The 57,671-nt window shown below is 53.1% G+C and carries 56 protein-coding genes and 1 pseudogene (1 of these 57 running past the window's edge); 41 read left to right on the top strand and 16 right to left on the bottom strand.

Going from position 1 to position 57,671, the window contains the following annotated elements; translation table 11 throughout:
• Positions 1-493, bottom strand: partial view of a peptidoglycan glycosyltransferase/peptidoglycan DD-transpeptidase MrcA gene (gene mrcA / locus OGX90_RS16520; RefSeq protein WP_003827669.1) — the 5' end (the start) only. Its footprint begins 2,060 nt before the window's first position; 493 of the gene's 2,553 nt are visible here — the first part of the coding sequence; the start codon lies at positions 491-493; the stop codon falls past the left edge of the window.
• A gap of 120 nt (positions 494-613) precedes the next feature.
• Here mrcA and OGX90_RS16515 point away from each other — a divergent pair, with 120 nt between their 5' ends.
• The 20 genes from OGX90_RS16515 to OGX90_RS16420 all read left to right on the top strand — a co-directional run bounded on the left by OGX90_RS16515 (position 614) and on the right by OGX90_RS16420 (position 18,363).
• Positions 614-1,393: a type IV pilus biogenesis protein PilM gene (locus OGX90_RS16515; RefSeq protein WP_191215357.1), complete on the top strand. Its 780-nt coding sequence runs from the start codon at positions 614-616 to the stop codon at positions 1,391-1,393.
• Positions 1,393-1,932: a PilN domain-containing protein gene (locus OGX90_RS16510; protein ID WP_286624319.1), complete on the top strand. Its 540-nt coding sequence runs from the start codon at positions 1,393-1,395 to the stop codon at positions 1,930-1,932. The genes OGX90_RS16515 and OGX90_RS16510 overlap by 1 nt, the downstream gene beginning before the upstream one ends.
• Positions 1,916-2,371: a HofO family protein gene (locus OGX90_RS16505; RefSeq protein WP_032945211.1), complete on the top strand. Its 456-nt coding sequence runs from the start codon at positions 1,916-1,918 to the stop codon at positions 2,369-2,371. Before OGX90_RS16510 ends, OGX90_RS16505 begins: the two co-directional genes overlap by 17 nt.
• Positions 2,361-2,774, top strand: coding sequence for a HofP DNA utilization family protein (locus tag OGX90_RS16500; protein ID WP_286624317.1), 414 nt, complete (start codon positions 2,361-2,363; stop codon positions 2,772-2,774). Before OGX90_RS16505 ends, OGX90_RS16500 begins: the two co-directional genes overlap by 11 nt.
• On the top strand, positions 2,677-3,909 hold the full coding sequence (hofQ, locus tag OGX90_RS16495) for a DNA uptake porin HofQ (RefSeq protein WP_286624316.1): 1,233 nt from the start codon (positions 2,677-2,679) through the stop codon (positions 3,907-3,909). The genes OGX90_RS16500 and hofQ overlap by 98 nt, the downstream gene beginning before the upstream one ends.
• 404 nt (positions 3,910-4,313) lie before the next feature.
• Positions 4,314-4,835 carry a shikimate kinase AroK gene (aroK, locus tag OGX90_RS16490; protein WP_003023552.1) on the top strand — a complete coding sequence of 174 codons (522 nt, stop codon included), beginning with the start codon at positions 4,314-4,316 and terminating at the stop codon, positions 4,833-4,835.
• Positions 4,836-4,892: 57 nt separating this feature from the next.
• Positions 4,893-5,981: a 3-dehydroquinate synthase gene (gene aroB, locus OGX90_RS16485; RefSeq protein ID WP_003827681.1), complete on the top strand. Its 1,089-nt coding sequence runs from the start codon at positions 4,893-4,895 to the stop codon at positions 5,979-5,981.
• Between the two features lie 96 nt (positions 5,982-6,077).
• On the top strand, positions 6,078-7,382 hold the full coding sequence (gene damX, locus OGX90_RS16480; protein ID WP_071446675.1) for a cell division protein DamX: 1,305 nt from the start codon (positions 6,078-6,080) through the stop codon (positions 7,380-7,382).
• Positions 7,383-7,499: 117 nt separating this feature from the next.
• The gene (gene dam / locus OGX90_RS16475) at positions 7,500-8,333 is read left to right on the top strand and encodes an adenine-specific DNA-methyltransferase (RefSeq protein WP_286586029.1); all 834 of its coding nucleotides are present in this window, start codon (positions 7,500-7,502) and stop codon (positions 8,331-8,333) included.
• 20 nt (positions 8,334-8,353) lie between these two features.
• Positions 8,354-9,031: a ribulose-phosphate 3-epimerase gene (rpe, locus tag OGX90_RS16470; protein WP_003023561.1), complete on the top strand. Its 678-nt coding sequence runs from the start codon at positions 8,354-8,356 to the stop codon at positions 9,029-9,031.
• Positions 9,024-9,782: a phosphoglycolate phosphatase gene (gene gph / locus OGX90_RS16465; protein ID WP_286624314.1), complete on the top strand. Its 759-nt coding sequence runs from the start codon at positions 9,024-9,026 to the stop codon at positions 9,780-9,782. The genes rpe and gph overlap by 8 nt, the downstream gene beginning before the upstream one ends.
• Positions 9,775-10,779: a tryptophan--tRNA ligase gene (trpS, locus tag OGX90_RS16460; protein ID WP_003827687.1), complete on the top strand. Its 1,005-nt coding sequence runs from the start codon at positions 9,775-9,777 to the stop codon at positions 10,777-10,779. The genes gph and trpS overlap by 8 nt, the downstream gene beginning before the upstream one ends.
• Before the next feature lie 165 nt (positions 10,780-10,944).
• Positions 10,945-11,850: a GntR family transcriptional regulator YhfZ gene (gene yhfZ / locus OGX90_RS16455; protein ID WP_111464652.1), complete on the top strand. Its 906-nt coding sequence runs from the start codon at positions 10,945-10,947 to the stop codon at positions 11,848-11,850.
• Between the two features lie 15 nt (positions 11,851-11,865).
• A complete protein-coding gene (locus tag OGX90_RS16450; RefSeq protein WP_020996077.1) occupies positions 11,866-12,228 on the top strand; it encodes a hypothetical protein in 363 nt (120 codons plus the stop codon).
• Between the two features lie 82 nt (positions 12,229-12,310).
• Positions 12,311-13,474 carry a YhfX family PLP-dependent enzyme gene (locus OGX90_RS16445; protein ID WP_235126370.1) on the top strand — a complete coding sequence of 388 codons (1,164 nt, stop codon included), beginning with the start codon at positions 12,311-12,313 and terminating at the stop codon, positions 13,472-13,474.
• Positions 13,474-14,700, top strand: a complete 1,227-nt coding sequence (locus OGX90_RS16440) for a phosphopentomutase (protein WP_008786316.1) — start codon at positions 13,474-13,476, stop codon at positions 14,698-14,700. Before OGX90_RS16445 ends, OGX90_RS16440 begins: the two co-directional genes overlap by 1 nt.
• Positions 14,697-15,575 (top strand): phosphotriesterase-related protein, encoded by an 879-nt coding sequence (locus OGX90_RS16435; RefSeq protein ID WP_008786315.1) that lies wholly within the window; start codon positions 14,697-14,699, stop codon positions 15,573-15,575. The genes OGX90_RS16440 and OGX90_RS16435 overlap by 4 nt, the downstream gene beginning before the upstream one ends.
• Positions 15,576-15,585: 10 nt before the next feature.
• Positions 15,586-15,939: a DUF2620 domain-containing protein gene (locus OGX90_RS16430; protein WP_003023576.1), complete on the top strand. Its 354-nt coding sequence runs from the start codon at positions 15,586-15,588 to the stop codon at positions 15,937-15,939.
• An 11-nt stretch (positions 15,940-15,950) separates the two neighbouring features.
• A complete protein-coding gene (locus tag OGX90_RS16425; protein WP_008786313.1) occupies positions 15,951-17,255 on the top strand; it encodes a YhfT family protein in 1,305 nt (434 codons plus the stop codon).
• A 13-nt stretch (positions 17,256-17,268) separates the two neighbouring features.
• A complete protein-coding gene (locus OGX90_RS16420; RefSeq protein WP_174770971.1) occupies positions 17,269-18,363 on the top strand; it encodes an aminotransferase class I/II-fold pyridoxal phosphate-dependent enzyme in 1,095 nt (364 codons plus the stop codon).
• A 67-nt stretch (positions 18,364-18,430) separates the two neighbouring features.
• Here OGX90_RS16420 and OGX90_RS16415 read toward each other — a convergent pair whose 3' ends face one another.
• From OGX90_RS16415 to tsgA, 7 genes are all read right to left on the bottom strand, one after another.
• Positions 18,431-18,601, bottom strand: coding sequence for a YhfL family protein (locus OGX90_RS16415; RefSeq protein ID WP_008786311.1), 171 nt, complete (start codon positions 18,599-18,601; stop codon positions 18,431-18,433).
• Positions 18,602-18,797: 196 nt separating this feature from the next.
• The gene (locus OGX90_RS16410; protein WP_286624310.1) at positions 18,798-24,746 is read right to left on the bottom strand and encodes a pectate lyase-fold domain-containing protein; all 5,949 of its coding nucleotides are present in this window, start codon (positions 24,744-24,746) and stop codon (positions 18,798-18,800) included.
• A gap of 319 nt (positions 24,747-25,065) precedes the next feature.
• Positions 25,066-26,439: a siroheme synthase CysG gene (cysG, locus tag OGX90_RS16405; protein WP_286624309.1), complete on the bottom strand. Its 1,374-nt coding sequence runs from the start codon at positions 26,437-26,439 to the stop codon at positions 25,066-25,068.
• A gap of 11 nt (positions 26,440-26,450) precedes the next feature.
• Positions 26,451-27,260 (bottom strand): nitrite transporter NirC, encoded by an 810-nt coding sequence (nirC, locus tag OGX90_RS16400; RefSeq protein ID WP_008786308.1) that lies wholly within the window; start codon positions 27,258-27,260, stop codon positions 26,451-26,453.
• A gap of 186 nt (positions 27,261-27,446) precedes the next feature.
• The gene (gene nirD, locus OGX90_RS16395) at positions 27,447-27,773 is read right to left on the bottom strand and encodes a nitrite reductase small subunit NirD (RefSeq protein ID WP_003023590.1); all 327 of its coding nucleotides are present in this window, start codon (positions 27,771-27,773) and stop codon (positions 27,447-27,449) included.
• Complete coding sequence (gene nirB / locus OGX90_RS16390; RefSeq protein WP_008786307.1) at positions 27,770-30,313, bottom strand: NADPH-nitrite reductase large subunit; 2,544 nt, start codon at positions 30,311-30,313, stop codon at positions 27,770-27,772. Before nirB ends, nirD begins: the two co-directional genes overlap by 4 nt.
• Positions 30,314-30,584: 271 nt before the next feature.
• Positions 30,585-31,766, bottom strand: a complete 1,182-nt coding sequence (gene tsgA / locus OGX90_RS16385) for an MFS transporter TsgA (RefSeq protein ID WP_048215419.1) — start codon at positions 31,764-31,766, stop codon at positions 30,585-30,587.
• Between the two features lie 264 nt (positions 31,767-32,030).
• Between tsgA and ppiA the strand changes: the two genes are divergently transcribed.
• The 5 genes from ppiA to argD all read left to right on the top strand — a co-directional run bounded on the left by ppiA (position 32,031) and on the right by argD (position 35,367).
• Complete coding sequence (ppiA, locus tag OGX90_RS16380) at positions 32,031-32,603, top strand: peptidylprolyl isomerase A (protein WP_003023595.1); 573 nt, start codon at positions 32,031-32,033, stop codon at positions 32,601-32,603.
• A 106-nt stretch (positions 32,604-32,709) separates the two neighbouring features.
• A complete protein-coding gene (gene ficA, locus OGX90_RS16375; RefSeq protein ID WP_003827708.1) occupies positions 32,710-32,877 on the top strand; it encodes a FicA/YhfG family antitoxin in 168 nt (55 codons plus the stop codon).
• Positions 32,867-33,469 (top strand): putative adenosine monophosphate-protein transferase Fic, encoded by a 603-nt coding sequence (locus OGX90_RS16370; RefSeq protein WP_005121664.1) that lies wholly within the window; start codon positions 32,867-32,869, stop codon positions 33,467-33,469. The genes ficA and OGX90_RS16370 overlap by 11 nt, the downstream gene beginning before the upstream one ends.
• A gap of 31 nt (positions 33,470-33,500) precedes the next feature.
• Complete coding sequence (pabA, locus tag OGX90_RS16365; RefSeq protein ID WP_048236932.1) at positions 33,501-34,064, top strand: aminodeoxychorismate synthase component 2; 564 nt, start codon at positions 33,501-33,503, stop codon at positions 34,062-34,064.
• Between the two features lie 85 nt (positions 34,065-34,149).
• Positions 34,150-35,367 carry a bifunctional acetylornithine/succinyldiaminopimelate transaminase gene (gene argD, locus OGX90_RS16360; protein ID WP_234692972.1) on the top strand — a complete coding sequence of 406 codons (1,218 nt, stop codon included), beginning with the start codon at positions 34,150-34,152 and terminating at the stop codon, positions 35,365-35,367.
• Positions 35,368-35,457: 90 nt separating this feature from the next.
• Here argD and OGX90_RS16355 read toward each other — a convergent pair whose 3' ends face one another.
• Together OGX90_RS16355 and crp are read right to left on the bottom strand one after the other, a co-directional pair.
• Positions 35,458-37,545: a YccS/YhfK family putative transporter gene (locus OGX90_RS16355; protein WP_286624439.1), complete on the bottom strand. Its 2,088-nt coding sequence runs from the start codon at positions 37,543-37,545 to the stop codon at positions 35,458-35,460.
• 51 nt (positions 37,546-37,596) lie between these two features.
• Positions 37,597-38,229 carry a cAMP-activated global transcriptional regulator CRP gene (gene crp, locus OGX90_RS16350; RefSeq protein WP_000242758.1) on the bottom strand — a complete coding sequence of 211 codons (633 nt, stop codon included), beginning with the start codon at positions 38,227-38,229 and terminating at the stop codon, positions 37,597-37,599.
• A 308-nt stretch (positions 38,230-38,537) separates the two neighbouring features.
• On the opposite strand from crp, the gene OGX90_RS16345 reads away from it, so the two are divergent.
• On the top strand, positions 38,538-38,945 hold the full coding sequence (locus OGX90_RS16345; RefSeq protein ID WP_003827750.1) for an OsmC family protein: 408 nt from the start codon (positions 38,538-38,540) through the stop codon (positions 38,943-38,945).
• 93 nt (positions 38,946-39,038) lie between these two features.
• Here the strand turns inward: OGX90_RS16345 and OGX90_RS16340 are convergent, their stop codons facing one another.
• From OGX90_RS16340 to OGX90_RS16325, 4 genes and pseudogenes are all read right to left on the bottom strand, one after another.
• Complete coding sequence (locus OGX90_RS16340) at positions 39,039-39,908, bottom strand: phosphoribulokinase (protein ID WP_003827751.1); 870 nt, start codon at positions 39,906-39,908, stop codon at positions 39,039-39,041.
• Between the two features lie 53 nt (positions 39,909-39,961).
• Positions 39,962-40,180, bottom strand: coding sequence for a YheU family protein (locus OGX90_RS16335; protein ID WP_003023615.1), 219 nt, complete (start codon positions 40,178-40,180; stop codon positions 39,962-39,964).
• Positions 40,177-41,245: pseudogene (locus tag OGX90_RS16330) on the bottom strand (hydrolase). The gene OGX90_RS16335 and the pseudogene OGX90_RS16330 overlap by 4 nt, the downstream one beginning before the upstream one ends.
• Before the next feature lie 35 nt (positions 41,246-41,280).
• Entirely contained in the window at positions 41,281-42,000 is a 720-nt protein-coding gene (locus tag OGX90_RS16325; RefSeq protein ID WP_008786298.1) for an NUDIX domain-containing protein, read from the bottom strand.
• Positions 42,001-42,190: 190 nt separating this feature from the next.
• Here OGX90_RS16325 and prs point away from each other — a divergent pair, with 190 nt between their 5' ends.
• On the top strand, positions 42,191-43,051 hold the full coding sequence (gene prs, locus OGX90_RS16320) for a ribose-phosphate diphosphokinase (protein WP_286624308.1): 861 nt from the start codon (positions 42,191-42,193) through the stop codon (positions 43,049-43,051).
• A gap of 14 nt (positions 43,052-43,065) precedes the next feature.
• Complete coding sequence (locus OGX90_RS16315; protein WP_286624307.1) at positions 43,066-44,556, top strand: nicotinate phosphoribosyltransferase; 1,491 nt, start codon at positions 43,066-43,068, stop codon at positions 44,554-44,556.
• A gap of 52 nt (positions 44,557-44,608) precedes the next feature.
• Here OGX90_RS16315 and OGX90_RS16310 read toward each other — a convergent pair whose 3' ends face one another.
• Positions 44,609-46,510 carry an ABC transporter ATP-binding protein gene (locus OGX90_RS16310; RefSeq protein WP_003827754.1) on the bottom strand — a complete coding sequence of 634 codons (1,902 nt, stop codon included), beginning with the start codon at positions 46,508-46,510 and terminating at the stop codon, positions 44,609-44,611.
• Positions 46,511-46,642: 132 nt separating this feature from the next.
• On the opposite strand from OGX90_RS16310, the gene kefG reads away from it, so the two are divergent.
• From kefG to slyD, 4 genes are all read left to right on the top strand, one after another.
• Positions 46,643-47,194, top strand: coding sequence for a glutathione-regulated potassium-efflux system ancillary protein KefG (kefG, locus tag OGX90_RS16305; RefSeq protein WP_003023629.1), 552 nt, complete (start codon positions 46,643-46,645; stop codon positions 47,192-47,194).
• Entirely contained in the window at positions 47,194-48,999 is a 1,806-nt protein-coding gene (gene kefB / locus OGX90_RS16300; protein WP_286624305.1) for a glutathione-regulated potassium-efflux system protein KefB, read from the top strand. The genes kefG and kefB overlap by 1 nt, the downstream gene beginning before the upstream one ends.
• A gap of 9 nt (positions 49,000-49,008) precedes the next feature.
• On the top strand, positions 49,009-49,209 hold the full coding sequence (locus OGX90_RS16295; RefSeq protein ID WP_003023632.1) for a YheV family putative zinc ribbon protein: 201 nt from the start codon (positions 49,009-49,011) through the stop codon (positions 49,207-49,209).
• A 94-nt stretch (positions 49,210-49,303) separates the two neighbouring features.
• Positions 49,304-49,915: a peptidylprolyl isomerase gene (gene slyD, locus OGX90_RS16290; protein ID WP_008786294.1), complete on the top strand. Its 612-nt coding sequence runs from the start codon at positions 49,304-49,306 to the stop codon at positions 49,913-49,915.
• 113 nt (positions 49,916-50,028) lie between these two features.
• On the opposite strand, the gene OGX90_RS16285 is transcribed toward slyD, so the two are convergent.
• Entirely contained in the window at positions 50,029-50,247 is a 219-nt protein-coding gene (locus OGX90_RS16285) for a protein SlyX (protein ID WP_286624303.1), read from the bottom strand.
• 232 nt (positions 50,248-50,479) lie between these two features.
• On the opposite strand from OGX90_RS16285, the gene fkpA reads away from it, so the two are divergent.
• From fkpA to tuf, 9 genes are all read left to right on the top strand, one after another.
• Positions 50,480-51,298: an FKBP-type peptidyl-prolyl cis-trans isomerase gene (gene fkpA / locus OGX90_RS16280; protein ID WP_003827768.1), complete on the top strand. Its 819-nt coding sequence runs from the start codon at positions 50,480-50,482 to the stop codon at positions 51,296-51,298.
• A gap of 167 nt (positions 51,299-51,465) precedes the next feature.
• Complete coding sequence (locus tag OGX90_RS16275; RefSeq protein ID WP_003023643.1) at positions 51,466-52,188, top strand: helix-turn-helix transcriptional regulator; 723 nt, start codon at positions 51,466-51,468, stop codon at positions 52,186-52,188.
• On the top strand, positions 52,188-52,574 hold the full coding sequence (gene tusD / locus OGX90_RS16270) for a sulfurtransferase complex subunit TusD (RefSeq protein ID WP_286624301.1): 387 nt from the start codon (positions 52,188-52,190) through the stop codon (positions 52,572-52,574). The genes OGX90_RS16275 and tusD overlap by 1 nt, the downstream gene beginning before the upstream one ends.
• Positions 52,574-52,933, top strand: coding sequence for a sulfurtransferase complex subunit TusC (gene tusC / locus OGX90_RS16265; protein WP_003827771.1), 360 nt, complete (start codon positions 52,574-52,576; stop codon positions 52,931-52,933). Before tusD ends, tusC begins: the two co-directional genes overlap by 1 nt.
• A gap of 7 nt (positions 52,934-52,940) precedes the next feature.
• Positions 52,941-53,228, top strand: a complete 288-nt coding sequence (gene tusB, locus OGX90_RS16260; RefSeq protein WP_008786292.1) for a sulfurtransferase complex subunit TusB — start codon at positions 52,941-52,943, stop codon at positions 53,226-53,228.
• Positions 53,229-53,353: 125 nt separating this feature from the next.
• The gene (gene rpsL, locus OGX90_RS16255) at positions 53,354-53,728 is read left to right on the top strand and encodes a 30S ribosomal protein S12 (protein ID WP_003023654.1); all 375 of its coding nucleotides are present in this window, start codon (positions 53,354-53,356) and stop codon (positions 53,726-53,728) included.
• A 95-nt stretch (positions 53,729-53,823) separates the two neighbouring features.
• Positions 53,824-54,294: a 30S ribosomal protein S7 gene (rpsG, locus tag OGX90_RS16250; RefSeq protein ID WP_003023657.1), complete on the top strand. Its 471-nt coding sequence runs from the start codon at positions 53,824-53,826 to the stop codon at positions 54,292-54,294.
• Between the two features lie 96 nt (positions 54,295-54,390).
• Positions 54,391-56,505 (top strand): elongation factor G, encoded by a 2,115-nt coding sequence (fusA, locus tag OGX90_RS16245; RefSeq protein ID WP_286624299.1) that lies wholly within the window; start codon positions 54,391-54,393, stop codon positions 56,503-56,505.
• A gap of 69 nt (positions 56,506-56,574) precedes the next feature.
• Positions 56,575-57,671: elongation factor Tu (gene tuf, locus OGX90_RS16240; protein WP_118262821.1), on the top strand; the 1,097-nt coding region annotated here is incomplete at its 3' end.

The following is a 57,671-nucleotide window of genomic DNA, read 5'->3' as shown; positions in this document are numbered from 1 at the left end:
TCAGATACAGTTCGAGGATCTCATCTTTACTCAGCAGTTGTTCAATGCGGATCGCCAGGAACACTTCTTTGATCTTACGCATCAGCGTACGTTCCGGGCTCAGGAAGAAGTTTCTCGCCAACTGTTGGGTAATGGTACTCGCCCCTTGCGACGCGTGACCAGAGAACAATGCGACGCTGGCCGCACGGAAGATCCCCACCGGGTCTACCCCATGGTGCTCATAAAAGCGGCTGTCTTCTGTGGCGATAAAGGCTTTAACCATTACCGGCGGCATCTGATCCAGCGTGACCGGGATTCGACGTTTCTCGCCATATTGCGCGATTAGCTCGCCGTCAGCGCTGTAAACCTGCATCGGGATCTGTAAACGCACATCTTTGAGCGTCGCGACGTCAGGCAATTGCGGCTCAATATAGCGATAGAGGCCATAAATCGAGCCTGCTCCCAGCAGGATGCAACATACTGCAAGGATTAATAAATACTTTACGAACTTCACTGGAGATTTCCCATTTAGTGGCATTTGGGCAGTTTATAAACAAACGCGCGGTAGTATAAAGGCAAGCCAGACGCATTGATATACCCGTTAAAGCGACGGGTGATAAGGAGATCATTAGCAATGGCTTTCAATATCTGGAAAATTGGTCTGCATATTCAGCAACATGAAGCGCTGGCTGTCGCTATCGTTCGCGAAGCATCAGGTTGGTATCTGCAACGCTGGTGGCGTATACCGCTGACGCCTCAGGTTATCGTCGATGGCCACATTCGCGAGCCTGAACAGCTGGTCACCGCGCTACTGCCGTGGAGCCGGGAGCTCCCTCGCCGACACCATATTCATCTCTCTTTTCCCGCCAACAGGACGTTACAAAAAAAGTTTCCTCGTCCGACAATGACGTTACGCGAGCCAGAGCAAACCGCATGGTTGTCCGGTTCGATGGCGCGTGAACTCGATATGGCGCCGGATGCGCTGCATTTTGATTATAGCGAAGACACGTTGAGCCCGGCATTTAACGTCACTGCTGCGCAAAGCAAAGAGATTTCAGCGCTTCTGACGCTTATCCAAACCCTGAAGGTGCAGGTTACGGCGATTACACCGGATGCCAGCGCGTTACAGCGATTTATTCCCTTCTTGCCAGAGCATCAGCAGTGTCTGGTATGGCGTGATGACGCCCAGTGGTTATGGGCGACCCGTTCGGCATGGGGACGTAAATCAACGAGCGATATTGGCAGTATCGATGAGCTTGCCACGACATTATCTCTGCCCACGACAGCCATTGCGCAATGCTCCCCTGGCGGCTTCGACCCTTTGAGCGCCGTGTCTGTACGCCAGCCGCCCATTCCAACGCAAAGCCATCACTTCGCCATTGCGCTGGGACTCGCTATGGGAGGCGCGTACTGATGATAGCGACCATTAATCTTCTGCCCTGGCGTCAGACTCGGCGTTACGCTTGCCTGCGCTTCTGGGGCATCTTATTTAGCGCTTCGTTACTGCTTAGTATTGGCGTGTTGTTGCGCTACTACAGCGTGTTGAGTGTAGAAAATCGGGCTGAATTACTGCTGGCAGACGCCGAAAAGACGCGTGTCGAGGCCTTAATGGCGCTAAAGCCGCGTATGCAGCAGCGCCAGCAACGATGGCAACAGGTGCAGGCACGGAACAAACAGCGTGAGCAGACCCGAAGCTGGCAGTCGGTTTTGCAAGAGCTGGTGGAATTACTGCCTGAGCAGGCGTGGTTAACAAAAATGACCTGGCAACAGGACACGCTGGAACTGACGGGAAACACGCTGAACTTTGCCGCGCTGAAGACTCTGGAAACGCAATTACGCCAGCGGCCATTATTTCAGTTGAGCTGCCCCGGTGAAACGCAGCAGGATGCGCAGGGACGCTGGCAATTCCACTATCGACTGACACGGAGCGGTGCGCATGATAACGCTCTGTGATGTCTGGTTAGCGCAGTCGCCGCGCTTTCGACTCATCTGCTGGTGCGGCTGGATGTTGGGGCTACTCATACTGGTGACGTTATGTCTTTATCCCGTAGCGCGGGAGCGGACGATGCAACGCGAGACGCTGGTCCAGCAACGTGCAGCTATTCAGATGCAATGGCGAGATGTCTATCTGCTGGCGGCATCACCAGCAGAGCCGGAAGAGAAACTGACCCTGTTCTCTCCACTACTGTTTCAGACTTCACTTACTCGTCTTATCCACTGGCAACCCTCCGCGCAAGGCGGAGAGATGGCGCTGATATCGGCCTGGGATGCTATCCCGCAGACGTTTGTCCAGTTGGCGGATCAGGGGATGAACGTCAGCCGATTTTCGCTTAGCGCAGAAGACACGGAGCTGCTGCTAACGCTACAGCTGGAGCGTCTGAATGACGGTTGAACGCTGGCTGTTGATATGCGTAAGCGTACTGATGCTCACCGGTATGCGTAATCCCTTCCTGCCGCCGGAGGACCGTTGCCAAATTGCTGAGCTGTCGACATGGCGCTTTCAGGGCATGGTGAGCCAGGGCACGCGACCCATCGGCATCGTTCAGGATAGCCAGAAAAAATGGCGGCGGGTTAAGCCAAATGACGTCCTGAAAAACGGTTGGACGATTACGCAGATAACGGCCCAGAACATAATCCTCGGCACAGAAAAAAACTGCGAACCGCCGTGGTGGCAGTGGCAACGACAAGGAGCGGTAAATGAAGCGATGGATAGCGTGGATAGTAATAGCGCTGGCGGTCGGGATAACGAGCGCACTGGCGACGAAACCGCAAAACGTGACGCTGGTGGTCGATAATGTGCCGGTTACTCAGGTATTGCAGGCGCTGGCTGAACAGGAACAGAAAAACCTGGTGGTTTCGCCAGATGTCAGCGGTGTGCTGTCGCTGCATTTGACGGATGTCCCCTGGAAGCAGGCACTGCAGACGGTGGTAAAAAGTGCCGGGCTGGTATTACGCCAGGAGGGAAACATCCTGCATGTGCATTCTGTTCAATGGCAGAATGACAATGCGGCCCGCCAGGACAATGAACAGGCGCGGATTCAGGCCAGTTTGCCGCTGGAGCAGCGCAGCATTATTTTGCACTATGCTGATGCTGCCGAGCTGGCAAAAGCAGGAGAAAAACTGCTCAGTGCCAAGGGAAGCATGACGGTGGATAAACGGACCAACCGCTTACTGCTGCGTGATAATAGCGTTGCGCTTAACACCCTGGAAAAGTGGGTATCGCAAATGGATTTGCCGGTTGCCCAGGTCGAACTGGCGGCGCATATCGTCACCATAAATGAAAAAAGTTTGCGCGAGCTGGGGGTGAAGTGGTCGCTGGCTGACGCACAACAATCGGGGGCGGTTGGGAATGTCACGACGCTTGCCGGCGACCTTTCTGTAGCCACCGCCACATCCCGTGTGGGATTTAATATTGGCCGCATTAACGGTCGTTTACTGGAACTGGAGTTGTCTGCGCTGGAGGATATCATCGCCAGCCCACGATTACTGGCATCTCATCTGCAACCTGCCAGTATTAAGCAGGGCAGTGAGATCCCTTATCAGGTCTCCAGCGGTGAAAGCGGTGCGACATCCGTCGAGTTCAAGGAAGCGGTACTGGGGATGGAGGTAACACCAACGGTGTTGCAGAAAGGGAGAATCAGGCTGAAACTGCATATCAGCCAGAATGTTCCCGGACAGGTTCTACAGCAGGCAGATGGCGAAGTGCTGGCTATCGACAAGCAGGAGATTGAAACTCAGGTCGAGGTAAAAAGCGGCGAGACGATTGCGCTTGGCGGGATTTTTTCACATAAGAATAAATCCGCAGCCGACAGCGTGCCGCTATTAGGCGACATTCCCTGGCTTGGCTCTCTTTTTCGCCATGATGGTAAAGAAGACGAACGGCGCGAATTAGTGGTCTTTATTACGCCCAGACTGGTTTCAACGGAATAACTTATGCATGAAAAGCCGTTGTTTTTGCACTGAACACGTTTCAGGGATTTGACGTGAGGGTGTATTTAGCATACAAGGAGTACCGATTTGAGCGTCGGTACTTTTCTTTACTTATGCGGCAGTGAATACGCTTTGCCTTTCCGGTGGTGTGCCATAGGCTTATTGGGTGTCATTTGACTGCGCGATACGTCGCCAGGTCTGATGTTTGCAGGGTAGCATGCCTGCCACGACCAGAAATGCGTTAGGTTTGGTGATTTATTCAGTTGCCAAACCCGCTTGAGTATTGAGATAATTTTCAGTCTGACTCTCGCAATATCTTATGAGGTTTCAGTTCATGTCCTGCTGCGCTGGGTGTCTGCGAAGCGGGTTTACCATTAACGAATAGTCTTAGTAGTACCGAAAAAATGGCAGAGAAACGCAATATCTTTCTGGTTGGGCCTATGGGTGCCGGAAAAAGCACTATTGGGCGCCAGTTAGCTCAACAACTCAATATGGAATTTTACGATTCTGATCAAGAGATTGAGAAACGAACCGGAGCTGATGTGGGCTGGGTCTTCGATGTAGAAGGTGAAGACGGCTTCCGTGATCGCGAAGAAAAAGTCATCAACGAGTTGACGGAAAAACAGGGTATTGTGCTGGCAACTGGCGGTGGCTCTGTAAAATCACGTGAAACACGTAACCGTCTTTCCGCGCGTGGCGTCGTGGTCTATCTTGAAACGACAATTGAAAAACAACTTGCACGTACTCAACGTGACAAGAAACGCCCGCTGCTGCAGGTAGAATCACCGCCTCGTGAAGTTCTGGAAGCGTTGGCTGACGAACGCAATCCTCTGTACGAAGAGATTGCTGACGTGACCATTCGCACCGACGATCAGAGCGCAAAAGTCGTAGCAAACCAGATTATTCATATGTTGGAAAGCAACTAATTCTGGCTGAATACACACTCGTCTGCGGGTACAAGTAACTAAGGTGGATGTCGCGTAATGGAGAGGATCACAGTCACTCTCGGGGAACGTAGTTACCCTATCACCATCGCGGCTGGTTTGTTCAATGAGCCAGCTTCATTCTTACCGCTGAAATCGGGCGATCAGGTTATGTTGGTGACCAACGAAACCCTGGCTCCCCTTTATCTCGATAAGGTTCGCGGCGTACTTGAACAGGCGGGTGTTAACGTTGATAGCGTTATCCTTCCCGATGGCGAGCAGTATAAAAGCCTGACGGTTCTGGATACGGTTTTCACCGCGTTACTGCAAAAACCGCATGGTCGTGATACCACGTTAGTTGCCCTTGGCGGCGGCGTGATTGGCGATCTGACCGGTTTTGCGGCAGCCAGCTATCAACGTGGTGTTCGTTTTATTCAAGTCCCGACAACTCTGTTGTCGCAGGTCGACTCCTCCGTTGGCGGCAAAACCGCCGTAAACCATCCCCTCGGTAAAAACATGATTGGCGCGTTTTACCAACCGGCCTCCGTGGTGGTGGATCTCGATTGTCTGAAAACGCTTCCTGCGCGTGAGCTGGCATCGGGGCTGGCGGAAGTGATCAAATACGGCATCATTCTTGACGGCGAATTTTTCAGCTGGCTGGAAGACAATCTGGATGCGTTACTGCGTCTGGATGGTCCGGCAATGGCGTACTGTATCCGTCGTTGTTGTGAGCTGAAAGCAGAAGTTGTCGCAGCAGACGAGCGTGAAATGGGCTTACGTGCTTTACTGAATCTGGGACACACGTTTGGCCATGCGATCGAAGCTGAAATGGGTTATGGCAATTGGTTACATGGTGAAGCAGTCGCAGCAGGTATGGTAATGGCTGCCCGTACGTCAGAACGTTTGGGTCAGTTCACCTCCGCTGATACGCAGCGCATCATTACGCTGTTACAGCGAGCAGGCTTACCGGTGAATGGGCCGCGTGAAATGTCCACCGAGGCTTATCTGCCGCACATGCTGCGAGATAAAAAAGTGTTAGCGGGAGAGATTCGTTTGGTGCTTCCGCGAGCGATAGGGAAGAGTGAAGTGCGCGGCGGAGTGTCGCACGAGGTGGTTCTTAACGCTATTGCTGATTGCCAGCAGGCGTAACAACAAGAAAGGTCAGGCTTACGTTGCGAAACGTAGGTCTTTTAGCTTCAGGTTATGTGCAAAGTCGTAAGCATTAACCTTTGAGTGGGGTGTTAAATGGATGAATTCAAACCAGAAGACGAGCTGAAACCCGATCCCAGCGATCGTCGTACTGGTCGTTCTCGTCAATCGTCTGAACGCGATAATGAGCCGCAAATCAATTTTGATGATGTTGATCTGGATGCTGACGATCGCCGTCCTGCACGAGCACGCAAAGAGCGTGAAGAAGAGCAGGACATTGAAGAAGAGTATGAATCTGATGACGATGCCGTGGATGAAGAGCGTGTAGAACGTCGTCCGCGCAAGCGTAAGAAAGCCGCCAGCAAACCTGCCTCCCGCCAATATATGATGATGGGTGTGGGCGTTCTGGTACTGCTGCTGCTGATTATCGGCATTGGTTCTGCGCTGAAAGCCCCCTCATCTTCTTCCAATGAGCAGGCAGCATCTGGTGAGAAGAGCATCGATCTTTCTGGCAGCAATGCAACGGATCAGGCGAGCGCAACGGCTCCTGCAACGGGCACTGAGCAGACCGCTGGCAATACCCAGCAGGATGTTTCCCTGCCACCGATTTCCTCTACCCCGACTCAAGGTCAGGCACCTGCGGCAACCGAAGGCCAGCAGCGTGTTGAAGTGCAGGGCGATTTGAACAATGCTCTGACACAACCGCAGGGTCAGGAGCAGGTTAACAACGCCGTGGTTAACTCTACGCTGCCGACCGAACCTGCGACCGTTGCGCCGATGCGTAATGGTAATGCTGCGCGCCAGACGGCGAAAACGGAAACGACTGAGCGTCCTGCTGCTACGCGCCAGGAACGTAAACAGGCCGTTATTGAGCCGAAGAGCAAACCGCAAACTACGGTGAAAGCGACGCCGACAGAGCCGAAACCTGTTGCTCAGGCAAAACCAACCGTAACTGCTACCGCGCCGACCACCACAACTAAAGCACCTGTGGTAACCGCTACGCCGAAAGCGACCGCTGAGCCGAAAGCAACTGCGACGCCAACGCAGACCGCAACGCCTGCGCCAACGGCGACAGCAACAACGACAACGCCTGTTGCTGGCGGAGCGAAAAGTGCAGGTAATGTTGGAGCGTTAAAATCTGCGCCGTCCAGCCATTACACGTTGCAGCTCAGTAGTTCTTCTAACTACGACAACCTGAACGGTTGGGCGAAGAAAGAAAACCTGAAGAACTACGTGGTGTACCAGACGACGCGTAACGGTCAACCGTGGTATGTTCTGGTGACAGGCGTGTATGCGTCTAAAGAAGACGCGAAACGTGCAGTGTCTACGTTACCCGCTGATATTCAGGCGAAAAACCCGTGGGCAAAACCGCTGCATCAGGTTCAGGCCGATTTGAAGTAAGATAGGATATGTTCTGCAATGGTTTGATGTTTCGCCCAATTGCGGGACAAAGACTAAAGCGCAGGATGCTGTCGGAGCTTTCTCCACAGCCGGAGAAGGTGTAATTAGTTAGTCAGCATGAAAAAAAATCGCGCTTTTTTGAAATGGGCAGGGGGGAAATACCCCCTGCTTGATGATATCAAACGGCATTTACCTCAGGGTGAGTGCCTGATTGAACCTTTCGTGGGTGCCGGGTCGGTGTTTCTCAACACCGACTTTTCTCGTTATATTCTTGCCGATATCAACAGCGACCTTATCAGTCTCTATAACATCGTGAAGACGCGTACCGATGAGTATGTGCAGGCTTCGCGTGAGCTGTTTATGCCTGAAACCAATCAGGCTGAGGTGTACTATCGGTTCAGAGAAGAATTTAATGCCAGCGAGGATCCGTTCCGCAGAGCAGTGCTGTTCTTGTATCTGAACCGCTTTGGTTACAACGGATTGTGCCGTTATAACCTGCGCGGCGAGTTTAACGTCCCGTTTGGGCGTTATAAAAAACCTTACTTCCCGGAAGCCGAGTTGTACCATTTTGCTGAGAAAGCGCAGAATGCGGAGTTCCATTGCCTCTCCTATGAAGAGTGCATGAACCGTGCGGATAGCAACTCTGTGGTCTATTGTGACCCGCCTTATGCACCGCTTTCGGCGACGGCAAATTTCACTGCGTATCACACCAACAGCTTTAGCCCGAAAGAGCAGGCGCATTTGGCCGAGATGGCAGAAAAGCTGGTCAGTAAGCAGATCCCGGTGTTAATTTCGAACCACGATACGCCCGATACCCGTGAATGGTACCGAGCGGCGAAACATTTTCAGGTCAAAGTGCGGCGCAGCATAAGCAGCAATGGCGGCACGCGTAAAAAGGTGAACGAACTGCTGGCACTGTATAAACCAGGAGTCGTAACGCCTGCGAAGTAATAAATCTCAAGGAGAAGCGGATGAAACAGTATTTGATCGCCCCCTCAATTCTGTCGGCTGATTTTGCCCGCCTGGGTGAGGACACCGCGAGAGCGCTGACTGCCGGTGCCGATGTCGTGCACTTCGACGTCATGGACAATCACTACGTACCGAACCTGACCATCGGACCGATGGTACTGAAATCGCTGCGTAAATATGGCATCACCGCCCCGATTGATGTTCACCTGATGGTGAAACCGGTCGATCGGATTGTCCCGGACTTCGCCGCCGCTGGCGCCAGCATCATTACTTTTCATCCGGAAGCCTCCGAGCATGTCGATCGCACTTTACAGCTGATCAAAGAGCATGGCTGTAAAGCGGGCCTGGTGTTCAACCCGGCAACACCGCTGAGCTATCTGGACTACGTCATGGATAAGCTCGATGTGATCCTGCTGATGTCCGTTAACCCAGGCTTTGGCGGACAGTCCTTCATCCCACAAACGCTGGATAAGCTGCGCGAAGTGCGTCGTCGTATTGATGAATCTGGCTACGATATCCGCCTCGAAGTGGACGGTGGCGTCAAAGTGAATAACATTGGTGAAATTGCCGCAGCAGGCGCAGATATGTTTGTCGCAGGCTCCGCCATTTTCGACCAACCAGACTACAAAAAAGTCATTGATGAAATGCGCAATGAACTGGCGAAGGTAAGTCATGGATAAGTTTCAGGAAATTCGGGGTGCTGCATTTGACCTCGACGGCACGCTGGTCGACAGCGCGCCGGGATTAGCCGCAGCGGTGGACATGGCGCTGTATGCGCTGGAACTGCCGGTTGCCGGAGAAGAACGCGTTATCACCTGGATTGGTAACGGTGCAGATGTACTGATGGAGCGCGCGCTGGCGTGGTCCCGTCAGGAGCGCGCAACATTACGTAAAACGATGGGTAAACCGCCCGTTGATGATGATATTCCCGCCGAGGAGCAGGTACGTATTTTGCGTAAGCTGTTCGACAGATACTACGGCGATGTCGCAGAAGAGGGGACATTCCTGTTCCCTGATGTTGCCGACACGCTGGGCGCGCTGCATGCGAAAGGATTGCCGCTGGGTCTGGTGACCAACAAACCGACCCCGTTTGTCGCGCCATTGCTCGAAGCATTAGATATCGCCAGGTACTTTAGCGTGGTCATCGGTGGTGACGACGTGCAGAATAAAAAACCGCATCCGGATCCGCTGCTGCTGGTGGCAAGTAAGCTTGGCATCAAGCCTGAGCAAATGCTCTTCGTAGGGGATTCACGCAATGATATTCAGGCGGCAAAAGCTGCTGGCTGTCCGTCCGTTGGCCTGACCTATGGCTACAACTACGGCGAGTCGATCGCGCTGAGCCAGCCCGACGTTATTTACGACCGTATTAATGAACTACTGCCCGCTCTCGGGCTTCCGCATAGCGAAAATCAGGAATCAAAAAATGACTAAGCCCATCGTTTTTAGTGGCGCACAGCCCTCAGGTGAATTGACCATTGGCAACTATATGGGTGCGCTGCGTCAGTGGGTGAGCATGCAGGATGACTACCATTGCATCTACTGCATCGTTGACCAACATGCCATCACCGTTCGTCAGGATGCTCAGCAGCTGCGTAAAGCAACGCTCGATACGCTGGCGCTGTATCTGGCATGCGGTATCGATCCTGAAAAAAGCACCATTTTCGTGCAGTCTCACGTACCGGAGCATGCACAGTTAGGTTGGGCGCTGAACTGCTACACCTACTTCGGCGAGCTGAGCCGTATGACCCAGTTCAAAGACAAATCCGCGCGCTATGCGGAGAACATCAACGCCGGTCTGTTTGATTATCCGGTACTGATGGCGGCAGACATCCTGTTGTATCAGACCAACCAGGTACCGGTTGGCGAAGATCAGAAACAGCATCTGGAACTGAGCCGCGATATCGCCCAGCGCTTTAATGCCCTGTATGGCGACATCTTCAAAGTGCCTGAGCCGTTCATTCCTAAATCCGGCGCGCGCGTGATGTCGCTGCTGGAGCCGACGAAGAAAATGTCCAAGTCGGATGACAACCGCAACAACGTGATCGGTCTGCTGGAAGATCCGAAATCTGTGGTTAAGAAAATCAAACGTGCGATGACCGACTCCGAAGAGCCGCCGGTTGTACGCTACGACGTGCAGAACAAAGCGGGTGTTTCCAACCTGCTGGATATTCTCTCCGCCGTCACCGGTAAGAGCATTCCGGAGCTGGAACAGCACTTCGAAGGCAAAATGTATGGTCATCTGAAAGGTGAAGTCGCAGAGGCCGTTTCCGGTATGCTGACTGAGCTTCAGGAGCGCTATCACCGTTTCCGTAACGATGAAGCTTTCCTGCAGAAAGTGATGAAAGAAGGTGCGGAAAAAGCCAGCGCCCGCGCATCTGTTACGCTGAAAGCCGTTTACGAAGCGATTGGTTTTGTCGCCAAGCCGTAATGCTCCCTGCGATACTGAAGAAACCGGGTTACGCCCGGTTTTTTTTCGCCTGCTCGTTTGTGAACCTCAAAAAATGTGAAGCGCCTCGCCGTTTGCATATTTCCTCATTGCGTTATATCTTCACTTTAATGAAGATATAAATATTCAATTTACTGAAAATATAAAATGCGTCGGACATTTATCAAGAAAGAGGGGGTTGTGCTGACAACCCTGGCCCGTTACCTGCTCGGTGAGAAGTGCGGTAACAGACTAAAAACTATCGATGAACTGGCAACCGAGTGTCACTCATCGGTAGGGTTAACCCAGGCCGCGTTGAAAACGCTGGAATCTTCCGGGGCAATCCGTATTGAGCGTCGCGGGCGTAACGGTAGCTATCTGGTGGAGATGGATAACCGTACGCTGCTAAAGCATGTAGATATTAATAACGTAGTTTGTGCGATGCCGCTGCCCTACACCCGTTTATATGAAGGGCTGGCGAGTGGGCTGAAGGCGCAGTTCGACGGGATCCCATTTTATTACGCACACATGCGTGGGGCTGATATTCGCGTGGAATGCCTGCTAAACGGCGTCTACGACATGGCGGTGGTTTCTCGTCTGGCGGCGGAAAGTTACCTTGCCCAGGACAGATTGCGTATCACGTTGGCGCTGGGGCCGCATACCTACGTTGGCGAGCACCAGCTGATTTGTCGCAAGGGCGAATCTGCAACAGTAAAACGTGTCGGTCTGGATAACCGTTCGGCGGATCAGAAAATCATGACCGAGGCCTGTTTTGGCGACCGTGACGTTGAATTGATCGATATGCCCTATCACGAGAGCTTACAGCGCATCGCGAAAGGGGACGTGGACGCGGTTATCTGGAACGTGGTTGCGGAGGCCGAGCTGGCAGTTTTGGGATTAGAAGCCACGCCGCTTACCAACGATCCGCGGTTTCTTCAGGCCACGGAGGCCGTGGTACTGACCCGGGCAGAGGATTATCCGATGCAACAGCTACTGCGAGCCGTTGTTAATAAAGAGGCGCTGCTTGCCCACCAGCAACGTGTGGCGAACGGTGAACAGGAACCCAGTTATTAAGTGAAGGCGAACGACATGGAAAACAGGCTTAACCTGCTGTGCGAAGCAGGCGTTATCGACAAGGATATTTGCAGCGGCATGCTGCAAGTAGTCAGGCGGTTGGATGAAGAGTGGTGTTTGCCGATTCACAATGAGCAAGGAACCATGGCGATGACCCATATGGCGAGCGCGTTAATGCGTAGCCGCAAGGGCGAAGTGATTGAAGCACTGGATGGTGAGCTGTTAGAGGAGCTGACGCAATCTCATCTCTGGCCAACTATTTTGCTGGTACATCAGGCGTTGCTGAAAGAGTTCACGGTGACGCTGCACGCGAATGAAGAAGGCTACATGTTGGCGAACTTGTATGGATTGTGGATGGCTGCGAACGAAGGCGTCTAAAACCCATGGAGATTAGCCTATTGCACCCTAAATATTCAAAAAAATGAATATTTAGCTGAAGGATTAGAAACGAGGCAGAGAAATGTTTATAGAGGCATTGAAACGCCAGAACCCCGCGCTTATCTCAGCTGCTATCGCGTTGTGGCAGCAGGGAAAGATCGCACCTGACAGTTGGGTTATTGATGTTGACCAGGTTATCGAGAATGGTAAACGCCTGCTGGATGTCGCGAGGCAACATGGCATTTCGCTATATCTGATGACCAAACAGGTAGGACGTAACCCGTGGCTGGCGGACAGGCTGTTGCAGCTTGGCTATGAAGGCATCGTGGTTGTCGATTACAAGGAGAGTCGCGTGATGCGTCGTGCCGGGTTACCGGTTGCGCACCAGGGACATCTGGTGCAGATCCCGTCGCGACTGGTCAATGACGCAGTGGCGCAGGGCACTGAGGTCATCACGTTGTTCTCGCTGGAGAAAGCGCGCGAAGTTTCAGCTGCAGCGGTGAAGGCTGGCTGTGAACAGAACGTGATGCTGAAAGTGTACGACAAGGATGATTTTCTCTATCCGGGGCAGGAAAGCGGATTTCCTCTTATGTATCTGACGGATGTGGTCAATGAAATTCGCAGGCTGCCGGGCTTACGCCTGAGCGGGTTGACCCATTTCCCCTGCCTGTTATGGGATGAAAACTCAGCGCAGACGATGCCGACGCCTAATCTGCACACGCTGGTGAATGCACGACGTCAGTTGGCGGAAGCCGGGATTGCCATTGAGCAACTTAATGCGCCGTCAGCCAGTAGCTGTTCGTCACTCCCTCTGCTGGCGGAATATGGCGTCACCCACGCCGAGCCGGGTCATGCACTGACAGGCACTATTCCTTCCAATCAAAAAGGCGACCAGCCGGAACGAATCGCGATGCTGTGGCTGAGCGAGGTATCGCACAATTTTCGCGGGGACAGTTATTGCTACGGTGGGGGTTATTACCGTCGCGGCCATGCGCAAAATGCGCTGGTCTTTACGCCAGAAAGTGATTCGCCGATCGCAGCGAAGCTAAAACCCGTAGATGACAGCAGTATTGACTACTACCTGCCTGTTGCTGGGGAGTTTCCGGTGAGCAGCGCGGTGATCTTCTGTTTTCGCACCCAGATCTTCGTGACGCGTAGCGACGTGGTGCTGGTGTCGGGTATTCAGCACGGTGCAGCTGAAATCGTCGCGCGTTACGACAGTCTCGGCAATATTCTGGAGGACTAATGGCCCGATTCGTGGTGTTAGTAATCGACAGTTTTGGCGTTGGTGCAATGAAAGACGTCACGCGGGTCAGGCCGCAGGATGCCGGAGCGAATACCTGTGGTCATATCCTGGGCGAACTCCCGCAGTTACGGCTGCCAACGCTGGAAAAGTTGGGGCTGATTAACGCTCTGGGCTTTGCCCCAGGCGTGATGAAACCCTCTGCATCAGCAGTCTGGGGCGTTGCGGAGCTGCAGCATGAAGGGGGAGATACCTTTATGGGCCATCAGGAGATTTTAGGCACACGGCCTCAGGCCCCGCTGCGGATGCCATTTAGCGACGTCATCGATGGAGTTGAACAGGCGCTGAAAGCCGCGGGCTGGCATGTGGAACGCCGCGGCGACGACCTGGCGTTTCTTTGGGTCAACGATGCGGTTGCGGTGGGCGATAACCTCGAAGCGGATTTAGGTCAGGTCTACAACATTACCGCCAATCTTGCCGTTATCCCGTTTGATGAGGTGCTAAAGATAGGCCGGGTGGTGCGTGAGCAGGTTCAGGTTGGGCGCGTGATCGCGTTTGGCGGTCAGCTTGCAGACAGTCAGCGCATTCTGGATGCCGCCGAGACCAAAGAGGGACGCTTTATCGGTATTAACGCCCCACGCTCCGGCGCCTATGAAAATGGCTTCCAGGTCAGGCATATGGGTTTTGGTGTAGATGAGCAGGTACAGGTACCGCAAAAACTGTATGACGCCGGAATCCCTACCGTGCTGGTCGGTAAAGTGGCGGACATCGTTGGCAATCCGCACGGGCGCAGCTGGCAAAACCTGGTGGATAGCCAGCAGATCATGGATATCACGCTTAACGAATTTAACGCTGAGTCGACGGTATTTATCTGTACCAACATTCAGGAGACCGACCTCGCCGGGCATGCGGAAGACGTGGAACGTTATGCGGAGCGGTTGCAGCTTGTCGATCTTAATCTTTCGCGCCTTCTGGCCGCTATGGATCCAAATGACTGCCTGGTGGTTATGGCCGATCACGGTAACGATCCGACCATTGGTCACAGCCATCATACCCGGGAAGTTGTGCCGGTATTGGTATATCAACAGGGGCTGGCGCCTGCGCAATTAGGCATCCGGGCGACGTTATCTGACGTTGGCGCTACGGTGTGTGAATTTTTCGGCGCGGCGGCACCACAAAATGGCTGTTCTTTTCTCTCGGCATTGCGCCTTACAGGAGACACTTTATGAACTTTGATCCGACGGGCTACACCTGGGTCCACGAACATCTGCATATCGATCTCTCCGGGTTCAAGAATAACCTCGACTGCCGGTTAGATCAGTACGATCTCATTTGTCAGGAAATGAAGGATCTCCGGGCGTTAGGCGTCAGCAACATTATTGAGATGACCAACCGCTATATGGGGCGTAATCCGCAATTCATGCTCGACCTGATGCGCGAGACCGGAATCAACGTCGTGGCCTGCACTGGCTATTACCAGGATGCGTTCTTCCCTGAACATGTTGCGGCCCGCAGCGTGGAACAGCTCGCGCAGGAGATGGTCGATGAGATAGTTATCGGTATTGATGGTACTGAATTGAAGGCCGGAATTATCGCGGAAATCGGCTCCAGTGAAGGTGTGATTACGCCGCTTGAAGAGAAGGTGTTTATCGCCGCGGCGCGGGCACACATCGAAACCGGACGCCCCATCTCAACCCATACCTCTTTTAGCACGATGGGGGTGGAACAGCTGGTGTTGCTACAGGCGCACGGCGTCGACCTTTCCCGCGTAACCGTTGGTCACTGCGACCTGAAAGATAACCTCGACAATATCTTACGCATGATCGATCTCGGTGCGTATGTGCAATTCGATACCATCGGTAAAAACAGCTATTACCCGGACGAGAACCGCATTGGCATGCTGCATGAGCTACGTAATCGCGGGTTGTTGAATCGCGTGATGCTCTCCATGGATATTACCCGCCGCTCGCATTTAAAAGCCAATGGCGGCAATGGCTATGACTATCTGTTAACCACTTTTATCCCACAGTTGCGCCAGTCAGGATTCAGCCAGGCCGATGTGGACACGATGTTGCGTGATAACCCCTCACAATTTTTCCAATAAGGACAGAATCATGAAAAAGATTGGCGTTGCTGGCTTACAGCGTGAGCAGATTAAAAAGACCATCGAAACCGCAGCACCGGGTTGCTTTGAAGTCTCCATTCATAACGATATGGAAGCGGCGATGAAGGTGAAATCCGGACAACTGGATTACTACATCGGCGCTTGTAACACCGGCGCGGGTGCAGCGCTGTCGATTGCTATCGCGGTGATTGGCTACAACAAAAGCTGCACTATCGCCAAGCCGGGTATTAAGGCGAAAGACGAACATATCGCAAAAATGGTTGCGGAAGGGAAAGTGGCTTTTGGTCTCTCCGTCGAACATGTTGAACATGCGATTCCGATGCTGGTTAACCACCTGAAATAAAAGGCATGACTATGGATCTGTATATTCAGATTGTGGTGGTGGCCTGCCTGACCGGCATGACGTCACTTCTGGCACACCGCTCGGCGGCCGTCTTTCATGACGGCATCCGCCCGATTCTGCCGCAGCTGATCGAGGGGTACATGAATCGCCGTGAGGCGGGAAGTATCGCGTTTGGTCTGAGTATCGGCTTTGTGGCGTCGGTGGGGATCTCCTTTACCCTGAAAACCGGCTTGCTCAACGCCTGGCTGCTGTTCCTGCCGACGGATATTCTCGGCGTGCTGGCGATGAACAGCCTGCTGGCGTTCGGTCTGGGCGCTATCTGGGGCGTATTGATTCTGACCTGCCTGCTGCCGGTGAACCATCTGCTCACGGCGCTGCCGGTTGATGTGCTGGGTAGCCTCGGTGAACTGAGTTCTCCAGTGGTGTCCGCATTCGCACTCTTCCCGCTGGTGGCGATTTTCTACCAGTTTGGCTGGAAGCACAGCATTATCGCGGCGGTGGTCGTACTGATGACCCGCGTGGTGGTGGTGCGTTACTTCCCGCATCTGAACCCAGAATCAATTGAGATTTTTGTGGGGATGATGATGCTACTGGCGATCGCCATTACGCATGATATTCGCCACCGCGGTGATGAGGAGATGGATGCCAGCGGGCTATCGGTCTTTGAAGAACGAACTTCGCGGATTATTAAAAACCTGCCGTATATTGCCATCGTCGGCGCGCTGATTGCCGCCGTTGCCAGTATGAAAATTTTTGCAGGTAGCGAGGTCTCAATTTTTACGCTGGAAAAAGCCTATTCGGCAGGGATTACGCCGGAGCAGTCGCAGACGCTGGTTAACCAGGCGGCGTTGGCGGAGTTTATGCGCGGGCTGGGCTTTGTACCGATGATTGCGACAACCGCGCTGGCGACGGGCGTTTACGCGGTAGCGGGTTTCACCTTCGTTTATTCCGTTGGCTACCTGGCACCGAATCCGTGGATTGCGGCAATCCTTGGCGCTATCGTGATTTCAGCGGAAGTGCTGCTGCTGCGCTCTATTGGCAAATGGCTGGGGCGTTATCCATCAGTACGTAACGCATCGGACAATATTCGTAATGCGATGAATATGCTGATGGAAATGGCACTGTTGATCGGTTCGATTTTTGCCGCCATCAAGATGGCAGGCTACACCGGTTTCTCAATTGCGGTAGCGATCTACTTCCTCAATGAATCGATTGGACGTCCGGTACAGAAGATGGCCGCGCCGGTAGTGGCGGTGATGATCACCGGTATCGTACTGAATATTCTCTACTGGTTTGGTCTGTTTGTTCCGGCCTGAGGAGGCGTAAAACATGAAGACGTTTCCTCTGCAAAGCCTGACGCTCACGCAAGCACAGCAAAAGCAGTTTGCGCTGGTAGATACGATTTGCCGTCACTTTCCTGGCGCTGATTTTCTGGCCGGAGGTGATTTGGGATTGGCTCCGGGGCTAAATCAGCCTCGGGTGACGCAACGTGTGGAAAAGGTGCTGGCCGAGGCATTTCATGCTGAGGCCGCAGCGCTGGTTCAGGGGGCGGGCACCGGGGCTATTCGCGCCGGGCTGGCTGCGCTGCTCAAACCCGGCCAGCGTCTGCTGGTTCATGATGCGCCGGTGTATCCCACAACGCAGGTACTCGTTGAGCAGATGGGTATTACCCTGGTCAGGGCGGATTTTAACTGCCTCCCGGCAATCACGCAGGCAATTACGCAGCATCGTCCCGACGCCGCACTGGTGCAGCATACGCGTCAGCAACCGCAGGATCGTTACGTGTTAGCCGAGGTGTTGGCGGAAATAACAAAGTGCGGCGTGCCGACGTTAACCGACGATAACTACGCGGTGATGAAGGTTGACGGTATCGGCTGTGAATGTGGGGCGACGCTGTCTACCTTTTCCTGCTTCAAGCTCTTTGGTCCGGAGGGAGTAGGGGCGGTGGTCGGCAAGGCGGAGGCTATCGCTAAAATCCGTGCGACGCTTTATTCCGGTGGTAGCCAGATTCAGGGAGCGCAGGCGCTGGAGGTGCTCCGCGGCCTGGTTTTCGCTCCGGTGATGCATGCGGTACAGGCTGGCGTTTCCGAACGATTGCTGACGATGCTCAATAGCGGAGTGCTGCCCGAGGTGAAAAAAGCCGTCATCGCCAATGCTCAGTCGAAGGTGCTGATCGTGGAGTTTCACCAGCCGATTGCCGCTCGTGTGCTGAAAGCGGCACAAGAGAGAGGCGCGCTGCCATACCCGGTGGGAGCTGAGTCGAAGTATGAGATCCCTCCGCTGTTCTATCGCCTTTCGGGGACGTTTCGCGAAGCGAGTCCGTCGTTGGGCGATTATGCGATTCGAATCAATCCAAACCGAAGTGGAGAAGAAACGGTGCTGCGTATTTTGCGCGAGAGCGTGAGTGCGATAACATGTGAATGAGCACCTAATCTATAAATGCAAAAACCGGGAAGTTCCCGGTTTTTTTGTATCTGCGCAATCGCTTCTATTACTGATTCGCAGCCGGGCCACAGCCACCAATAATTTTTGAAATCGAAATTGCTGGATGCAGGAAATAATCGTAGCTGCAGTTATTTTTTGTGTTTTCGATATGACCAGTGCACGCGGTCAGCGTAGCCAGAACACCAGCAACTAAGGTGATTTTTGCAAATTTAAACATGTCAAAATCCTTGTTAGATATCTATTTATAAATGGATGAAGTCCATTTTTCGCCGGATAAGATATCAACTAACATAAACTTTAAGTAGTCCAGAAAAGGACATGTCGATTTATATATAAAACATACGATTAGTGAATTGAATTTAAATAAAAAAGCCTGGTATTAATAAATAATACCAGGCTGCGGGTTTAATTAATTAGCGAAATGTTTTTCTGAAATTCAACATAAAGCCTTTATCGCTGATGTTGTCCTCTTTCCACTGGTAAGCGTCCAGATTCAGGCTGGCGTCTTTGGCGCTGTATTTCACACCGACCGTCGCCAGGCCGTTGATGCCTCCGCCTTTTTGGTCGTCGTCTACGCTAAAGGACTGGCCTGCGGCACCTTGCAGTGACGCAGTACGCTGGCTTTTGCTGTAGCTCAGGTTCGGACCGCCTTCCAGCGTGGCGCTGGCGCTCCAGCCATTTTCACCGGTATAGTCGAACTTCATTCCGACAATGGAATCCACAGCGGTTTCGCTGCCAGAGTTCATCGACAGGTTGAAATCACCCGCACTACGCTCTTTATAGCTGCCTTCCAGCGTATGACGGAATTTCACCCCGGCGTACGGCGTGACTTTCAACGTATCGTTGAGCATGGTGAAGGTTTTCGCCCCTTCGCTGCGGAACTCAAGATACTGCTGACGTGCGTTGGAATCCGCCACCTTGTTGGTGTCGCCATAAGAGACAGAACGGCTGCTGTCGAGGTTGTGTACGTCATAACGCAGGCTGTTCTTCCACGCCAGACCTTCATTAAACGCCATGCTGTGCTTCAGACCAAAGAACTGGCTGTAGCCGCCGGTCAGGCCATTGTCGCCCGCGGTCTTCGAACCGTCACCGTCCAAGCGCGCGATACCGTACTCCAGCGTCAGATTCTGGCTGGCGGTGAGATCCAACGACTGACGTAATGCCAGCATGTCGTACTGGGTATCGTTGCCCAACTCAGCGCGTGGGTCGCCTTTCGCTACGACGTTGAACGCCAGGCCATCTTTAATTTGCGGCGCGGCATCGGCCAGCATGGTAAAGCGGTTGCTTAGCACGCGGGCTTCACGGAACGCGGTGATAGCCTGACTGCCGCTCACCTGCTTAAGCGCGTTGTTCAGTTCAGCGGTGGAGCCAACGTTGAGGCTGGTGTACAGCTCGTTGTTGGTGTAACCGGCGTCGAGCGCCTGCGCCACGTCACTGACAGAACCATCGGTCGCCACATCGGCATAGGCGTTTTTGGTCATGGTGACGTCAACGTTGCCGCTGGCATCGGTGCTGCCCTGTGCATTCCACACCACGGAGGTGGACTGAATGGCACCTGCGTCGGACAGGTTGCTGCCCTCGACCACGTTGTCAAAGCTGACGGTGGTGTCGGCAGTACCTGCGGTAAAACCGGTGTTAATCTCCACGCCGTTCATGCTGGCATTGCTGACCATCAACTTACCGGCGCTGCCATCAGCGCTGGTGCCGACCACGTAGCCCGACAGGTTGTTGGTGGCCGATGAATCTGCACTGTCGCTGGTGGTAACGGTTGTCGTGCCATCGGTAATAGCAGGTTCCGTGGGGGCCGTGAAGTCAACATAATGCACTTCCGTACCGTCGCCGTTTTCGCCGCTGCCTTCAATGGTTTTACCATCCTGCTTGATAAAGCCGGAGCCAGTCACGTTGTCATCAATGTAGACCGTGCCGTTGTTGACGATATGGCCGTTACTGCCCAACTGGCTGAAGGCGTAGGAGTTGCTGGCGTAAATATTGATGGTGCCGTTATTTTCGATCACCGCATCGGATTTGGCATCTGATTCCAGTTGCATCCCGACCATGCCGGTTTGCGTGGTGCCTACTGTACCTACATTGATAGTGCCATTATTGACCATCTTCGCGCTGCCGTGCGCGGACATCGCCACATTGTTAGTTTTATCAATGTTGATGGTGCCGTCGTTAATGGCTTTACTGCCGCCATTATTTTTCGAGGTAGTGACCTGTCCGTTAATGACGCCAGTGCTGCCGTTGTACAGCGTGTGTCCGCTTCCGCCGGTGGCGATATCGGCATCGCTGTTCACTGTCCCCCAGTTATTGAAGGTGCCAGACCACAAGCTATTATCCGCCAGCGTCATCACGCCGCCTTCCAGGTTATTGAGCGTACCGTTTTTATCGACGGAGCCGTTTTTGACGGTGCCCGCGTTATTGACGGTTGACGCCGCGGTGAAGGTCAGTTTATCGACTTCGCCGCCAGCGTTGTTGTTCAGTACCGCACCACCCGATGCGCCGGTCCAGTCCGTCACGATGCCGGTATTGTTCATGGTGCTGGACCATTGCTCAACCGTGTTCATGGACCCGCTGTTGTTGATAATGGAACCTGCGACGGTGGTGCCGGTTTTCCCGGTCACTGTGCCTGTATTGTTGAAGACACCGCCGTCAACGGAGACTGCCGCTGTTGTACCTTCGTTGGTATAGGTGCCGCCTGTTGCAATACTGACGCTGCTGATGCTGCCGGTGTCGGCATTGGTTAAATCGCCGTAATTTTTAACGATGACCTTGCCGCCGCTGACGGTGCCAGCGTTGCTAATGTGTACGGTTTCCGTTGCGATCGGATTGGTAATGATGGTTTCGCCGGTAAGCGTTTCACCTGCGGCGGTAATGACATCGCCATCAGCAAAAGTAAGGGAAACGTTGCTGTCGGTTGGGTTGTAGTCGTCGCTGCCCTGGCAGTTGCTGTCATAACAGACCGTACCGTAGTTAACCACGGTACTTTTGCTGTCAGTCAGGAAAGGCTTGCCGTAATTGGCATCAATATTGATGGTCCCTGTGGTGTCGTTAATCACGATGCCACCATTCAGCGCCGCCATGCCCACCAGTTGGTTATCATCGGTTTTGGTGACGCCTGCATCGGCGGTCAGGTTAATAGTGCCCTGGTTAATGGCTGTGCCGCCGTTAAGTGCCATCATACCGAAGCCCGCATTATTGACGGTAATGGTGCCTGTATTGGTGGCGGTTGCATCGCCATAACCACCGTCGGTGGTGCCTGCCACCATTGCCGAGCTGGTCAGATAGAGTTGTGATGGTGACCAGTAACTTTTGCTGGCGACGGTATTATCGTCGTTCAGCGTCGGGACAAAGCCGTCCAGGTAAATATCTCCGGCATTGAGGGCCGTCCCTTTACTGGCGGATACGCCATAGACCCCCGCCCCCTGGAGATTTATTGTGGCGCCTGCCTCGTTGCTCACTTCGCCGTAGTTTTCCGCCAGCATGGCGTACAGCGTATTGCTGTACCAAATCAGCGGGAATGTTCCTATTCCTCCATCGCTGCCTGGGGTTAGTGACGATACCAGCGTGATTGATCCTCCCGCTGCGTTGCTAACTATCGATCCTTGATCGGTAGCCGCAGTGATTGCATTACGGTTGTCATGACCGCTTGTGGCATAGGCGCTAATATCGCCACTGTTTTTTGCCTGTGCGCCGCTGCGGGCGAATAATAGGGCGACAGCGCCGTCATCAACGATGGCTCCCTGATTATCGATCGATGAACCCTGGCCTTTTGCGGTTAATATTGCGTTGTAGGTGTAATGCTCACTGGGCAAAACTGTTTCTGTGATTTTAATTACAGAGTTTTGGTCTAACGTTAAGCTGCCGCCGTTTTGTACATTGGCCAGTGTCACTGAGCCGCCGGGGAGGGTGGTGATATTCAATGTGGACTCACCGCTTAATGTGACACTGCTAGCTCCGTCTATATTTATGCCTGTAACAGACGATACTTCGCCATCGCCATTTTCGGCGTAGTTGATATCAATACCGCCCATCAGATTGACGGTATTGCCATCACCTTTGACCGTGAGGCCGTATGTATCCAGCCACTGTCCACTTACCGTGCTCACATCGCTAACATTGATGTTAAGTGAGCCGGTTAGATCCACCTGATTGTTCGTGCCGCTGACGGTGATTCCCTGGAGGGTATCGCTGTTGCTGGCCATCTGGCTATCTGCGTCATAGTCACCGCTGATTGTGACGTTGCCGGTAATATTCAGCGTATTGTTATCACCCGCCATATCGAGGCCCTGTGCACCACGGTATAGGCCGTTGCTGTCCTCGACAGCGGTCACATTGATATCACCATCCAGCGTCGCCTGTGACGAGTCGCCACTCATTTCTGCGCCAGTACCATTCAGGCTGACGTCGATATTTCCTTTATTATTAAAGACATTTCTTTCACCATCGATCACAAAACCCACGGAGTTTGCATCGCGCACGGTCGCGTTGCCGGTGTTTTTGATTTCGTTACCCGACCCGTCAGTGACGATACCCGTCGCGCCGTTGGTGACTAGCATGTCGCCTGCCTGAGTCAGGCTATTATCATTTCCATCAATGACTGCAGCGATAGAGCCCGCACCATCAACGGTGATATCACCCGTATTCGCGATTCGGGAATTATCGCCCGCAATGACGGTACCCGTTGCGCCCTGCGCAATGGTTTGATCTCCTTCGCCAATAACCAGCGCCTTATTTCCCGCGATGTACAGCCCGGTAGATCCCGCGCCGGAGACCGTTGAGTCGCCGGTGTTATCAATCACCGCACCGTCACCGGTCATTTTGGCTCCGGTCGCGCCGTCGGTAACGTTTAGTTCGCCATCGTTAGTAATGCGCGTTTTGTCGCCGGTGATGCTGATACCGATAGAGCCTGCGCCGCTGACATCGGTGGTGCCGATATTATCGAAGGTGGCGCTGTTGCCGTTAATCAGGATGCCCGTTGCGCCACCGGAAATATCCTGCTTCCCTTCGCTGTTAATGGTTGCGTTGTCGCCGTCAATATATAGCCCGGTAGAACCTGCGCCGCTGGCGGTGGTATCGCCTTTATTGTCGATGAGGACATCATCACCGGTAATCTTTGCCCCGGTAGCGCCGTCGGCCACATAGAGTTCGCCATCGTTGATAACGTGCGAGTTGTCGCCATTGACGATGGAGCCGGTTGAACCTTGACCGCTGATGTTAGAGGTGCCGGTATTCGCCACCGTGGTTTCGTTGCCATCGATCACCATGCCGGTGCCGCCACCTGTGACGTCAATGCCACCGGAAATGCGGGTGGTGGTGCCGTTACCTGAAATCAGCGCGCCGGTTGCGCCGTCGACGTTGCTTTGTCCTGAAATCGTATTGGTGGTGTTGTCACCGGTAATGACGATGCCGACCGCACCATCGCTGACGGAGGAATCACCGCTTAACGCGTTGTTTGTCCGATCGCCGGAGATGATGACGCCAGTTTTACCTTCACCACGGGTATCAACCCCGCGATCGGCAGTATTTGATGCGTCATCGCCAGTGACGACGGTTGTCTGGTCATCGGCAACGATCAGATATCCCTGGCTGTCATATTTCCAGTACAGGCCGCTTCCTTGTACCGTACCTTCAATGACGGCGGCATTCTCGTCTGTCACTTTCCAGTCGGAAACCAGCAGCGTTTTACCGTCTTGTAACGCGATCTGCCACCGATCGTCCTGTTCGACGTAATTCCATACGGCGCCGCCGAGGTCCGTGCCGCTATCCAGCTTGATGCCGTCAAATGTCAGTGTGTTCAGGCCTTTATCGATGGTGACGCCGTTACTGAAGGTAATAACAGAGGTATCATCAGGTGGTGTAGGTGTTACATCGCCGCCATCGTCATCGGGAGGCGTGGGGGTTACATCGCCGCCATCGTCGTCGGGAGGCGTGGGGGTTACATTGCCGTCATCGTCATCAGGAGGTGTGGGCGTTACATCGCCGCTATCGTCATCGGGAGGCGTGGGGGTTACATCGCCGCTATCGTCGTCAGGAGGTGTGGGCGTTACATCGCCATTATCTGATGGGGTTGCCGGAGTATCATTATGGTGGGAATGGCCGCCGCCATTGTTATCGATACCTATCGCTACACCAGCTGTTAGCGCAGCGACACCACCTGCGACCCATCCCCAGTGATTGTCTTGTTCTGTATAATCTGCCAGGCAGCGTGCGGAGAGTTTGTTACGTTCGGCTTTTGATAATACGGATATATCAGTAGGGCAATCATTGTCATCGTCGCTACTATCTGCGGCTATCGCCGGGAGATAGTAAGTTTGCAACGCAAGAGCAATACCCACAGCAATGAGTTTTTTCCTTTGCATAATCGACATCCTTAAATAAATACGCACAAAATATGCCATTGAAGGCATAAAATTATTTCGAGGTAATTTATTATTTTGCCACTGAATGACCGTGCTTCGTCAAATTACTCAATGGTCATGTATTATTTAGGATGTGAATTAGATTTATGGGTTGTACGGATATAAATAGGGTATTTTACGTGTTTTTTATAAATTAGAGCGCAGATTCATTTTGTTGGTGAATGAGTTTAGTCTTTCTTAATTCAGGTTTGAGAATAAATCATGAATAATAAACGAGAAAATAAATGCCCTGAGAGTCAGGGCATTTATTTGCATTCAATTAATGGTTTGAGAACCAGTTCAGCTTATCGCGAAGGCCTACCACACGACCAACAATAATTAACGCTGGGCTTTCAACCTGTTGCGCCAACTCTCCTAGCTGAGTCAGCTCGCCATTGACGACATGCTGTTTCACGGAGGTACCGTTTTCTACCAGGGCGACGGGCATATCGGGCTGCATGCCAAATTCGATCAATTTTTCCTGAATCGTGGCCGCCTGGTTCAGCCCCATGTAGAACACCAGCGTTTGTTTCTCTGCTGCCAGGTTTTCCCAGTCCAGCTCACCGCCGGTTTTCAGGTGTCCGGTAACCAGACGCACGCTCTGAGCGTAATCACGATGGGTCAGTGGAATGCCGGAATAGGCAGAACAACCGGAGGCTGCGGTAATACCCGGCACTACAGAGAATGGGATACCGGCATGGCACAGCGTTTCCAGCTCTTCGCCACCGCGGCCAAAGATGAATGGGTCGCCACCTTTCAGTCGTACCACGCGCTTGCCCTGTTGTGCTTCACGCAGCAGGATCTGGTTGATCTCTTCCTGCGGTACGCAGTGATAGCCCGCACGTTTACCGACGAACACTCGGTCTGCATCGCGGCGTACAAGGTTCATGATGTCGTCGGAAACCAGACGGTCATAGACCACGACATCCGCTTGCTGGATCTGCTGTAGCCCTTTCAGCGTCAGCAGGCCGGCATCGCCAGGACCGGCGCCAACCAGCACCACTTCACCACGGTGATCCAGCGGTTCGCTGAGCATTTGCTCAGTGGTTTCCTCGACGGCTTTCAGGTCATTGTTCGCCAACGACTGCGCCAGGCGGTCATTCACGAACAATTTTTCCCAGAAGCGGCGACGTTCACCCATGCTGGCAAACTGTTGCTTCACTCGGGAACGCAACTTGCCGGCATACTGCGCGACCTGGCCCAGATGCTGAGGCAGTACGGATTCAAGCCTTTCACGCAGCAGACGGGCCAGCACTGGCGATGTCCCGCCGGAGGAGACCGCCACCATCAGCGGTGAGCGGTCGATAATGGAGGGCATGATAAAACTGGCTGCTTTTGGCGCATCGACCACGTTGCAGAAGATACGACGTGATTCTGCGGCGGTGCTGACGCTTTGGTTGACGGCATCGTCATCGGTGGCGGCAATAGCCAACCAGCAGGTGTCGAGCAGGGACTCATCGAACGGCCCCTCAACCAGCGTCAGCATGTTTTCATCTGCCCATACTTTGAACTGCGGAATAAACGCCAGCGCATTAACCGTTAAACGGGCGCCCGCTTCCAGCAATAACCGCGCTTTGCGTTCTGCGACATCACCACCGCCGACGATCAAGCAGTCGCGGTCACGTAGTTGACAAAATATAGGCAAATGATCCACGACATTACCCCTTAATTATTGGCAGCAGCCTCTGGCTGATTGATTTTTGCCGGAGCCGGACGCTCCGATTTTGGCGTAGCATACCAATAACCCAATCCCATGAATACGACACCGGACAAAGTATTACCGAGTGTCACCCACAACAGGTTATGACCAATTCCTGACAGGGTATAGGCTTCGCTGTGGTGGCCGAACCAGGAGAGGGCAAACAGCGTCATGTTGGCAACGGAGTGCTCGTAGCCGGAAGCGATAAACGCCAGCAGACACCACCAGATAGCGAGGAATTTTGCCGCGCCTTCGGTACGGATTGCCATCCAGATTGCCAGACAAACCAACCAGTTACACAGTGCGCCTTTAAAGAACAAAACCATCGCAGGCGCGGTCGTTTTCGCCAGAGCAACCGAATGGACGATGCTGGTATCGACCGGCAGCAGGCTACCGCCACCCCAGCTGTAAAGCAGGGCGACAAACACGGAACCGACCAGGTTACCCAGCCATGTTTTTGGCAGGATTGCCCACATCTGACCGTGGCTGATGGTGCCTGCTTTGACGCCGAGCGTCAGAAACATGGTGTGACCGGTAAACAGTTCCGAACCGGCAATAATGACCAGCGTTAAGGCGATACCAAAGGTTGCACCCATCACCAGAGGACGAACGGACGGGTCGAGCAGATTACCGAGGGTGAAAATAAGAATGATGCCGAGACCCACATAGGCTCCCGCCATTGCCGAACTGATCCAGAATCCAAGCGGGTTATTAGCCGACAGGCGTGCGATGCGCGCAGCGTTAGCCGCACACTTATTAATAGTGTCTGTGAACATGTGTTGATTATCCTTGAAGTACAAACAATAAAAAGAAATCGTAACCGTAGGCCGGATAAGGCATTTATGCCGCCATCCGACAATGTGCCTGTGCAATTGCCTGATGGCGCTACGCTTATCAGGCCTACCAATAAAAGACCTACAAATACGTCAAAAAAGGGGAGGCGTTGCGCCTCCCAAAATTAATTAACCGCGCAGTTGCACCGTGCCGTCTTTCACTCGCGCTTCGTAATGTTTCACGGAGAACTGTTCGTCTTCCATGCACAGACCGTCGCTTAAGCGAAAACGCTGTTTTTTCAGCGGGCTGGCAACCCACAATTCGCCCTGATGTTCAGCAATCAGCCCACGAGAAAGCACGCTGGACTCAAAGAACGGGTCGATGTTGCTGATCGCAAACACCTGGTCGCTGTGATACGGGCGGAAAATCGCAACCTGCTCGTTACCTAACAGGGCGCAGACGCCTGTTGCAGGCAGAATGTCATCGATTTTGCAGATGTTTTTCCACTGGCTCATGCGTTTTCCTCCACCAGAGTCACCGGGATACGCTCATAAGGCGTGGCCGGACGATGTTGTTCACGTTCAGGCACAACCTGGACATTCGGATCGCGTTTTTCGCTGTTGATAAAGTGTTTGAAGCGAACCTGCGCGGATGGGGTGTTAACGGTTTCTGTCCACTCACACACCACAGCTTCACGCAGACGGGCCATCTCTTCTTCAAGATGCTGGTTTAGACCCAACTTGTCGTCGATGATGACGGACTTCAGATACTCAATACCGCCTTCCAGATTGTCTAACCACGGTGCGGTACGGGTCAGTTTGTCGGCAGTACGGATGTAGAACATCATGAAACGGTCAAGGTATTTGAGCAGCGTTTCGCGATCGATATCCGCTGCCAGCAGGTCTGCATGACGAGGTTTCATCCCGCCGTTACCGCAAACGTACAGGTTCCAGCCTTTCTCAGTGGCGATGATACCCACGTCTTTACCCTGAGCTTCCGCACATTCACGGGTACAGCCGGAGACGCCGAACTTCATTTTGTGCGGGGTACGAATGCCTTTGTAGCGATTTTCCAGCTCCACGCCGAAGCCCACGCTATCGCCGACGCCGTAACGGCACCAGGTGCTGCCTACGCAGGTTTTTGCCATACGCAGCGCTTTGGCATACGCGTGACCGGTTTCAAAACCGGCTTCAATCAGCTGACGCCAGATTTCCGGCAGGTCATCTTTCTGCGCGCCGAACAGGCCGATACGCTGAGAACCGGTAATTTTGGTGTACAGGTTAAATTCACGCGCGATACGGCCCACAGCAACCAGGCCTTCAGGGGTAATTTCGCCACCCGCAGAGCGCGGGATCACGGAATAAGTACCGTCTTTCTGGATGTTTGCCAGGAAATTGTCGTTGGTGTCCTGCAACGGCGTGTGCTGCGGTTTGAGGATGTACTCATTCCAGCAGGAAGCCAGCAGGGAACCTACGGTAGGTTTACACACTTCGCAGCCGTAACCTTTCCCGTGTTTTGCCAGCAGCTCTTCGAAGGTTTTGATGCCTTCTACGCGGATGAGATGGAACAGTTCCTGACGTGAGTACGGGAAGTGTTCACACAGGTTGTTGTTAACTTCGATACCCTGTTTCGCCAGTTCGGCGTTCAGGACCTGCGTTACCAGCGGGATACACCCGCCGCAGCCGGTACCGGCTTTGGTTTCCGCTTTCAGCGCCGCAACTGTATGGCAGCCCTTGTTGATAGCGGCAACCAGCATGCCTTTGGTGACGTCAAAACAGGAGCAAATCTGCGCGCTGTCCGGCAGTTTATCGACACCGATAGACGGCTTACCGCTGCCTGCGTGTGCTGGCAGAATCAGTGAATCCGGGTTTTCCGGCAGTTCGATGGCGTTCAGCACCAGTTGCAGCAGATTGCCGTAATCGCTGGTGTCGCCCACCAGAACCGCGCCGAGCAGGGTTTTGTTATCTTCGCTAACGATCAGGCGTTTGTAGACTTCTTTGCTTTCGTCGAGATAGACGTAGCTACGGGCGCCCGGCGTGCGCGCATGCGCGTCGCCAATACCGCCGACGTCAACGCCGAGCAGCTTCAGCTTGGCGCTCAGGTCCGCGCCTTCAAAGGCGTTTTCAGTTTCGAGAATATGGTCAACGGCAACCTGCGCCATTTTATAGCCTGGAGCGACCAGACCATACACGCGGTTGTTCCAGCTGGCGCATTCGCCGATGGCATAGATGTCCGGGTCAGATGTCTGGCAAGTGTCGTTAATGACGATCCCGCCGCGTGGCGCGACGTCCAGACCGCACTGGGTGGCCAGTTTGTCGCGTGGACGAATACCGGTAGAGAAGACGATGAAATCGACTTCCAGTTCGCTACCGTCGGCAAAACGCATGGTTTTGCGCGCTTCGGTGCCTTCCTGAACGATCTCTTTGGTGTTTTTGCTGGTGTGCACACGCACGCCCATGCTTTCAATTTTGCGACGTAACTGCTCGCCACCCATATGATCCAGCTGTTCAGCCATCAGCATTGGGGCGAATTCAATCACGTGGGTTTCAACGCCGAGGCTTTTCAGCGCACCGGCGGCTTCTAGGCCCAGTAGACCACCGCCGACAACAGCACCGCGTTTGCTGCGGCGCGCGCAAGACTCAATGGCGTTGAGGTCTTCGATGGTGCGGTAAACGAAGCAGTCCTGGGTTTCCGAACCTTTAATCGGTGGGATCCACGGGTAAGAGCCCGTCGCCATGATCAGCTTATCGTAGTAAACCGTACGACCTGCGCTGGAGTGGATTACCTTCTCCTGGCGGTTAATGGTAATTGCGCGCTCGCCCACTAACACCTTAACGCCGTGCTTCTCGTAGAATCCTTCACGCACCAGAGAAAGCTCTTCGGCGGTGTGGTGGGAGAAGTAGGAAGACAGGTGTACACGGTCGTACGCTTTGCGGGGTTCTTCACAGAAGACGGTAATATCAAAATTGGCAGCGTCGGATTTATCAAGAAGATCCTCAATAAAGCGATGGCCGACCATACCATTACCGATAATAGCGAGTCTGACTTTGCTCATTTTTGCCTCGATTTCTTTTCTATTACTGCCTACCTTAACGATTCAGCTACCGCGCTTATTGATACAAATCAAATTCGCCCTTATATACTCCTTAAGAGGTATATAACTGATTTGTCAGCATTTTTATAAGTGACGGAATTATTTGGGTTTTCGTGTTTGTATAAATAGCGTACAAATTAAGGGGTTTTTGTAAGAATTGGCCTACATGACCAATGAAAGAAGAGGAGGGTGAGAATGTGCCGGATGATGTGGATACCATCCGGCAGTGAGATTAATGCGCTGCTGGGGCGTTATGCTGGCGATGGCGCGTGACAAACCCAAGAATAAAGCACATCACGAATACAACCGCATACAAGCCGTTAGCTGTTTGCAATGCCGCCTGCGGGCCGCTGTGTGCCACGATAGGGCCGGTGACGACGAAAGTGAGCATGGTGCCGATGGTACCGCAGGTCAGAACGAAGTTAACCAGTTTGGGTGAGGCGACCTTCGTCTGCTGGGAGCCAAGGGTAATGATGGTGGTATAAATCGCACTGGAGAAGAAGCCCAGCGTCATAATAAACCACGGCATATGCTCTGGCGTACCGGTGATAAACAGATACATCAGGACGGTAGCCAGACCCGCCAGTACGGTCAGGATGCGCTGCAAATCGAAGAAACGCAGAATAAAGCTAAATGCCCACATGCCAACCATGTAAGACATCCAGAAGTCGCTGACCAGTTTACCCGCATCGTTCAGGCTCATGCCCAGACTTTTGGCGTACTCCGGGACCCAGGAGATAAAACCCAACTGACCGAGGATGTAGCACAGTGCAGCGATCGCCAGAAACAGCACGCCAATCCCCCATTTTTCTTTTACTACCGGCGCGTCTGACTGCTGAGCGTGTTTACCCAGTGCCGGGAATTCACAACCGAAGGTCAGCAGGAAAATGGCGACGTATACGAGGCCGATGCAGGCATAGACCCAATACCATTCGATGCTGCGTGCTAACAGGAACGCGGCAACCATCGGGAAAATCATGCCGGCCATGCTGAAGAAAGAGTCAGTAAACAGCAGGCGGGAACCGCGCTGGCGACCTTCGTACATTTGAGTTACCAGGAACGTACCAATCGACATGGTAATACCGCTTACCAGGCCCAATACAAACATGGCGGCGGAGAACAAGGCCAGGCTATGGCTGAACATCAGTCCGGCAACGGCCAGTACCATCAGGATAAAGCCGAAGCGCAACTGGGTTTTCAGTGGCACGATTTCCATTAACCATGCATTCAGAAAGATAGAGATCAGAATGCCGGCATTCAGGAAGGTGAAGGTGTTACTCATGCTGGAAACGGGCAAATGGAAGTAATCTGCGATGTTTCCCATCACCATCCCGGTGACAATTACCAACGCACCTGTCAGGGCGTAGGAGAGAAAGCTAATCCATGTGAGCTTGATGCGATTGCTGTTAGTCATGACTGGCCTGTATAGAAGTGTAAGGCGCATTGACTGCGCCGTGAGCGGGCAGATTTTAGGCGCTTTAGTGACGCATTTAAATATTTATCGGTAATAACTTGGTGCGTTACATTTTTCTATGTGATCTTGATCACATTGATACTTGCAGCCATGAGGTTACATTTGTTTCAGGTACGTAAAATTAAGTAAAGGGATGGCCTTGTCCTTGAAGGCTCTTTAGAATCAATTCACTTGCTTCATTTCTGCTCTTGTTAAGGAATTCTCATGCTCAAATCGACTCTGGCGGCTGTTGCAGCTGTTCTCGCTCTTTCTGCTCTCTCCCCCGCAGCACTGGCAGCAAAAGGTGATCCACATGTTCTGCTGACAACCTCTGCTGGTAACATTGAGCTGGAGCTGAACAGTCAGAAAGCCCCGGTTTCAGTGCAAAACTTTGTCGATTATGTCAACAGTGGTTTCTATAACAACACCACGTTCCACCGTGTGATCCCAGGCTTCATGGTGCAGGGCGGCGGTTTTACCGAGCAGATGCAGCAGAAGAAACCTAACCCGCCAATCAAGAATGAAGCCGATAACGGACTGCGTAACACTCGCGGCACGATTGCTATGGCGCGTACAGCGGATAAAGATAGCGCGACCAGCCAGTTCTTTATCAACATTGCAGATAACGCTTTCCTCGATCACGGCCAGCGCGACTTTGGCTACGCTGTTTTCGGTAAAGTTGTGAAAGGTATGGATGTCGCGGATAAGATCTCTCAGGTACAGACCCATGATGTCGGTCCATACCAGAATGTCCCGTCAAAACCGATTGTTATCCTTTCTGCTAAAGTCCTGCCGTAATCGTATCTTGCGCGGGTAGTTCTTGCCCGCGTTCACCCCTCTCTCTGCGTAACCCGAAATTGCTGCTTATACTTGTGGCAAGTGTCGGCTCATTCAGGGAGGTCACGTGAAAAAACTCACCGATAAACAAAAGTCCAGGCTGTGGGAACAACGGCGAAACGCCAATTTCCAGGCCAGCCGACGGCTGGAAGGCGTAGATATTCCACGGGTTACTCTGAGTGCTGAAGACGCCCTGGCGCGTCTTGAAGAGCTGAGGAGGCACTATGAGCGATAAATTCGGTGATGGTCGCGACCCGTATTTATATCCGGGCCTGAATGTCATGCGTAACCGTCTGGGGATTCATCAGGCGCAGCGTTTAGCGCAGGCGGCTTATGAACTGACAGCGCTGCGTGCGGCGACTATCGAATTGGGGCCGCTTAAACGGGGCTTACCGCACCTGTGCGCCATTCATCGCCAGCTGTATCGGGATATTTTTGACTGGGCGGGACACCTGCGTGAAGTCGATATTTACCAGGGCGATACTCGCTTTTGCCACTTCGCCTATATCGAGAAAGAGGGCAATGCGCTGATGCAGGACCTGGAAGATGAGTCCTGGCTGGTGGGATTACCGGAAGACAAGTTTGTCGATCGTCTTGCGCACTATTATTGCGAAATCAATGTGCTGCATCCGTTTCGCATTGGCAGTGGCCTGGCGCAGCGTATTTTCTTCGAACAGTTAGCGATTCATGCCGGGTATATGCTGAGCTGGGATGGCATTCCGGTTGAGGAGTGGAATCAGGCTAATCAGAGCGGGGCGATGGGTGACCTGTCTGCACTGCGGGCGATATTTCGTAAAGTGGTAAGCGAAGCCCCGGAAACTGAGTAGAATAGCGCGGTTCTTATGTACCGGAGCCGCCATGATCCTGCTTATTGATAACTATGATTCTTTTACCTGGAACCTGTACCAATACTTCTGCGAACTGGGTGCTGATGTCCTTGTCCGGCGCAACGACGAGCTGACGCTGGCGCAAATCGACGCGCTGAACCCGCAAAAAATCGTGATTTCCCCTGGACCATGCACGCCGGATGACGCCGGTATCTCACTGGACGTTATTCGTCATTTCGCCGGTAAGCTTCCCTTGTTGGGTGTTTGTCTTGGTCACCAGGCGATGGCGCAGGCCTTTGGCGCGAGCGTGGTTCGGGCGGCTAAAGTGATGCACGGTAAAACCTCGCCGATTACCCATACCGGGCAGGGTGTTTTTCAGGGACTCGCTAATCCATTAACGGTGACGCGCTACCACTCTCTGGTGGTTGCCCCTGAGACGCTTCCCGAGTGCTTTGAGGTGACAGCCTGGAGTGAAACGCAGGAGATTATGGGCATTCGTCACCGCGAGTGGGATATGGAAGGGGTACAGTTTCACCCGGAGAGTATTCTCAGCGAACAGGGGCATCAGCTGCTGGCTAATTTTCTCAATCGCTGATTTGTAGTTGCTATTCAGTGATTTTTTATTCATATTTTGTGATTATAATTTCACTGGCGTTTCTGCTTAACAGGGTGGTAATGACATGGCAATTGAACAAACTGCAATTACGCGCGCGACATTCGATGAAGTGATTCTGCCGATTTATGCACCGGCTGAGTTTATCCCGGTAAAAGGAAAAGGGAGTCGAGTGTGGGATCAACAGGGCAAAGAGTATGTTGATTTCGCGGGCGGCATTGCAGTGACCGCGTTAGGGCATTGCCATCCGGCATTGGTTGAGGCGTTAAAAACCCAGGGTGAAACCCTGTGGCATACCAGCAACGTTTTTACCAACGAACCGGCGTTGCGCTTAGGCCGTAAAATCATTGATGCGACCTTTGCCGAGCGCGTGCTGTTCATGAACTCCGGTACTGAAGCCAACGAAACCGCCTTTAAGCTGGCGCGCCACTATGCCTGCGTGCGTCATAGCCCGTTCAAAACCAAAATCATTGCCTTCCATAATGCGTTTCACGGCCGCTCGCTGTTTACCGTATCCGTTGGTGGGCAGCCGAAATACTCCGACGGCTTTGGGCCAAAACCGGCGGATATCATCCATGTCCCGTTTAACGATCTGCATGCGGTCAAAGCGGTGATGGACGATCACACCTGCGCGGTGGTGGTTGAGCCTATTCAGGGAGAGGGCGGCGTCACTGCGGCAACGCCGGAATTCCTGCAAGGTTTGCGTGAACTTTGTGACCAGCACCAGGCGCTGTTGGTATTTGATGAAGTGCAGAGCGGGATGGGGCGTACCGGCGATTTATTTGCCTATATGCACTACGGCGTGACGCCGGATATCCTCACCAGCGCGAAGGCGCTCGGTGGCGGCTTCCCGGTAAGTGCGGTGTTGACCACTCAGGAGATTGCCTCCGCGTTCCACGTGGGTTCGCACGGCTCCACCTACGGCGGTAACCCGCTGGCCTGCGCGGTAGCGGGGGCAGCGTTTGATATCATCAACACGCCGGACGTGCTGGGAGGCATTCAGGCCCGGCGTCAGGCGTTTGTCCAGCATTTGCACAAGATTGATCAACAGTTCGATATTTTCAGCGATATTCGCGGGATGGGGCTGCTGATTGGCGCCGAGCTGAAGCCGCAGTTTAAAGGCCGAGCGCGCGATTTCCTCTATGCCGCCGCACACGAAGGGGTGATGGTGCTGAACGCCGGGCCGGACGTGATGCGTTTCGCGCCGTCGCTGGTGGTGGAGCAGGCGGATATCGATGAAGGGATGCAGCGTTTCGCGCAGGCGGTAGCGAAGGTGGTGGGCTGATTGCCGGATGGCGGCGCGCGCGCCTTATCCGGCCTACAGGGTAAGGTGTGATTCGTTGGCCGGATAAGCGTAGCGCATCCGGCAAATCTCTTAACCCTTCATGTCCCGTAGTCGGCGGCTCAGCCAGATCCCGTGGTGCGGTCGCTGACGCCATGCTACCGACGAAATGGTATGCATGGTGTTCAGATGCCCAAGAACCCGCTGCAGATGCTGCTCAAGGGTGCTTAACGGACCATGGGACAGCATCTCTGGCGCTTCGAGAATATTCACATCTCCCGAGCTTCCCGGCCCATCATATTCCAGCCGCTGCTGACAACGCTGGAGTGCAATTTCACAGGACTCCAGATACCGCTGCGCCAAATCCGGCGTCAGCATCGTATGTTCCCTTGCCAGCGTGGTCATCGCGTTGATGTGTTCAACGATGAACTGGCTGTGCGTGACCCACAGTTTCATGTCTGCAAGGTAGTGCGAGTTAAATCCCGGCTCCTGCATTGCCTGGTTCAGCGAGTTGAACAGCGTGTTTTGCGTCTGGTTGACGCGCATGCGTTGATACGCCAGCGGCGTGGCCTGTGGATCGTTGCTGAGGATCAGACGAATGGCCTCCTGGTCGGCTTCTAACGCATCGTGGGCGTTTTTACGCAGCAGACCGCTCTGCCACTGTGGCCACAGCCAGAGCGTGCCGCCAAAGGCGATTAAGCAGCCAATGACCGTATCGACAAACCGCGGCACGATAAACTCTTCCCCGTTCAGCGTCAGCAGTTGCAGGGTGTATACCGCCGTTACCGTAAAACCGACGGTAGCCCAGCCGTAGTTTTTACGGATGATCAGATAGCTCACCAGGGTGATCAGCAGCATGGCCGCCAGCGTGAAACCTTCGGGAATATGAAAGTGCAACGTGACGCCGGCAATAACCAGTCCAACGAGCGTACCTACGGAACGGTGTAAGATGCGCACCCGGGTCGCCCCGTAGCCATTTTGCGTAACAAACAGGACTGTCATCAAAATCCAGTAAGGCTTTGGCAGGTGTAAGGCACTGCCCATCAGGCTGGCGATACTCAACATAACGCTGATGCGTCCGGCATTGCGCAGCGCTGGGGATTTCAACGACAGGTAGTTTTTCAGGGCAGGGATCAGCGGCAACCGACGCTGCTTGTCAGCCATTAAGTCACGGGCATACAGCGGGCGCTGGGTCCGTAGCACGCGGGCAATACGGCTGAAGTGCCAGTAGCAAAATTGCCCCACCGGATTGTCCGGATGCTGCCTGGCGATTTTCTCCAGCGTGCCAATCTGCTTTTCCATCGAGAAACGGGTCGGCAAGCGGTGATACAAAATATCATCGGCCAGTACCCGAAGGCGTTCGGCGACGGTTCGCGCGTTCCAGCGAATTACCTGCTCCGCGTGGCTACGCTCAACCAGTTTTTGCACTTCTTCTGGCTGGTGGAGGCTAACGGAAATATGCTCCTGTAAATCCAGCGCCTCCTGAAAGGCACGCAGCAGGCGTTTGTATTCGTTGTTGTGATGTGCCGACAGCATATGCATTTGCTGATAGCACTGGGTAATCAGATCCACCGCCTTTTGTTGGCGAACCAGCAGGGGAGGCAGCGCTTTTTCTGGGTCGGCATGCTGGGTCAGCATGCTGTACTTGGCTTCACAGTAATCGGCTAATTCACGGTACAGCAAGCTGAGCGATTCGCGGAGCGGTTGCTCGCGCCACATCCAGAACCAGAACCAGTTGAACAGGCCATACCATAACGTGCCCAGCGCGTAGATCAGCAGCGGCTCCCAGACGGGCATATTCCCGGCCAGGCTGAGCGTGAAAATCGCCGCGATAAGCGAGGCTGGCAGTAATCGCGCATGCAAGGGGCTTAGCTCGGCGGTTACGCCAAGAATGAGCGTCAGGCTGGTGAGGATCAATGGTAGCGGTATAGTTTGCGCAAGCAGTAGCTGCATGATCAAGCTGCACCCGGCAAACAGCGATGCACCAATGACTAAGCGTTTGAAAAAGCGCTTGTGCGGGGTATCAAGACCGGCAATGTTGCAGCAAGCAGGGACGAGAGAAAAGAGAAGCCCCAAATGAAGCTGACCGATGATCAGACCAACAGCCACAGGTAAACATAGCACCAGCGTTTGTCGTAGTGCGTAGTTGATCTCTGGGTGGTATATCAGTCTTCGCCACATCGGAGTAAACAAAAGTGGCGCATTACTGGGTAACGCGCCACTTCGATGGGGTTAACGCGTGCCGTAGACGACGATGGTCTTACCGTGTGCGGAGATCAGGTTCTGATCTTCCAGCATCTTCAGAATACGACCGACGGTCTCACGGGAGCAGCCAACGATCTGGCCGATTTCCTGACGGGTGATTTTAATCTGCATGCCGTCCGGGTGGGTCATCGCATCAGGCTGTTTCGCCAGATTCAGCAGAGTCTGCGCAATACGACCGGTTACGTCGAGGAAGGCAAGGTTGCCCACTTTTTCAGACGTGACCTGCAGACGACGAGCCATCTGAGAAGACAGGCGCATCAGAATATCCGGGTTAACCTGGATTAATTGGCGAAATTTTTTGTAGGAAATTTCAGCGACTTCACATGCGGTTTTGGCACGTACCCAGGCGCTACGTTCCTGACCTTCTTCGAAGAGGCCTAATTCACCAATAAAATCGCCCTGATTCAGATAAGAAAGGATCATTTCTTTCCCTTCTTCATCTTTGATCAGCACTGCCACGGAGCCTTTAACGATGTAATACAACGTTTCCGCTTTTTCACCCTGGTGAATCAGCGTGCTCTTCGATGGGTACTTATGAATATGGCAATGAGACAAGAACCATTCGAGAGTCGGGTCTGTTTGCGGTTTGCCAAGCACCATGCGCGGTTATCCTCTGTTATAAGCTGTCTCCAGAGCCAGAAAACGACGCTGCCTCTGGGTTTGCAAAAATATGCTTCCCGCTACCTGGGAAAGGGGCTGTCAAAAATATACTGCAGCCTGTAATGTGATGTCCTCTGCATACATGCAGTACGTCAATGTATTACTGTAGCATCCCGTCTGTTTTAGCATAGCTTTCGCCGTGTGTCTCCTGGTGTCTCGCTTCAGCATGACGCAGGTCGCCTTCCGTTGCGAGAATTGTTATGTGCGCGTAATCTGTCAGGAAAATTGAAACATTGGAGTTACGAAATATGCAAGCGCGTGTAAAGTGGGTTGAGGGGTTAACCTTCCTCGGTGAGTCCGCCTCTGGCCACCAAATTTTGATGGACGGTAACTCCGGTGATAAAGCGCCGAGCCCGATGGAAATGGTATTAATGGCTGCCGGCGGTTGTAGCGCAATTGATGTGGTATCGATCCTGCAAAAGGGTCGTCAGGATGTGACCAACTGCGAAGTGAAACTGACTTCAGAGCGTCGTGATGAAGCGCCGCGCCTGTTTACCCACATCAACCTGCATTTCATCGTAACGGGTAACGATCTGAAAGATGCGTCAGTCTCCCGCGCCGTCGATCTTTCAGCGGAAAAATACTGCTCCGTGGCGTTGATGCTGGAAAAGGCAGTGAATATTACCCATTCCTATGAAGTGGTTGCTGCTGCGTGATGCCATGCCTGATGGCGCTACACTTATCAGGCCTACAGGATATAAACGCGTAGGCCGGATAAGGCATCAGCCGTCATCCGGCAAAAGACCACATCACTCGATCTTCTTACCTTCCATCAGTCGCTGTACCAGCGGCAGCATAATCAATTCCATCGCCAGACCCATCTTGCCGCCAGGTACGACTAACGTATTGATATGGGAAATGAATGAGCCCTGCAGCATGGCCAGCAACCACGGGAAGTCGATCCCTTCCAGGTTACGAAAATGAATCACGACAAAGCTTTCATCCAGTGATGGAATGCTCTTAGCGGCAAAGGGGTTGGAGGTATCGACGGTCGGTACGCGCTGGAAGTTAATATGCGTCCGGGAAAACTGCGGCGTGATGTAATTGATGTAATCGTCCATTGAACGCACCACCGAGTCCATCACCGCTTCACGCGAATGTCCACGCTCGCTGGTATCGCGGGTCAACTTCTGGATCCATTCCAGGTTTACGATCGGCACCACGCCAACCAGCAGATCGACATGCCGGGCCACGTTTTGCTGTGGGGTGACGACACCGCCGTGCAGTCCTTCATAAAACAGGACATCCGTCGGTTCAGGCAGCGGCTGCCAGGGCGTGAATGTCCCCGGAACCTGGTTCCACGGTACGGCCTCATCGTAAGTGTGCAGATATTTTCGCGACTGGCCTTTGCCCGTCTGACCGTATTCGATGAAGGTTTGTTCCAGCAAGCCGAAGTCATTAGCTTCGGGGCCAAAATAGCTGATATGCCGCCCGGCATCGCGCGCTTTGCGAATCGCCATGTCCATTTCCGGACGGGTATAGCGATGAAAACTGTCACCTTCCACCTCGGCGGCGCGCAGATTTAACTGCGCGAAAATTTTACGAAACGCGAGGCTGGTGGTAGTGGTCCCCGCGCCGCTGGATCCTGTTACCGCAATCACCGGATGTTTGGCAGACATAACAACTCCATGAAATGGTTGTAATTATAGTAAAGTCGGCCGGCGGCTACGGATTACTCGTGAATCTGCTTCCTCGGCATAATGTTGACCGTTTCATGCAGTTCAGACCACACCAGCACGGCTTCACCTGATTGTAGTTGGCGTTTGACGTCGGCGACTTTTTGTTCGAGCGAGCGTTCATGTTCACCATAATCGGTGCCTTCGCGCAAGACAAAGCTTTCAATCAAATTGTCCAGCGCGTCCGGGGAGATATCTTGCCAGGGGATAATCATGATGACGTCTCCAGATACGTTGTCAGCCAGTCCGGGATTCTTGATTCCAGCCACATCTCAGGACGGCGCACCGTGCCACCTATAAATCCGACGTGGCCGCCGTGTTCAGTAAGCTGGTACTCCACCTGTGAGGGCAGATTTTCCGGTTTCGGGATCACATGATGATCCATAAACGGATCGTCTTTCGCATGGATAATCAGCGTTGGTTTGGCGATCCGATTGAGCAACGGCATGGCGCTGCACTGGCGGTAATAGTCTATAGCATCGGCGAAACCGTGAATTTTGGCGGTGATTAGATCGTCAAAATCGCGAATGCGGCGCAAAGATTTCAACTGGGCCAGACTCACCGGCAGCGAACCTGGATAAGCTTCAAGCTTCCGTGAGGCATTGGCTTTCAACAGATTGAGCAGGTAGCGCTGGTAGACCCGGGAGAAGCCCTTGTCCATATGGTAACTACAGGCTTCCAGCACGAAAGGCGCAGAAACGATAACCGCCGCATCTATCGGAATATCGTTGCCTTCTTTTGCCAGCAGGCAAGCCAGCATATTTCCACCGAGTGAATAACCTACCGCCGCGGTCGGTACGCGACCGAACTCACGCTCCAGCCAGTGTAAAAACCAGGTGCCATCTTCTGTTTCACCGGAGTGATAAATACGGTTCAGACGATTGGGTTCGCCGCTGCAACCGCGAAAATGCATTACCACACCCAGCCAGCCGCGCTTTTGTGCTGCTTCAATCAGGCCATGTGCGTAGGGGCTGTTCAGACTGCCTTCCAGACCGTGAAAAACCACCAGGCGCGGTTTGTGTTTCGCCTGTTGCGGATCTTCACTCCACGCCAGATCGACGAAATCACCGTCGGGCAATTCCAGACGCTGCCAGTGGGCGTCGAACTTCACCTTGCGGCGAATTAAACGCGGCAGCATCGTCTGCAGATGGCGGTTACTGATACCGCGCATCGGGCGGAATTCTCGCGAATCGTCGGTAGGTGGGGTCATTTCTGTGGACGTGATTTCAACCATAACACCGGAGCAATTAATAATCGGAAAGAATAACTATACCGCGCACAGCGCGTGCGGGTTAGCCAATATGTGATTTTGTCGCTAGTCAGTCAGCAGGTTACGCGAGAAAAGATGAAAATCGACGTTGGGTTTACGTCGCCAGAGGCGGGCTTTACGCGTCCCTGTCGCCACGCTTTCTCCGGTATCTTCAAACATTCCTGACGCTTCAAAGCGACGAATCAGACTTTTACGCTGGATCGACTGGCCGAGGATCACCTCAGTGGCTTCGAGCAGTTGCCCATGGGTAAATGTTTCCGGCAAGCAGTATACGGGCAGGAGCGAGTACATCGTTTTTTGCCGTAAGCGGTGTAGCGCCGCGGTAATAATTTTCTCGTGATCAAACGCGAGTGAATAGTTTTTCAGTTCATCAACCGGCACCCAACGGGCATTACTGACGCTGGCGATATGGGGCGCGCAGTCTACCCAGGCGATTAGTGCAAACCAGGTGACCGTCAGGCTCCAGCCGCGCGGGTCACGATCAGGGCCGGAAAAGGTATCCAGTTGTTCCAGCCACGAAGGCGAAACGCCTGTTTTTTCGGTGAGTTTGCGCAGCGCGGTGGCGCGGGTTGAATCATCGTTTTCGATATCAATAAAGCCGCCGGGTAATCCCCAACGCCCTTTTTGCGGCTGGTTTGCCCGCTCGACCAGTAATACGCACAGCGCCTGCTGATGCAGGGTAAATAACACGCTATCTACCGTCACCAGAGGTGAAGGGAAGCGGCTGGCATCGTACTGATTCAGGTAGTCGGCTTCGGTGGTCATAAGGTACTCACGATGATTTGTAACGCTGACAAGTGTACCAGCCCGACACCGGGGGGCAAGGTTCGTTTTTTCTCATTGCTTATCAGTGGATTAGCTCACGGCTTAAAAATAATTCATTTTATGCTTGCTTAATATGTGTCACAGAGACATTATTAATTGTGTCGAAGGGACACAATTAGGAGTGAGCGCGATGAACATAAAATTGACACTAACTTTGGACGACCAGACCTATGCCGTTGCCAGCGGTGTTTTTCCTGATGGTGCTGTCTGGTTAAAAGTCACCGATGCGTTGCCAACCTTTGCTCGCCTGATGCGCATCCGTGCCACGGCTATGTGCGATATGAACGATTTTATGCTGCTGGCGCAACTGGTTGAGGCGGTACGTCATCAGACGGATGTACTGGTCAGCCATCTCGACCTCCCCTGGCTGCCGTGGGCGCGTCAGGACAGACATATGGTATCGGGTGACAGCTTTGCGCTGAAAGTCTTCGCCAGTCAGCTCAATACGTTGAAATTTGACAAGGTCAACGTGCTCGACCCGCACAGCGATGCGGCGGCTGCTGCAATCGACAACTTCGTGGCGATCCCCCAGGAGGTCTGCCTGATGCAAAGCGCGTCATTATCGCGGCTGTTTCAGCAACACGCGCTGATGCTGGTTGCTCCCGATGCGGGATCGCTGAAGAAGATTGATGCTGTAGCCAGAGTAGCCGGTGTGGAGCAGTACGCCATCCTGAGTAAAAAACGTGATGTGGCAAGCGGCAGCCTGACGGGATTTGCGTTATTGGCCGGAGACGTCAGGGGTAGGGATCTGCTGATTGTTGACGATCTGTGTGACGCAGGCGGTACGTTTATAGGCTCTGCACAGGTGTTACGTGATGCTGGCGCCCGCAGTGTCAGCCTGTATGTCACCCACGGTATCTTTTCTAAGGGCGTTGATCACCTGTTTGCAAACGGTATTGACGCTATCTACACCACCACCTCTTTAGCTGCCCCAGCGTTGGTACATCCGCAGCTTGAGCTTATCGATATTGACGCGATTTACCGCGCCTGAGGGAGAGACTGATTATGAAAATGAACCCGATTCTGGCTATCGACGGCTACAAAGTTTCTCATCGCGTACAGTATCCGCAGGGTACCCATCGCGTGTATTCCAACTTTACCCCGCGCAGCGATCGCTTTTTCTCCTCGCCGTTGGCGGATAGCAAACTGGTATTCTTCGGCCTGCAGGGTTTTATGCAGTGGTTTTTAGTCGACCTGTTTAATGAGGCGTTCTTTGCCCGCCCGGAAGACGAGGTGGTCAGCGAATACAAACAGGTCATGGACAGCTATCTGGGCAAAGATGCGGTGGCGGTGGACCATATTCGTGCACTGCATCAGTTGGGCTATCTGCCGCTGCACATCAAGGCGCTGGATGAAGGCAGCAAAGTCCCGATGGCGGTACCGGTTTTAACTATCATCAACACCCAACCCGAGTTTTTCTGGCTGGTGAATTACCTGGAGACCGTGCTGTCGGCGGAGCTGTGGAAGGCGTCAACAAATGCCACGATAGCTCACCACTACCGCAAAATCTGCGCTCGCTGGGCAGAGCAAACCTGTAGCGACCTGACGCACCTTGACTTCCAGTGCCATGACTTTTCATTTCGCGGTATGTCCGGATTACAGGACACCATGCAGGCGGGCAGTGGGCATTTGTTAAGCTTTAAAGGGACCGACAGTATTCCATCTCTGCTGTACGCTCGCGATTACTACACCGACGGCGAGCCCTATTTTATCGGCGCCAGCATTCCGGCTACCGAACACAGCGTGATGTGTATGGGTGAGCGCGAGCATGAGATTGAAACCTTCCGCCGCCTGATTGCCGATCTCTACCCGCAAGGATTTGTATCGATAGTCTCTGATACCTGGGACTACTGGCAGGTGCTGACGGAATATACCCGCGAACTGAAGAACATCATTCTGGCGCGTGAAGGTCGGGTGGTATTCCGTCCGGATAGCGGCAACCCGGTTGAGATCCTGTGTGGTACTGGTGCAGATGAGGATACCCGCAGCGATCGTACCGCTCAGGAGAAAGGGTCCGTGGAAGTGCTGTGGGAGATTTTTGGCGGCACGATTAACGCCAAAGGTTACAAGGTGCTCGACCCGCATGTCGGACTGATTTATGGCGACTCCATCACCCTTGAGCGAGCGAATGAGATCCTGCGTCGTCTGGAAGCGAAAGGATTTGCCAGTTCAAACGTCGTGTTTGGCGTTGGTTCTTTTACTTATCAATACAACACACGTGACACCTTTGGTTTTGCGATGAAAGCGACGTGGGGAGAAGTCGACGGCAAAGGCCGGACGATTTTTAAAGAACCGAAAACTGATAATGGTCTGAAACGTTCAGCCCGTGGTCTGCTTCGCGTCACACGTGATGAGCAAGGGGAACTGCGTCTGCATGACGAACAGACCTGGGAGCAAGAGCAGGAAGGGGAGCTGAAAACTCGTTTTCTCAACGGCAAGCTGTTTAACCGCGAGCATTTCGAAGAAATCCGCCAGCGTCTGGCGACACAGGGATAATTCAACAAAAATGCCGGATGAGACGTGTTGGCGTCGGATCCGGCAATGATGACTACTCGGCCAGCATCTGCTCAAGCTGTTCCTGAGCCTCCAGCCAGGCCATTTCACACTCTTCCAGCCCGGATTTCGCACTGGCCTGCTGCTGCAAACAGGCGGTAAGTTCGGCTTTGCGACTTTGGTCGTACAGTTCGCTGTCGCCGAGTTTTTCTTCCGCCTGCGCCAGCTGTGCGTGCAGTTTCTCCATCTCTTTTTCCAGACGGGTAATCTCTTTACGCAGCGGTTGCGTCAGGGAGCGCAGTTCCGCTTCGCGGCGCTTCTGGTCTTTACGCGCCTGGGCGCTGTTAACGCTCTCTTTCGCCGGTTCGTCGCCCTGGTTTTCCTGTTTCTGGACATCGCTCAGCCACTGCTGATAATCCTCCAGATCGCCATCAAACGGCTCGACTTTCTTGTCGTGTACCAGATAGAGGTCGTCGGTGGTGGAGCGGATCAGGTGACGGTCGTGCGAGACGACAACCAGCGCGCCTTCAAAATCGATCAGCGCCTCGGTCAGCGCCTGACGCATATCCAAGTCCAGGTGGTTGGTTGGTTCATCGAGCAGCAGCAGGTTAGGGCGCTGCCAGACGATCAACGCCAGCACCAGACGCGCTTTTTCGCCACCGGAGAAGCGGCGTGTCTCTTCGCTGACTTTATCGCCCTGGAAGCCGAATCCACCCAGGTAGTCACGCAGTTTCTGCTCCAGTTCCTGCGGCGCCATGCGTGCCAGATGCTGAATGGGTGATTCATCGGCGCGTAAAAACTCCAGCTGGTGCTGCGCGAAGTAGCCCAGTTTGATGCCTTTCGCCAGGCCAATCTCACCGCTGATTGGGGCCAGTTCGCCGGCCAGCAGCTTAATCAGTGTCGATTTACCCGCGCCGTTGCGACCGAGCAGGCCGATGCGGGAACCCGGCACCAGATTCAGTTTGATCGAATCGAGAATGACGCGATCGCCGTAGCCAGCGCTAACCTTTTCCATCTTCAGCAGCGGGTTTGGCAGGCTTTCCGGCTCACGGAAGCTGAAGTGGAACGGGTTGTCCACGTGCGCTGGGGCAATCAGCTCCATACGTTCCAGCATTTTGATACGGCTCTGTGCCTGCTTCGCTTTCGTTGCTTTAGCGCGGAAACGATCGATATAGCTTTGCAGATGCGCCACGCGCTCCTGCTGGCTTTCGTACATTGCCTGTTGCTGTGCGAGGCGGGTCGCACGCTGGATTTCAAACGCACTGTAGTTGCCGGTGTACTCGAACATGGTTTGCTGTTCGATATGAATAATTTTATCCACCACCGGATCGAGGAAGTCGCGATCGTGGGAGATCAAAATCAACGTACCCTGATAGCTTTTCAGCCATCTTTCCAGCCAGATCACCGCGTCGAGATCGAGGTGGTTGGTGGGTTCATCGAGCAGCAGTAGGTCTGAACGGCAAATCAGCGCCTGGGCCAGGTTGAGACGCATACGCCAGCCACCGGAGAAGTCGCTGACCGGGCGCTCAAGCTGTTCGTTGGAGAAGCCGAGGCCATGCAGCAGGCTGGCGGCGCGTGAGCGCACGGTCCAGGCGTCGATGGCATCCAGCTTGCCATGGACGGTGGCAATGGCATGTCCATCGTTACGTTCGTTGGCGTCGTTCAACTGCGCTTCCAGTTGACGATACTCGCGGTCGCCGTCAATGACATACTCCAGCGCGGGCTGTGGCAACGCAGGCGTTTCCTGATTCACCCACGCGAGCTGCCAGTTTCCCGGATAGGTAAATCCTCCAGCGTCGGCGCTGAGTTCATTTTTCAGCAATGCCAGCAGGGTAGATTTACCGCAGCCATTTTTACCCACCAGGCCAACCTTCTGCCCAGGATTAATGGTGGCCGTGGCATTGTCCAGCAAGACGCGCACGCCGCGACGAATTTGTAACGATGAGAAAACAATCATAAGGCGCCGTATGTTCAGACTATGTTAATTTATCATTATGATAATGTAATGTGCGGGCCGTTTGCCGCACCGAGGCGCAATGGTAGCCCAAAACGTCGAAAATAGACAAAAGACAAAACCGGGAGGGGGATGATGTTCCAGCCAGCGAAAGTCTTGCTGCTGTATGCCCATCCGGAATCTCAGGACTCGGTCGCGAACCGTGTTCTGCTTAAACCGGCCATGCAGCTCAGCAATGTTACCGTGCACGACCTTTACGCGCACTATCCTGATTTTTTTATCGATATTCCGCATGAACAGGCGCTGCTGCGTGAGCATGATGTGATTGTTTTTCAGCACCCACTCTATACCTATAGCTGTCCGGCGCTGTTAAAGGAATGGCTTGATCGCGTACTGAGCCGCGGATTTGCCAGCGGCCCTGGAGGGAACCAACTGGCGGGAAAGTACTGGCGTAGCGTTATCACTACCGGAGAACCGGAAAGTGCCTACCGCTATGACGCGCTAAACCGTTATCCAATGAGCGATGTGCTGCGTCCTTTCGAGCTAACGGCCGGTATGTGCCGCATGCACTGGATGAGCCCAATTATCGTTTACTGGGCCAGACGGCAAACGAAGCAGGAGCTGGACAGCCATGCGAAAGCGTATGGTGACTGGCTGGCGAATCCGATCCCTGTGGGAGGCCGCTGATGGAAGGTTCTGATTTATTGACAGCGGGAGTGTTGTTCCTCTTCGCGGCGGTGGCTGCAGTTCCCCTGGCCTCAAAGCTGGGTATCGGTCCGGTGCTGGGTTACTTGCTGGCGGGTATTGCTATCGGCCCGTGGGGATTAGGATTCATCAGCGATGTGGATGAAATTCTGCACTTTTCCGAGCTGGGCGTAGTCTTTCTTATGTTCATCATTGGGCTGGAACTTAATCCCGCCAAACTGTGGCAACTGCGGCGTTCAATTTTTGGCGTCGGTGCCGCGCAGGTGATGCTGAGCGCGGTGGTGCTGGCCGGATTATTGATGCTCACTGCGTTCTCCTGGCAGGCGGCAGTGGTTGGCGGCATTGGTCTGGCGATGTCATCGACCGCTATGGCGCTACAGTTAATGCGCGAAAAAGGCATGAACCGCAGTGAATCCGGACAACTGGGTTTTTCGGTACTGCTGTTTCAGGATCTGGCGGTGATCCCCGCGCTGGCGCTGGTTCCGCTGCTGGCGGGTTCTGCTGACGAACATTTTGACTGGATCAAAGTGGGAATGAAGGTGCTGGCCTTTGCCGGCATGCTGATTGGCGGTCGCTATTTGCTGCGTCCGGTTTTCCGCTTTATTGCGGATTCTGGCGTGCGGGAAGTGTTCACCGCTGCCACGCTGCTGTTGGTGCTGGGGTCTGCTCTATTTATGGATGCGCTGGGGCTGTCAATGGCGCTGGGAACGTTTATTGCGGGCGTGCTGCTGGCGGAAAGCGAGTATCGACATGAGCTGGAAACGGCAATCGATCCGTTTAAAGGCCTGTTGCTCGGGCTGTTTTTTATCTCCGTTGGCATGTCGCTCAACCTCGGCGTGCTCTACACCCATATTCTGTGGGTGGCAGCGAGCGTGATAGTGCTGGTGGTCGTAAAAATGCTGGTGTTGTATGCGCTGGCGCGTCTTAACGGCATGAGAAGCTCTGAACGGATGCAATTTGCCGGGGTTTTAAGTCAGGGTGGTGAATTCGCTTTCGTGCTGTTTTCAACGGCATCCTCGCAACGGCTGTTTCAGGGCGACCAAATGGCGTTGTTGCTGGTGACCGTCACGCTGTCGATGATGACCACGCCGCTGGTGATGAAGTTGATTGATAAATGGCTCTCCCGCCAGTTTAACGGCACGGATGAGGAAGATGAAAAACCCTGGGTGGAAGATGATAAACCGCAGGTGATTGTGGTGGGGTTTGGGCGTTTTGGTCAGGTTATTGGTCGCCTGTTGATGGCCAATAAAATGCGCATTACCGTTTTGGAGCGGGATATCAGCGCGGTGAATCTGATGCGTAAATATGGCTATAAGGTTTATTACGGTGATGCCACGCAGGTGGAACTGTTGCGCTCCGCAGGGGCAGAGGCGGCGCAATCTATTGTTATTACCTGTAATGAGCCTGAAGACACCATGAAACTGGTGGAACTGTGCCAACAGTATTTTCCGCATTTGCATATTCTTGCGCGAGCGCGCGGACGTGTAGAAGCGCATGAGTTATTACAGGCTGGTGTGACGCAGTTTTCCCGCGAAACGTTCTCCAGTGCGCTGGAGTTGGGGCGTAAGACTCTGGTTACACTGGGAATGCATCCGCACCAGGCTCAGCGCGCTCAGCTGCATTTTCGGCGGCTGGATATGCGCATGCTGCGGGAACTGATCCCCATGCATACAGATACGGTACAAATTTCTCGAGCCAGGGAAGCCCGGCGCGAGCTGGAGGAAATTTTCCAACGAGAGATGCAGCAAGAGCGACGTCAGCTGGATGGCTGGGATGAATTTGAGTAGAGGATAACCATGGCAATTCGTAAACGTTTTATCGCAGGTGCAAAATGTCCGTCCTGCCAGTCGCAGGATACGCTGGCGATGTGGCGCGAAAATAATATCGATATTGTTGAGTGTGTTAAGTGCGGTCATCAGATGCGGGAAGCAGATAAAGAGGCGCGCGAGCACGTTCGCAAAGAAGAGCAAGTGATCGGGATTTTTCATCCGGACTAGCGATATGGCGCAGCTTTTTTTAAGCTAGAGGGTACACGGGTGCAGAATTCCGCTACAATCTGCGCCACTATTCTTTCCATGCTCAGGAGATATCATGAAAGTAGCAAAGGACCTGGTGGTCAGCCTGGCCTATCAGGTACGTACAGAAGACGGTGTGTTGGTTGATGAGTCTCCGGTGAGTGCACCGCTGGACTACCTGCATGGTCACGGTTCCCTGATTTCTGGCCTGGAAACAGCGCTGGACGGTCATGAAGTTGGCGACAAATTCGATGTTGCTGTTGGCGCAAACGACGCATACGGTCAGTACGACGAAAACCTGGTGCAGCGCGTTCCTAAAGACGTCTTCATGGGCGTTGACGAACTGCAGGTTGGCATGCGTTTCCTGGCTGAAACTGACCAGGGTCCAGTACCGGTAGAAATTACCGAAGTGGAAGACGACCACGTTGTGGTTGACGGTAACCACATGCTGGCTGGCCAGAATCTGAAATTCAACGTAGAAGTTGTTGCTATCCGCGAAGCGACCGAAGAAGAACTGGCTCACGGCCACGTTCACGGTGCGCACGGTCACGACCACGATCATGACCACGGTCATGACGGTTGCTGCGGTGGTCACGGCCACGGTCACGACCATGGTCACGAGCACGGTGGCGAAGGCTGCTGCGGCGGTGGCGGTAAAGGTAACGGCGGCGGCTGCGGTTGCCACTGATCGGTATGATTGCCTGATGGCGCTACGCTTATCAGGCCTACCGTAGGCCGGATAAGACGTTTACGTCGTCATCCGGCACAAAAAAGCGGGGATATCCCCGCTTTTTTTACGTCTCAATAATGTGGCGGCGGGGTCTCTTCAGACTGCGACGCAATGTGGGACGGCTGCGTTGCTTTGAGCTTTTCCGTCAGCAGACGCAGATGGTCGCGCAGTTTGGCCATTTCCAGTTCATGCGCGGTCACCGTCACGTTGAGCTCTTCAATGGTGAGCTCCTGAAATGCCAGGCGACTTTCCAGTTCAGCCAGGCGAGTTTCCATTGTTGTATCCTGCATGATTCACCTCTTTCTTTTTTCTCCGGCAGATCGCGGACTGCGGCGAATTCTACTTAACTTTGCTTGTTTGCACAGCACTCAATCTTCGGTAACGAAACTAATTTAAACAAAAAGAGTCTGAAAAGTGGTGATAATAGGGCGTGCCTGTATGTTGATTTGTTCTGCAACGCTTTATAGTACATTTTTATGTTAGCTAACCCTGGGGTGAGATGCCCCGGCCCTGGAGATATGGATGAAATCACTGTTTAAAGTAACGCTGCTGGCGACCACAATGGCTGTTGCTCTGCATGCCCCGATCACCTTCGCTGCTGATGCTGCGAAACCAGCCGCTACTGCTGACAGCAAAGCAGCATTCAAGAATGACGACCAAAAAGCCGCTTACGCGCTGGGCGCGTCCCTGGGTCGTTATATGGAAAACTCTCTGAAAGAGCAGGAAAAACTGGGCATCAAACTGGATAAAGATCAGCTGATCGCTGGTGTTCAGGATGCGTTTGCAGACAAGAGCAAACTGTCTGACCAGGAAATCGAACAAACTCTGCAGGCGTTTGAAGCGCGCGTGAAGAGCTCCGCTCAGGCGAAAATGGAAAAAGACGCGGCTGACAACGAAGCCAAAGGTAAAGTTTACCGCGAGAAATTTGCTAAAGAGAAAGGCGTTAAAACCTCTTCTACTGGCCTGGTCTACAAAGTAGAGAAAGAAGGTACTGGCGCTGCACCGAAAGACAGCGATACCGTGGTAGTTAACTACAAAGGTACGCTGATCGATGGTAAAGAGTTTGATAACTCCTACACCCGTGGTGAGCCGCTGTCTTTCCGTCTTGACGGTGTCATCCCTGGCTGGACTGAAGGCCTGAAAAACATCAAGAAAGGCGGCAAAATCCAGCTGGTTATCCCACCGGATCTGGCTTACGGTAAAACGGGCGTCCCGGGTATTCCGGCCAACTCTACGCTGGTCTTTGATGTTGAACTGTTAGACATCAAACCGGCACCGAAAGCTGACGCGCAGCCAGATGCTGCACCGGCAGATAAAGCTGCCGACAGCAGCAAAAAATAAGCTAACAGAAACCGCCGCCCACAGGGCGGCGGTTTTTTATTATCGACAGGATATAATTAATACTGGAAAGCGCCTTGTGCGCTGTATTACTTTAGATGCCCCTATAATAGTGATGAGCCTGCCCTGACAACATAACGACAGGCTCCTGAAAAGGAGTGCTTTTTTTCATGTCCAGGTCGCTTTTAACCAACGAAACCAGTGAGCTAGATTTGCTGGATCAACGTCCTTTCGATCAAACCGACTTCGATATCCTCAAATCCTACGAAGCGGTAGTGGACGGGTTGGCGATGCTCATTGGTTCCCATTGTGAAATCGTATTGCACTCTTTGCAGGATTTGAAATGCTCGGCCATCCGCATTGCTAACGGTGAACACACGGGCCGTAAAATTGGCTCACCGATTACTGACCTTGCGTTGCGTATGCTGCATGATATGACGGGTGCGGATAGCAGCGTGTCGAAGTGTTACTTCACACGTGCGAAAAGCGGTGTCTTGATGAAGTCGGTGACGATTGCCATTCGCAACCGTGAGCATCGCGTGATTGGTCTGCTGTGCATCAACATGAACCTTGATGTTCCTTTCTCGCAGATAATGAATACCTTTATCCCACCGGAAACCCCGGAAGTGGGCTCTGCCGTCAACTTCGCTTCTTCGGTGGAAGATCTGGTTACCCAGACGCTGGAATTCACGATCGAAGAAGTGAATGCCGATCGCAATGTTTCCAACAACGCGAAGAACCGCCAGATCGTCCTGAATTTATATGAGAAAGGCATCTTCGATATTAAAGATGCCATCAATCAGGTCGCCGATCGGCTGAACATCTCCAAACATACGGTCTACCTCTATATTCGTCAGTTCAAAAGCGGCGATTTCCAGGGGCAAGACAAGTAATGCGTTTTGCCATCATGGTGACAGGGCCTGCTTATGGCACGCAGCAGGCGAGCAGCGCGTTGCAATTTGCTCATGCGCTTCTCGAAGAAGGGCATGAGTTATGCAGCGTCTTTTTCTATCGAGAAGGTGTATATAACGCCAACTTACTGACTTCACCCGCCAGTGATGAATATGATCTGGTGCGGGCCTGGCAACAGCTGAACCAACAGCATGGTGTAACTCTGAATATCTGCGTGGCGGCGGCGTTGCGTCGCGGCGTTGTTGATGAAGCTGAGGCAAAGCGGCTGGGACTGGCAGGGGCTAATTTACAATCAGGTTTTAACCTCAGCGGGCTTGGATCGCTGGCTGAGGCATCCCTGACCTGCGATCGCGTGGTGCAGTTCTGATGAAACGTGTTGCTTTTGTCTTTTCTACCGTGCCGCATGGCAGCGCATCTGGCCGTGAAGGATTAGATGCATTGCTGGCGACATCTGCATTAACGGAAGACCTCGGCGTGTTTTTTATCGGCGATGGCGTCTTTCAAATCCTCCAGGGACAACAACCGGATGCCGTGCTGGCGCGAGACTATATCGCAACCTTCAAGCTGTTAGGGTTGTACGATATCGATCAATGTTGGCTGTGCGCCGCTTCATTACGCGAGCGGGGCCTTCAGCAGGGGGTTAATTTTGTGGTCGATGCGACAGCGCTTGAACCGGAAGATTTACGCCGTGAGTTAGGCAACTTTGACGTCATTTTAAGGTTTTGAGACTCTCATGCTGCACACACTACATCGCTCCGCGTGGCTTACCGATTTCTCCTCTCTTCTTCGCCTGGTAGATAAAGACGATGAGCTTTTATTGCTCCAGGATGGTGTGACGGCGGCAATCGAAGGCAGCCGTTTCCTTGAAAGTCTGCAAAATGCCTCCATTAAGGTCTATGTACTGGAAGAAGACATTAAGGCTCGCGGTTTGAGTGGTCAAATTTCAGACAGTGTCGTCAGGGTTAGCTATACTGACTTCGTCAGACTTACGGTGAAGCATCCCAGCCAGATGTCCTGGTAATTGTGGGATCGTTGTATATTTCTTGACACCTTTTCGACACCGACCTAAAATTCTGCGTCCTCATATTGTATGAGGTCGTTTTATTACGTGTTTACGAAGCAAAAGCTAAAACCAGGAGCTATTTAATGGCAACAGTTAACCAGCTGGTACGCAAACCACGTGCACGCAAAGTTGCAAAAAGCAACGTGCCTGCGCTGGAAGCATGCCCGCAGAAACGTGGCGTATGTACTCGTGTATATACTACCACTCCTAAAAAACCGAACTCCGCACTGCGTAAAGTTTGCCGTGTTCGTCTGACTAACGGTTTTGAAGTGACTTCCTACATCGGTGGTGAAGGTCACAACCTGCAGGAGCACTCCGTGATCCTGATCCGTGGCGGTCGTGTAAAAGACCTCCCGGGTGTTCGTTACCACACCGTTCGTGGTGCGCTTGACTGCTCCGGCGTTAAAGACCGTAAGCAATCACGCTCCAAGTATGGCGTGAAACGTCCTAAGGCTTAATGGTTCTCCGTTAAGTAAGGCCAAACGTTTTATATTAATGTCAAACTAAACTCTTAGAGTTTTGGACAATCCTGAATTAACAACGGAGTATTTCCATGCCACGTCGTCGCGTCATTGGTCAGCGTAAAATTCTGCCGGATCCGAAGTTCGGATCAGAACTGCTGGCTAAATTTGTAAATATCCTGATGGTAGATGGTAAAAAATCTACTGCCGAAACTATCGTATACAGCGCGCTGGAGACCCTGGCTCAGCGTTCTGGTAAAAACGAACTGGAAGCTTTCGAAGTAGCTCTCGAAAACGTGCGCCCGACTGTCGAAGTTAAGTCTCGCCGCGTTGGTGGTTCTACTTATCAGGTACCAGTTGAAGTCCGTCCGGTCCGTCGTAATGCCCTGGCAATGCGTTGGATCGTTGAAGCTGCTCGTAAACGCGGTGATAAATCCATGGCTCTGCGCCTGGCGAACGAACTTTCTGATGCTGCAGAAAACAAAGGTACTGCAGTTAAGAAACGTGAAGACGTTCACCGTATGGCAGAAGCCAACAAGGCGTTCGCACACTACCGTTGGTAATCCCTTCGGAGTTTTAGTCACCAGGCGGGCGCTTCTAGTAAGCAGCCCGCTTTGGGCTACTTAAATTGAACGCCTAAAAGATAAACGAGGAATCAAATGGCTCGTACAACACCCATCGCGCGCTACCGTAACATCGGTATCAGTGCGCACATCGACGCCGGTAAAACCACTACTACCGAACGTATTCTGTTCTACACCGGTGTAAACCATAAAATCGGTGAAGTTCATGACGGCGCAGCCACCATGGACTGGATGGAGCAGGAGCAGGAACGTGGTATTACTATCACCTCCGCAGCGACTACTGCATTCTGGTCTGGTATGGCTAAGCAGTATGAACCGCATCGCGTAAACATCATCGACACCCCGGGGCACGTTGACTTCACTATCGAAGTAGAACGTTCCATGCGTGTGCTTGATGGTGCAGTAATGGTTTACTGCGCAGTTGGTGGTGTTCAGCCTCAGTCTGAAACCGTATGGCGTCAGGCAAACAAATATAAAGTTCCGCGCATTGCGTTCGTTAACAAAATGGACCGTATGGGTGCGAACTTCCTGAAAGTTGTTGGTCAGATCAAAACCTGTCTGGGCGCGAACCCTGTTCCGCTGCAGCTGGCAATTGGCGCTGAAGAAGCGTTCACCGGTGTTGTTGACCTGGTGAAAATGAAAGCCATCAACTGGAACGAAGAAGATGCAGGCGTAACCTTCACTTATGAAGATATCCCGGCTGACATGCAGGAACTGGCTGAAGAATGGCACCAGAACCTGATCGAGTCCGCTGCAGAAGCTTCAGAAGAGCTGATGGAGAAATACCTGGGTGGTGAAGAACTGACTGAAGAAGAGATCAAAAAAGCTCTGCGTCAGCGCGTTCTGAACAACGAAATCATCCTGGTAACCTGTGGTTCTGCGTTCAAGAACAAAGGTGTTCAGGCGATGCTGGATGCGGTAATTGATTACCTGCCATCCCCAGTAGACGTACCTGCGATCAACGGTATTCTGGACGACGGTAAAGATACTCCTGCTGAGCGTCATGCTAGCGATGACGAGCCGTTTGCTGCTCTGGCATTCAAAATCGCTACTGACCCGTTCGTGGGTAACCTGACCTTCTTCCGCGTGTACTCTGGTGTGGTTAACTCCGGTGACACCATCCTGAACTCCGTGAAAACTGCACGTGAACGTTTCGGCCGTATCGTACAGATGCACGCTAACAAACGTGAAGAGATCAAAGAAGTTCGCGCGGGCGATATCGCTGCTGCAATCGGTCTGAAAGACGTGACCACTGGTGACACTCTGTGTGACCCGGATCACCCGATCATTCTGGAACGTATGGAATTCCCTGAGCCGGTAATTTCCATCGCGGTAGAACCGAAAACCAAAGCTGACCAGGAAAAAATGGGTCTGGCTCTGGGCCGTCTGGCTAAAGAAGACCCGTCATTCCGCGTATGGACTGACGAAGAATCTAACCAGACCATTATCGCTGGTATGGGTGAGCTGCACCTCGACATCATCGTTGACCGTATGAAGCGTGAATTCAACGTTGAAGCGAACGTCGGTAAACCTCAGGTTGCTTACCGTGAAGCGATTCGCGCGAAAGTTACCGATATCGAAGGTAAACACGCTAAGCAGTCTGGTGGTCGCGGTCAGTACGGTCATGTTGTTATCGACATGTACCCGCTGGAGCCGGGTTCAAACCCGAAAGGCTACGAGTTCATCAACGACATCAAAGGTGGTGTAATTCCTGGCGAATACATCCCGGCCGTTGATAAAGGCATCCAGGAACAGCTGAAATCTGGCCCGCTGGCTGGTTACCCGGTTGTTGATCTGGGCGTGCGTCTGCACTTCGGTTCTTACCATGACGTTGACTCCTCTGAGCTGGCGTTTAAACTGGCCGCTTCTATCGCCTTCAAAGATGGCTTTAAGAAAGCGAAACCAGTTCTGCTTGAGCCTATCATGAAGGTTGAAGTAGAGACTCCGGAAGAGAACACCGGTGACGTAATCGGTGACTTGAGCCGCCGTCGTGGTATGCTTCGTGGTCAGGAATCCAACGTCACTGGCGTTGTTATCCATGCTGAAGTTCCGCTGTCTGAAATGTTCGGATATGCAACCCAGCTGCGTTCTCTGACCAAAGGCCGTGCTTCTTACTCCATGGAGTTCCTGAAGTACGACGATGCGCCGAACAACGTTGCTCAGGCCGTTATTGAAGCCCGTGGTAAATAATCCACAGGATTAAAACCTAAGTCCCGTGCTCTCTCCATAGGGGAGAGCACTATAGTAAGGAATATAGCCGTGTCTAAAGAAAAATTTGAACGTACAAAACCGCACGTTAACGTCGGCACCATCGGCCACGTTGACCACGGTAAAACTACCCTGACCGCTGCAATCACTACCGTACTGGCTAAAACCTACGGCGGTGCTGCTCGTGCATTCGACCAGATCGATAACGCGCCGGAAGAAAAAGCTCGTGGTATCACCATCAACACTTCTCACGTTGAATACGACACCCCGACTCGCCACTACGCACACGTAGACTGCCCGGGCCACGCCGACTATGTTAAAAACATGATCACCGGTGCTGCGCAGATGGACGGCGCGATCCTGGTTGTTGCTGCGACTGACGGCCCGATGCCGCAGACTCGTGAGCACATCCTGCTGGGTCGTCAGGTAGGCGTTCCGTACATCATCGTGTTCCTGAACAAATGCGACATGGTTGATGACGAAGAGCTGCTGGAACTGGTAGAAATGGAAGTTCGTGAACTTCTGTCTCAGTACGATTTCCCGGGCGACGACACTCCGATCGTTCGTGGTTCTGCTCTGAAAGCGCTGGAAGGCGAAGCAGAGTGGGAAGCGAAAATCATCGAACTGGCTGGCTTCCTGGATTCTTACATCCCAGAACCAGAGCGTGCGATTGACAAGCCGTTCCTGCTGCCTATCGAAGACGTATTCTCCATCTCCGGTCGTGGTACCGTTGTTACCGGTCGTGTAGAGCGCGGTATCATCAAAGTTGGTGAAGAAGTTGAAATCGTTGGTATCAAAGAGACTGCTAAGTCTACCTGTACTGGCGTTGAAATGTTCCGCAAACTGCTGGACGAAGGCCGTGCTGGTGAGAACGTTGGTGTTCTGCTGCGTGGTATCAAACGTGAAGAAATCGAACGTGGTCAGGTACTGGCTAAGCCGGGCTCTATCAAGCCGCACACCAAGTTCGAATCTGAAGTGTACATTCTGTCCAAAGACGAAGGCGGCCGTCATACTCCGTTCTTCAAAGGCTACCGTCCGCAGTTCTACTTCCGTACTACTGACGTGACTGGTACCATCGAACTGCCAGAAGGCGTAGAGATGGTAATGCCGGGCGACAACATCAAAATGGTTGTTACCCTGATCCACCC

This window comes from Citrobacter sp. Cpo012 (genome assembly GCF_030333015.1).
Taxonomy (GTDB): Bacteria; Pseudomonadota; Gammaproteobacteria; order Enterobacterales; family Enterobacteriaceae; genus Citrobacter; species Citrobacter portucalensis.
Note: the sequence above shows the minus strand (reverse complement) of the source record. Positions and strands in the feature narration are given on the sequence as shown.

Bases quoted from the DNA above. Each gene is read 5' to 3' on its own strand.
- slyD (WP_008786294.1), top strand. From the start codon at position 49,304: ATGAAAGTAGCAAAGGACCTGGTGGTCAGCCTGGCCTATCAGGTACGT.
- pabA (WP_048236932.1), top strand. From the start codon at position 33,501: ATGATCCTGCTTATTGATAACTATGATTCTTTTACCTGGAACCTGTAC.
- OGX90_RS16440 (WP_008786316.1), top strand. From the start codon at position 13,474: ATGGCCCGATTCGTGGTGTTAGTAATCGACAGTTTTGGCGTTGGTGCA.
- kefG (WP_003023629.1), top strand. From the start codon at position 46,643: ATGTTCCAGCCAGCGAAAGTCTTGCTGCTGTATGCCCATCCGGAATCT.
- OGX90_RS16345 (WP_003827750.1), top strand. From the start codon at position 38,538: ATGCAAGCGCGTGTAAAGTGGGTTGAGGGGTTAACCTTCCTCGGTGAG.
- nirB (WP_008786307.1), bottom strand. From the start codon at position 30,313: ATGAGCAAAGTCAGACTCGCTATTATCGGTAATGGTATGGTCGGCCAT.
- OGX90_RS16500 (WP_286624317.1), top strand. From the start codon at position 2,361: ATGACGGTTGAACGCTGGCTGTTGATATGCGTAAGCGTACTGATGCTC.
- OGX90_RS16340 (WP_003827751.1), bottom strand. From the start codon at position 39,908: ATGTCTGCCAAACATCCGGTGATTGCGGTAACAGGATCCAGCGGCGCG.
- OGX90_RS16325 (WP_008786298.1), bottom strand. From the start codon at position 42,000: ATGACCACCGAAGCCGACTACCTGAATCAGTACGATGCCAGCCGCTTC.
- OGX90_RS16335 (WP_003023615.1), bottom strand. From the start codon at position 40,180: ATGATTATCCCCTGGCAAGATATCTCCCCGGACGCGCTGGACAATTTG.
- nirD (WP_003023590.1), bottom strand. From the start codon at position 27,773: ATGAGCCAGTGGAAAAACATCTGCAAAATCGATGACATTCTGCCTGCA.
- OGX90_RS16425 (WP_008786313.1), top strand. From the start codon at position 15,951: ATGGATCTGTATATTCAGATTGTGGTGGTGGCCTGCCTGACCGGCATG.
- yhfZ (WP_111464652.1), top strand. From the start codon at position 10,945: ATGCGTCGGACATTTATCAAGAAAGAGGGGGTTGTGCTGACAACCCTG.
- OGX90_RS16295 (WP_003023632.1), top strand. From the start codon at position 49,009: ATGGCAATTCGTAAACGTTTTATCGCAGGTGCAAAATGTCCGTCCTGC.
- tusC (WP_003827771.1), top strand. From the start codon at position 52,574: ATGAAACGTGTTGCTTTTGTCTTTTCTACCGTGCCGCATGGCAGCGCA.
- argD (WP_234692972.1), top strand. From the start codon at position 34,150: ATGGCAATTGAACAAACTGCAATTACGCGCGCGACATTCGATGAAGTG.
- nirC (WP_008786308.1), bottom strand. From the start codon at position 27,260: ATGTTCACAGACACTATTAATAAGTGTGCGGCTAACGCTGCGCGCATC.
- kefB (WP_286624305.1), top strand. From the start codon at position 47,194: ATGGAAGGTTCTGATTTATTGACAGCGGGAGTGTTGTTCCTCTTCGCG.
- OGX90_RS16370 (WP_005121664.1), top strand. From the start codon at position 32,867: ATGAGCGATAAATTCGGTGATGGTCGCGACCCGTATTTATATCCGGGC.
- fusA (WP_286624299.1), top strand. From the start codon at position 54,391: ATGGCTCGTACAACACCCATCGCGCGCTACCGTAACATCGGTATCAGT.
- OGX90_RS16410 (WP_286624310.1), bottom strand. From the start codon at position 24,746: ATGCAAAGGAAAAAACTCATTGCTGTGGGTATTGCTCTTGCGTTGCAA.
- aroK (WP_003023552.1), top strand. From the start codon at position 4,314: ATGGCAGAGAAACGCAATATCTTTCTGGTTGGGCCTATGGGTGCCGGA.
- OGX90_RS16315 (WP_286624307.1), top strand. From the start codon at position 43,066: ATGAAAATGAACCCGATTCTGGCTATCGACGGCTACAAAGTTTCTCAT.
- OGX90_RS16310 (WP_003827754.1), bottom strand. From the start codon at position 46,510: ATGATTGTTTTCTCATCGTTACAAATTCGTCGCGGCGTGCGCGTCTTG.
- hofQ (WP_286624316.1), top strand. From the start codon at position 2,677: ATGAAGCGATGGATAGCGTGGATAGTAATAGCGCTGGCGGTCGGGATA.
- tusD (WP_286624301.1), top strand. From the start codon at position 52,188: ATGCGTTTTGCCATCATGGTGACAGGGCCTGCTTATGGCACGCAGCAG.
- OGX90_RS16415 (WP_008786311.1), bottom strand. From the start codon at position 18,601: ATGTTTAAATTTGCAAAAATCACCTTAGTTGCTGGTGTTCTGGCTACG.
- OGX90_RS16510 (WP_286624319.1), top strand. From the start codon at position 1,393: ATGATAGCGACCATTAATCTTCTGCCCTGGCGTCAGACTCGGCGTTAC.
- OGX90_RS16285 (WP_286624303.1), bottom strand. From the start codon at position 50,247: ATGCAGGATACAACAATGGAAACTCGCCTGGCTGAACTGGAAAGTCGC.
- fkpA (WP_003827768.1), top strand. From the start codon at position 50,480: ATGAAATCACTGTTTAAAGTAACGCTGCTGGCGACCACAATGGCTGTT.
- OGX90_RS16505 (WP_032945211.1), top strand. From the start codon at position 1,916: ATGATAACGCTCTGTGATGTCTGGTTAGCGCAGTCGCCGCGCTTTCGA.
- trpS (WP_003827687.1), top strand. From the start codon at position 9,775: ATGACTAAGCCCATCGTTTTTAGTGGCGCACAGCCCTCAGGTGAATTG.
- OGX90_RS16430 (WP_003023576.1), top strand. From the start codon at position 15,586: ATGAAAAAGATTGGCGTTGCTGGCTTACAGCGTGAGCAGATTAAAAAG.
- gph (WP_286624314.1), top strand. From the start codon at position 9,024: ATGGATAAGTTTCAGGAAATTCGGGGTGCTGCATTTGACCTCGACGGC.
- ppiA (WP_003023595.1), top strand. From the start codon at position 32,031: ATGCTCAAATCGACTCTGGCGGCTGTTGCAGCTGTTCTCGCTCTTTCT.
- rpsG (WP_003023657.1), top strand. From the start codon at position 53,824: ATGCCACGTCGTCGCGTCATTGGTCAGCGTAAAATTCTGCCGGATCCG.
- prs (WP_286624308.1), top strand. From the start codon at position 42,191: ATGAACATAAAATTGACACTAACTTTGGACGACCAGACCTATGCCGTT.
- OGX90_RS16420 (WP_174770971.1), top strand. From the start codon at position 17,269: ATGAAGACGTTTCCTCTGCAAAGCCTGACGCTCACGCAAGCACAGCAA.
- tusB (WP_008786292.1), top strand. From the start codon at position 52,941: ATGCTGCACACACTACATCGCTCCGCGTGGCTTACCGATTTCTCCTCT.
- crp (WP_000242758.1), bottom strand. From the start codon at position 38,229: ATGGTGCTTGGCAAACCGCAAACAGACCCGACTCTCGAATGGTTCTTG.
- OGX90_RS16445 (WP_235126370.1), top strand. From the start codon at position 12,311: ATGTTTATAGAGGCATTGAAACGCCAGAACCCCGCGCTTATCTCAGCT.
- rpsL (WP_003023654.1), top strand. From the start codon at position 53,354: ATGGCAACAGTTAACCAGCTGGTACGCAAACCACGTGCACGCAAAGTT.
- tsgA (WP_048215419.1), bottom strand. From the start codon at position 31,766: ATGACTAACAGCAATCGCATCAAGCTCACATGGATTAGCTTTCTCTCC.
- OGX90_RS16275 (WP_003023643.1), top strand. From the start codon at position 51,466: ATGTCCAGGTCGCTTTTAACCAACGAAACCAGTGAGCTAGATTTGCTG.
- damX (WP_071446675.1), top strand. From the start codon at position 6,078: ATGGATGAATTCAAACCAGAAGACGAGCTGAAACCCGATCCCAGCGAT.
- OGX90_RS16355 (WP_286624439.1), bottom strand. From the start codon at position 37,545: ATGTGGCGAAGACTGATATACCACCCAGAGATCAACTACGCACTACGA.
- OGX90_RS16515 (WP_191215357.1), top strand. From the start codon at position 614: ATGGCTTTCAATATCTGGAAAATTGGTCTGCATATTCAGCAACATGAA.
- OGX90_RS16435 (WP_008786315.1), top strand. From the start codon at position 14,697: ATGAACTTTGATCCGACGGGCTACACCTGGGTCCACGAACATCTGCAT.
- dam (WP_286586029.1), top strand. From the start codon at position 7,500: ATGAAAAAAAATCGCGCTTTTTTGAAATGGGCAGGGGGGAAATACCCC.
- rpe (WP_003023561.1), top strand. From the start codon at position 8,354: ATGAAACAGTATTTGATCGCCCCCTCAATTCTGTCGGCTGATTTTGCC.
- OGX90_RS16450 (WP_020996077.1), top strand. From the start codon at position 11,866: ATGGAAAACAGGCTTAACCTGCTGTGCGAAGCAGGCGTTATCGACAAG.
- aroB (WP_003827681.1), top strand. From the start codon at position 4,893: ATGGAGAGGATCACAGTCACTCTCGGGGAACGTAGTTACCCTATCACC.